Annotated in this window: 53 protein-coding genes, 6 tRNA genes and 1 pseudogene (2 of these 60 running past the window's edge); 13 read left to right on the forward strand and 47 right to left on the reverse strand. The window is 63.1% G+C overall.

The window, feature by feature from the left end:
* The 3 genes from BM136_RS09040 to BM136_RS09050 form a co-directional block, all read right to left on the reverse strand.
* On the reverse strand, nucleotides 1-234 hold the beginning of the coding sequence (locus tag BM136_RS09040) for a TatD family hydrolase (protein WP_092971540.1). The gene continues 579 nt to the left of window position 1, outside the view; the window shows 234 of its 813 coding nt (coding positions 1-234); it begins with the start codon at nucleotides 232-234; its stop codon lies off the left edge, out of view.
* An 84-nt stretch (nucleotides 235-318) separates the two neighbouring features.
* Nucleotides 319-1047 carry a lipoprotein-releasing ABC transporter ATP-binding protein LolD gene (gene lolD / locus BM136_RS09045; protein ID WP_092971541.1) on the reverse strand — a complete coding sequence of 243 codons (729 nt, stop codon included), beginning with the start codon at nucleotides 1045-1047 and terminating at the stop codon, nucleotides 319-321.
* A complete protein-coding gene (locus BM136_RS09050; RefSeq protein ID WP_092971542.1) occupies nucleotides 1040-2290 on the reverse strand; it encodes a lipoprotein-releasing ABC transporter permease subunit in 1251 nt (416 codons plus the stop codon). Before BM136_RS09050 ends, lolD begins: the two co-directional genes overlap by 8 nt.
* Before the next feature lie 71 nt (nucleotides 2291-2361).
* Between BM136_RS09050 and BM136_RS09055 the strand changes: the two genes are divergently transcribed.
* The 5 genes from BM136_RS09055 (at nucleotide 2362) to BM136_RS09075 (ending at nucleotide 6012) form a co-directional block, all read left to right on the forward strand.
* Nucleotides 2362-3441 carry a hypothetical protein gene (locus tag BM136_RS09055; protein WP_092971543.1) on the forward strand — a complete coding sequence of 360 codons (1080 nt, stop codon included), beginning with the start codon at nucleotides 2362-2364 and terminating at the stop codon, nucleotides 3439-3441.
* Between the two features lie 12 nt (nucleotides 3442-3453).
* Nucleotides 3454-5148, forward strand: coding sequence for a single-stranded-DNA-specific exonuclease RecJ (gene recJ, locus BM136_RS09060; protein WP_092971544.1), 1695 nt, complete (start codon nucleotides 3454-3456; stop codon nucleotides 5146-5148).
* A 178-nt stretch (nucleotides 5149-5326) separates the two neighbouring features.
* Nucleotides 5327-5656 carry a ferredoxin FdxA gene (gene fdxA / locus BM136_RS09065; protein WP_004626101.1) on the forward strand — a complete coding sequence of 110 codons (330 nt, stop codon included), beginning with the start codon at nucleotides 5327-5329 and terminating at the stop codon, nucleotides 5654-5656.
* Between the two features lie 109 nt (nucleotides 5657-5765).
* Nucleotides 5766-5841: transfer RNA gene (locus tag BM136_RS09070), tRNA-Asn, on the forward strand.
* Nucleotides 5842-5921: 80 nt separating this feature from the next.
* A tRNA-Leu gene (locus BM136_RS09075) sits at nucleotides 5922-6012 on the forward strand.
* Between the two features lie 42 nt (nucleotides 6013-6054).
* On the opposite strand, the gene BM136_RS09080 is transcribed toward BM136_RS09075, so the two are convergent.
* Entirely contained in the window at nucleotides 6055-6789 is a 735-nt protein-coding gene (locus tag BM136_RS09080; RefSeq protein WP_092971545.1) for a DUF899 domain-containing protein, read from the reverse strand.
* A 148-nt stretch (nucleotides 6790-6937) separates the two neighbouring features.
* A complete protein-coding gene (locus tag BM136_RS09085; RefSeq protein WP_092971546.1) occupies nucleotides 6938-8041 on the reverse strand; it encodes a YeiH family protein in 1104 nt (367 codons plus the stop codon).
* Nucleotides 8042-8133: 92 nt separating this feature from the next.
* Here BM136_RS09085 and BM136_RS09090 point away from each other — a divergent pair, with 92 nt between their 5' ends.
* Complete coding sequence (locus tag BM136_RS09090; RefSeq protein WP_092971547.1) at nucleotides 8134-9060, forward strand: LysR family transcriptional regulator; 927 nt, start codon at nucleotides 8134-8136, stop codon at nucleotides 9058-9060.
* Between the two features lie 39 nt (nucleotides 9061-9099).
* Nucleotides 9100-9175 (forward strand) — tRNA-Lys (locus BM136_RS09095).
* A 141-nt stretch (nucleotides 9176-9316) separates the two neighbouring features.
* Here BM136_RS09095 and BM136_RS09100 read toward each other — a convergent pair.
* From BM136_RS09100 to leuC, 3 genes are all read right to left on the reverse strand, one after another.
* Nucleotides 9317-10639, reverse strand: coding sequence for a 2-hydroxycarboxylate transporter family protein (locus tag BM136_RS09100; protein ID WP_092971548.1), 1323 nt, complete (start codon nucleotides 10637-10639; stop codon nucleotides 9317-9319).
* 98 nt (nucleotides 10640-10737) lie between these two features.
* A complete protein-coding gene (gene leuD / locus BM136_RS09105; RefSeq protein ID WP_092971549.1) occupies nucleotides 10738-11400 on the reverse strand; it encodes a 3-isopropylmalate dehydratase small subunit in 663 nt (220 codons plus the stop codon).
* Nucleotides 11393-12829, reverse strand: coding sequence for a 3-isopropylmalate dehydratase large subunit (gene leuC / locus BM136_RS09110; protein ID WP_092971550.1), 1437 nt, complete (start codon nucleotides 12827-12829; stop codon nucleotides 11393-11395). The genes leuD and leuC overlap by 8 nt, the downstream gene beginning before the upstream one ends.
* A gap of 130 nt (nucleotides 12830-12959) precedes the next feature.
* Between leuC and BM136_RS09115 the strand changes: the two genes are divergently transcribed.
* Entirely contained in the window at nucleotides 12960-13874 is a 915-nt protein-coding gene (locus tag BM136_RS09115; RefSeq protein WP_092971551.1) for a LysR family transcriptional regulator, read from the forward strand.
* 14 nt (nucleotides 13875-13888) lie between these two features.
* On the opposite strand, the gene BM136_RS09120 is transcribed toward BM136_RS09115, so the two are convergent.
* From BM136_RS09120 to gudD, 5 genes are all read right to left on the reverse strand, one after another.
* Complete coding sequence (locus BM136_RS09120) at nucleotides 13889-14824, reverse strand: aldose 1-epimerase (protein ID WP_092971552.1); 936 nt, start codon at nucleotides 14822-14824, stop codon at nucleotides 13889-13891.
* Entirely contained in the window at nucleotides 14824-16032 is a 1209-nt protein-coding gene (locus tag BM136_RS09125; RefSeq protein ID WP_092971553.1) for a porin, read from the reverse strand. Before BM136_RS09125 ends, BM136_RS09120 begins: the two co-directional genes overlap by 1 nt.
* Before the next feature lie 94 nt (nucleotides 16033-16126).
* Nucleotides 16127-18538: a glycoside hydrolase family 31 protein gene (locus BM136_RS09130; protein WP_092971554.1), complete on the reverse strand. Its 2412-nt coding sequence runs from the start codon at nucleotides 18536-18538 to the stop codon at nucleotides 16127-16129.
* A 10-nt stretch (nucleotides 18539-18548) separates the two neighbouring features.
* On the reverse strand, nucleotides 18549-19841 hold the full coding sequence (locus tag BM136_RS09135; RefSeq protein WP_092971555.1) for an MFS transporter: 1293 nt from the start codon (nucleotides 19839-19841) through the stop codon (nucleotides 18549-18551).
* Between the two features lie 87 nt (nucleotides 19842-19928).
* Nucleotides 19929-21299, reverse strand: coding sequence for a glucarate dehydratase (gene gudD, locus BM136_RS09140; protein ID WP_092971556.1), 1371 nt, complete (start codon nucleotides 21297-21299; stop codon nucleotides 19929-19931).
* An 87-nt stretch (nucleotides 21300-21386) separates the two neighbouring features.
* On the opposite strand from gudD, the gene BM136_RS09145 reads away from it, so the two are divergent.
* Nucleotides 21387-22142, forward strand: a complete 756-nt coding sequence (locus tag BM136_RS09145; RefSeq protein ID WP_092971557.1) for a FadR/GntR family transcriptional regulator — start codon at nucleotides 21387-21389, stop codon at nucleotides 22140-22142.
* 306 nt (nucleotides 22143-22448) lie between these two features.
* Here BM136_RS09145 and BM136_RS09150 read toward each other — a convergent pair whose 3' ends face one another.
* The 12 genes from BM136_RS09150 to uvrC form a co-directional block, all read right to left on the reverse strand.
* Nucleotides 22449-22700, reverse strand: coding sequence for a GlsB/YeaQ/YmgE family stress response membrane protein (locus BM136_RS09150; protein ID WP_092971558.1), 252 nt, complete (start codon nucleotides 22698-22700; stop codon nucleotides 22449-22451).
* Nucleotides 22701-22725: 25 nt separating this feature from the next.
* A complete protein-coding gene (locus BM136_RS09155) occupies nucleotides 22726-23433 on the reverse strand; it encodes a response regulator transcription factor (RefSeq protein WP_092971559.1) in 708 nt (235 codons plus the stop codon).
* Nucleotides 23434-23467: 34 nt separating this feature from the next.
* Nucleotides 23468-23671: a hypothetical protein gene (locus BM136_RS09160; protein ID WP_092971560.1), complete on the reverse strand. Its 204-nt coding sequence runs from the start codon at nucleotides 23669-23671 to the stop codon at nucleotides 23468-23470.
* A 176-nt stretch (nucleotides 23672-23847) separates the two neighbouring features.
* Complete coding sequence (locus BM136_RS09165; protein ID WP_092971561.1) at nucleotides 23848-26181, reverse strand: CHASE2 domain-containing protein; 2334 nt, start codon at nucleotides 26179-26181, stop codon at nucleotides 23848-23850.
* The gene (locus tag BM136_RS09170) at nucleotides 26174-27853 is read right to left on the reverse strand and encodes a FecR domain-containing protein (protein ID WP_092971562.1); all 1680 of its coding nucleotides are present in this window, start codon (nucleotides 27851-27853) and stop codon (nucleotides 26174-26176) included. The genes BM136_RS09165 and BM136_RS09170 overlap by 8 nt, the downstream gene beginning before the upstream one ends.
* Nucleotides 27837-28550: a response regulator transcription factor gene (locus tag BM136_RS09175; protein ID WP_092971563.1), complete on the reverse strand. Its 714-nt coding sequence runs from the start codon at nucleotides 28548-28550 to the stop codon at nucleotides 27837-27839. The genes BM136_RS09170 and BM136_RS09175 overlap by 17 nt, the downstream gene beginning before the upstream one ends.
* Before the next feature lie 393 nt (nucleotides 28551-28943).
* A complete protein-coding gene (locus BM136_RS09180) occupies nucleotides 28944-30095 on the reverse strand; it encodes an MFS transporter (protein WP_092971564.1) in 1152 nt (383 codons plus the stop codon).
* A 317-nt stretch (nucleotides 30096-30412) separates the two neighbouring features.
* Nucleotides 30413-30486: transfer RNA gene (locus BM136_RS09185), tRNA-Cys, on the reverse strand.
* A gap of 92 nt (nucleotides 30487-30578) precedes the next feature.
* Nucleotides 30579-30654: transfer RNA gene (locus BM136_RS09190), tRNA-Gly, on the reverse strand.
* A 53-nt stretch (nucleotides 30655-30707) separates the two neighbouring features.
* Nucleotides 30708-30783: transfer RNA gene (locus BM136_RS09195), tRNA-Gly, on the reverse strand.
* A 135-nt stretch (nucleotides 30784-30918) separates the two neighbouring features.
* A complete protein-coding gene (gene pgsA, locus BM136_RS09200) occupies nucleotides 30919-31494 on the reverse strand; it encodes a CDP-diacylglycerol--glycerol-3-phosphate 3-phosphatidyltransferase (protein ID WP_004635606.1) in 576 nt (191 codons plus the stop codon).
* 67 nt (nucleotides 31495-31561) lie between these two features.
* Nucleotides 31562-33535 carry an excinuclease ABC subunit UvrC gene (gene uvrC, locus BM136_RS09205; RefSeq protein ID WP_092971565.1) on the reverse strand — a complete coding sequence of 658 codons (1974 nt, stop codon included), beginning with the start codon at nucleotides 33533-33535 and terminating at the stop codon, nucleotides 31562-31564.
* A gap of 92 nt (nucleotides 33536-33627) precedes the next feature.
* Between uvrC and earP the strand changes: the two genes are divergently transcribed.
* On the forward strand, nucleotides 33628-34821 hold the full coding sequence (gene earP / locus BM136_RS09210) for an elongation factor P maturation arginine rhamnosyltransferase EarP (protein WP_092971566.1): 1194 nt from the start codon (nucleotides 33628-33630) through the stop codon (nucleotides 34819-34821).
* A gap of 122 nt (nucleotides 34822-34943) precedes the next feature.
* A complete protein-coding gene (gene efp, locus BM136_RS09215; protein WP_024542043.1) occupies nucleotides 34944-35513 on the forward strand; it encodes an elongation factor P in 570 nt (189 codons plus the stop codon).
* A 75-nt stretch (nucleotides 35514-35588) separates the two neighbouring features.
* Here the strand turns inward: efp and nagZ are convergent, their stop codons facing one another.
* The 22 genes and pseudogenes from nagZ to BM136_RS09325 all read right to left on the reverse strand — a co-directional run bounded on the left by nagZ (nucleotide 35589) and on the right by BM136_RS09325 (nucleotide 55322).
* Entirely contained in the window at nucleotides 35589-36638 is a 1050-nt protein-coding gene (nagZ, locus tag BM136_RS09220; RefSeq protein ID WP_092971567.1) for a beta-N-acetylhexosaminidase, read from the reverse strand.
* Nucleotides 36635-37078: a holo-ACP synthase gene (acpS, locus tag BM136_RS09225; protein ID WP_092971568.1), complete on the reverse strand. Its 444-nt coding sequence runs from the start codon at nucleotides 37076-37078 to the stop codon at nucleotides 36635-36637. Before acpS ends, nagZ begins: the two co-directional genes overlap by 4 nt.
* Complete coding sequence (pdxJ, locus tag BM136_RS09230; RefSeq protein WP_092971569.1) at nucleotides 37075-37866, reverse strand: pyridoxine 5'-phosphate synthase; 792 nt, start codon at nucleotides 37864-37866, stop codon at nucleotides 37075-37077. The genes acpS and pdxJ overlap by 4 nt, the downstream gene beginning before the upstream one ends.
* Complete coding sequence (gene recO, locus BM136_RS09235; RefSeq protein ID WP_045204385.1) at nucleotides 37863-38684, reverse strand: DNA repair protein RecO; 822 nt, start codon at nucleotides 38682-38684, stop codon at nucleotides 37863-37865. The genes pdxJ and recO overlap by 4 nt, the downstream gene beginning before the upstream one ends.
* 31 nt (nucleotides 38685-38715) lie before the next feature.
* Nucleotides 38716-39654, reverse strand: coding sequence for a GTPase Era (gene era, locus BM136_RS09240; protein WP_004635627.1), 939 nt, complete (start codon nucleotides 39652-39654; stop codon nucleotides 38716-38718).
* 8 nt (nucleotides 39655-39662) lie between these two features.
* Nucleotides 39663-40433, reverse strand: a complete 771-nt coding sequence (gene rnc, locus BM136_RS09245) for a ribonuclease III (RefSeq protein ID WP_024976097.1) — start codon at nucleotides 40431-40433, stop codon at nucleotides 39663-39665.
* A 1-nt stretch (nucleotide 40434) separates the two neighbouring features.
* The gene (locus BM136_RS09250; RefSeq protein WP_092971570.1) at nucleotides 40435-40803 is read right to left on the reverse strand and encodes a DUF4845 domain-containing protein; all 369 of its coding nucleotides are present in this window, start codon (nucleotides 40801-40803) and stop codon (nucleotides 40435-40437) included.
* A 62-nt stretch (nucleotides 40804-40865) separates the two neighbouring features.
* The gene (lepB, locus tag BM136_RS09255; protein WP_092971571.1) at nucleotides 40866-41759 is read right to left on the reverse strand and encodes a signal peptidase I; all 894 of its coding nucleotides are present in this window, start codon (nucleotides 41757-41759) and stop codon (nucleotides 40866-40868) included.
* 30 nt (nucleotides 41760-41789) lie between these two features.
* Nucleotides 41790-43589, reverse strand: coding sequence for a translation elongation factor 4 (lepA, locus tag BM136_RS09260; protein ID WP_092971572.1), 1800 nt, complete (start codon nucleotides 43587-43589; stop codon nucleotides 41790-41792).
* 174 nt (nucleotides 43590-43763) lie between these two features.
* On the reverse strand, nucleotides 43764-44084 hold the full coding sequence (locus BM136_RS09265) for a glutaredoxin family protein (RefSeq protein WP_024976101.1): 321 nt from the start codon (nucleotides 44082-44084) through the stop codon (nucleotides 43764-43766).
* The gene (locus tag BM136_RS09270; RefSeq protein ID WP_092971573.1) at nucleotides 44081-45592 is read right to left on the reverse strand and encodes a DegQ family serine endoprotease; all 1512 of its coding nucleotides are present in this window, start codon (nucleotides 45590-45592) and stop codon (nucleotides 44081-44083) included. Before BM136_RS09270 ends, BM136_RS09265 begins: the two co-directional genes overlap by 4 nt.
* Before the next feature lie 82 nt (nucleotides 45593-45674).
* Nucleotides 45675-46772: a MucB/RseB C-terminal domain-containing protein gene (locus BM136_RS09275; protein ID WP_092971879.1), complete on the reverse strand. Its 1098-nt coding sequence runs from the start codon at nucleotides 46770-46772 to the stop codon at nucleotides 45675-45677.
* Nucleotides 46773-46783: 11 nt separating this feature from the next.
* Entirely contained in the window at nucleotides 46784-47416 is a 633-nt protein-coding gene (locus tag BM136_RS09280; RefSeq protein WP_092971574.1) for a sigma-E factor negative regulatory protein, read from the reverse strand.
* 107 nt (nucleotides 47417-47523) lie between these two features.
* Nucleotides 47524-48123: an RNA polymerase sigma factor RpoE gene (gene rpoE, locus BM136_RS09285; RefSeq protein ID WP_004635646.1), complete on the reverse strand. Its 600-nt coding sequence runs from the start codon at nucleotides 48121-48123 to the stop codon at nucleotides 47524-47526.
* Between the two features lie 600 nt (nucleotides 48124-48723).
* Entirely contained in the window at nucleotides 48724-49956 is a 1233-nt protein-coding gene (fabF, locus tag BM136_RS09290) for a beta-ketoacyl-ACP synthase II (RefSeq protein ID WP_092971575.1), read from the reverse strand.
* Nucleotides 49957-50069: 113 nt separating this feature from the next.
* Nucleotides 50070-50309, reverse strand: a complete 240-nt coding sequence (gene acpP / locus BM136_RS09295) for an acyl carrier protein (protein WP_004635650.1) — start codon at nucleotides 50307-50309, stop codon at nucleotides 50070-50072.
* A 186-nt stretch (nucleotides 50310-50495) separates the two neighbouring features.
* Nucleotides 50496-51245 carry a 3-oxoacyl-ACP reductase FabG gene (gene fabG / locus BM136_RS09300; protein ID WP_092971576.1) on the reverse strand — a complete coding sequence of 250 codons (750 nt, stop codon included), beginning with the start codon at nucleotides 51243-51245 and terminating at the stop codon, nucleotides 50496-50498.
* A gap of 14 nt (nucleotides 51246-51259) precedes the next feature.
* Nucleotides 51260-52189: an ACP S-malonyltransferase gene (gene fabD, locus BM136_RS09305; protein ID WP_092971577.1), complete on the reverse strand. Its 930-nt coding sequence runs from the start codon at nucleotides 52187-52189 to the stop codon at nucleotides 51260-51262.
* 32 nt (nucleotides 52190-52221) lie between these two features.
* Entirely contained in the window at nucleotides 52222-53202 is a 981-nt protein-coding gene (locus BM136_RS09310; RefSeq protein ID WP_092971578.1) for a beta-ketoacyl-ACP synthase III, read from the reverse strand.
* Nucleotides 53203-53303: 101 nt separating this feature from the next.
* Nucleotides 53304-54299 (reverse strand): annotated as a pseudogene (gene plsX / locus BM136_RS09315) (phosphate acyltransferase PlsX); the annotation flags it as partial.
* A gap of 190 nt (nucleotides 54300-54489) precedes the next feature.
* Nucleotides 54490-54669, reverse strand: a complete 180-nt coding sequence (gene rpmF, locus BM136_RS09320; protein ID WP_003268823.1) for a 50S ribosomal protein L32 — start codon at nucleotides 54667-54669, stop codon at nucleotides 54490-54492.
* Between the two features lie 116 nt (nucleotides 54670-54785).
* Nucleotides 54786-55322 (reverse strand): YceD family protein, encoded by a 537-nt coding sequence (locus tag BM136_RS09325; protein ID WP_092971580.1) that lies wholly within the window; start codon nucleotides 55320-55322, stop codon nucleotides 54786-54788.
* A 192-nt stretch (nucleotides 55323-55514) separates the two neighbouring features.
* On the opposite strand from BM136_RS09325, the gene BM136_RS09330 reads away from it, so the two are divergent.
* On the forward strand, nucleotides 55515-56111 hold the full coding sequence (locus BM136_RS09330) for a Maf-like protein (protein ID WP_092971581.1): 597 nt from the start codon (nucleotides 55515-55517) through the stop codon (nucleotides 56109-56111).
* A gap of 3 nt (nucleotides 56112-56114) precedes the next feature.
* Nucleotides 56115-56330, forward strand: the start of a protein-coding gene (locus BM136_RS09335) for an SAM-dependent methyltransferase (RefSeq protein ID WP_092971582.1). The gene runs 516 nt beyond the window's last position; 216 of the gene's 732 nt are visible here — the first part of the coding sequence; the start codon lies at nucleotides 56115-56117; the stop codon falls past the right edge of the window.

The following is a 56330-nucleotide window of genomic DNA, read 5'->3' on the forward strand; positions in this document are numbered from 1 at the left end:
CAGTTCGAGCAAGTCATCGTCACTGGCCTGCGCCGCGTAGATCGGATGAATACCCAGCGCATAGCTGCAGCCGGCATGCCGATGTGCCAACGCCCGCACCGTATCGAGATTCCAGCGGGCAACCGCCGGCACGACGATGTGGTTGACGCCCGCCGCATGCGCCTGCGCGACGACCGCATCGCGGTCGGCATCAAAGTCGCTGGCATCGAGGTGGCAATGGGTGTCGATCCACATAGTCCGTTCTGCGTTGGAAAAGGCGGCAACGTACCGGAAAGCGCGGCATTCAGGAATCCGTCTTTTCCGATTGTGCCGCCCGGCTCAACGCTCTTGGTGCAAATGGCCTTCCCGCAGGCGGAAAATGCGGTCGCAGCGGCCTGCCAGTTCGATATCGTGTGTGACGATGACGAAGCTGGTGCCCAGCGTGCGTGTAAGTTCCAGCATCAGGTCAAACACTTCACCGGCGGTGTGGTCGTCGAGATTGCCTGTAGGCTCATCAGCCAGCACGCAAGCCGGAGACCCGACCAGCGCGCGCGCAATCGCCACGCGTTGGCGCTCGCCGCCGGATAGCTCGCCCGGACGGTGCGCCGTGCGCGGGCCCAGCCCCACGCGTTCGAGCATCGCTTGCGCGGTGTGGCGCGCTTGCGCCTCTTCCACGCCACGAATGCGCAGCGGCATCGCGACGTTGTCCAGTGCGGTGAATTCCGGCAGCAGATGGTGGAACTGATAGACGAAGCCCAGCGCCTGGTTGCGCAGCGTATTGCGCTCGCGCTCTTTCATTGCGGTGAAAGGCTTGCCGAGCAGCGAGACGCGCCCCGACGTCGGCTCATCCAGCCCGCCCAGCACATGCAGCAACGTGCTCTTGCCCGAGCCCGAAGCGCCGACAATGGCGACCTTCTCGCCCACGCCGATGCGGATGTCCACGCCCTTGAGCACGTCGACATTCAAACCGCCCTGATGAAACGACTTGGAGAGTCCTTCGGCCTGCACCACCACGCCCTGCGGCGCGGCGGCCGGCGCTTCCATGGAAGTCATGACGGCCTCACTCATAGCGCAGCGCCTCCGCCGGATTCACGCGCGAGGCGTGCCAGCTTGGATACAGCGTCGCCACTGACGCAAGGATGAAGGAAATGATGCCAATGGTCGCAATGTCGTTCACGCGGGGGTCCGAGGGCAGTTCGCTGATGAAGTAAATGTCACGCGGCAGGAATTGCACGTGGAAGAGACGCTCGATGAAAGGCACGATCACGTCGATGTTGTATGCGATGAGCGTGCCGAAGCCGACGCCGAGCAACGTGCCGATAAACCCGATCGCCACGCCCTGCACAATAAAAATCTTCATGATTGAACTCGGCTGCGCGCCCATCGTGCGCAGGATGGCAATGTCGGCCTGCTTGTCCGTCACCGTCATCACCAGCGTGGACACTAGGTTGAACGCCGCCACGGCGATGATCAGCGTGAGGATGATGAACATCATCTTTTTCTCGGTCTTCACAGCGGCAAACCAGTTGCGGTTCTGGCGCGACCAGTCGCGGATGTACAGCTCGCCGGTCAGCGTGCGTGACAGGGCTTCGGCCACCTGCGGGGCGCGGTCCATGTCCACCAGCTTCAGGCGCACGCCGGTCGGGCCGTCCAGGCGGAACAGGCGCTCGGCGTCTTCCATATTGACCAGCGCCAGCGAGCTGTCGAACTCGTAGTGACCCGATTCGAAGATGCCCGTCACAGTGAACTGCTTCAGACGCGGCAACACGCCCGCCGGGGTGATGGTGCCCTGTGGTGCCACCAGCGTGACCTTGTCCCCCTGGTGCACGCCCAGGCCGTTGGCCAGTTGGCTACCCAGGGCGATGCCGAATTCGCCGGGTTTCAGATCGTCGATCGTGCCAGATTTGAAATCCTTGGCAATGTCCGACACCTTCGGCTCGTCCGCCGGCGACACCCCGCGCAGCAGCACGCCGCGCACCGCCTCGTCCCGCGTGATCATGGCCTGCGCGCCCACGTATGGCGCCGCGCCGATGACTTCCTTGTTCTGCATCGCCTCATTGGCGGTACGCTGCCAGTCCGGCAGACTGTTCGGCGCCATCACTTCGATATGCGCCAGCACCGACAGCATGCGGTCCCGCACTTCCTTCTGGAAGCCGTTCATGACCGAAAGCACGATGATCAGCGCTGCCACCCCCAGCGCAATGCCGAGCATGGAGATGAGCGAAATGAAAGAGATGAAGCTGTTGCGGCTGGCGCGCTTGCTTGCGCGTGTATACCGCCAGCCGATCTGCCATTCGTATGGAAGTTTCAAAGGGGGTTCCCCGTGGGTGTGATTTGTCCGGCTCACTGGCCGACGAGCCGGAAGTTTACAATCTCGGAGCCATGATTCCTGAACTCACCCTGATTGTCCCGTTTTGCGCGCCCGCTGCCGAGGTGGCCGACGACGCTTACCGTCAATTGACCTTGCCAGGCCTGGAAAGGTTGCTCGCCCGTGCGCGCGAGGCAGAACGCGAGCGCCACGACGACGCCTACCTGCCCACGCTGCCGCACGAGCGCTGGCTGGCTGCGCATGCCGGGGTGCCCATTTCTCCGCTGCCGTCGGCGCCGTACATGCGCCTGGCGGACGGCGGCAGCGCCGACACGCGCACCTGGGCCTGCCTGCAGCCGGTCCACATCCACGCCGCCCGGGACCATCTGGTGATGCTCGACCCGGCCCAGCTCCGCCTGGAAGCCGCCGACGCCGAAGCGCTGCGCGCCGCCATCGCTCCCCTGGTTGACGAGATGGGCATCACGCTCGATGCCACGCACGCCGCGCGCTGGTACGTCGCCGACTCGCCCTTTGGCGACCTGATTGCCGCCGCGCCGCAGCGCGCCACCGGCCACAACATCGACATCTGGATGCACAAAGGCGAGCAGGAGCGCGCCTGGCGCAAGTTCCAGAACGAAATTCAGATGACGTGGTACGACCACCCCGTCAACCAAGCGCGCGAGGCGCGTGGGCTGCTTCCGGTCAATTCGGTCTGGCTGTTTGGCCAGGGCGCGCTGGTCGATGCCCGCCCGATTGCTGAACGCATGATCGGCGCAGATCCGTTCTTCGCCGGCCTGTGTCACGCCGGCAACGCTACCGAGCTGTGCGCGGAAATGCTGGCCGCCGTGCCGTTCGACGACACAAGCGCCGCCGCGCTGCTGGGCGACGCCGGCAAGCCGTATCTCTCCGCCAACTGGTACGACTGGATCGAAGCCCTGCGCGCGTACGACCGCGACTGGTTCACCCCCGCCGCCGATGCGCTGGCCGACGGCCGAATCGACGCCGTCTCGCTCGTGCTGACCGGCGACTCGCACTACGCCCACTACCGTGTCACCCGCCGCGAACTCGCCATTGGCCCGTTTGGTTGGCTGCGCCGCTTCAGTCGTCCACGCACCTTGCGTGATGCGCTCTCCCCGCTTTCCATGGCCGCTTGAGCCTGATCCTGCATGACCCGCATCGCTGTCCGTTCGCATTCCGCTGACGCCGCCACCACGCTGGCCGGCCACGGCATCCACCCTGTGCTCGCACGCATCCTCGCCGCCCGGGGCGTCGCCCGGCCCGACGAACTGTCGACCGAGCTGATCGACCTCCTGCCGCCCGCGCAACTCAAGGGCATTGACGACGCAGCGCGTTACCTCGCCGACGCCATCGCCGCCGGCAAGCGCCTGCTGATCATTGCCGACTACGACTGCGACGGCGCCACCGCCTGCGCCGTCGGCATGCGCGGCTTGCGCATGCTCGGCGCACAGGTCAGCTACATCGTCCCGAACCGCTTTGAATACGGCTACGGCCTGTCGCCCGAAATCGTGGCACTGGCCGCGCGCGAGAAGCCGGACGTGCTGGTCACCGTCGATAACGGCATCGCCGACGTGGCGGGCGTGGCTGCGGCCAATGCGCTGGGCATCGACGTTGTCGTGACAGACCACCACATGCCCGGGGCGCACTTGCCCGAGGCGCGCGTGATCGTCAACCCGAACCAGCCGGGCTGCGGCTTCCCGAGCAAGAATCTGGCAGGCGTTGGCGTGATGTTCTACGTGCTGCTGGCGCTGCGGGCGGAGTTGCGCAAGCGCGGCGTATTCACTCCGCAGGATCAGCCGCGCTTGGATGCGCTGCTCGATCTGGTGGCACTCGGCACCGTGGCCGACGTGGTCAAGCTCGACGCCAACAACCGCCTGCTGGTCGCGCAAGGCCTCAAGCGCATGCGCGCGGGGCGGATGTGCCCGGGCATTGCCGCGCTGTTCCGCGTGGCTGGCCGCGAGGCGCGTCGCGCGTCGACGTTCGACCTGGGCTTCGGCCTGGGCCCGCGCCTGAACGCCGCCGGGCGCCTGGCCGACATGTCACTGGGCATCGAATGCCTGCTCACCGATGACTACGACCGCGCCATGGCCATCGCCGCCGAACTCGACGGCATGAACCGCGAGCGCCGCGAGATCGAAGCCGGCATGCAGCAGGAAGCGCTCGCCATCCTTGACAGCATGAACGCCCTGGATGGCGCGGGCCGCCACACCATCGCGGTCTACAACGAGACGTGGCACCAGGGTGTGATCGGCATCGTCGCCTCTCGCATCAAGGACAAATTCCACCGCCCCGTCTTCACCTTCGCGCCCGGCGACGACGGCGTCATCAAGGGCTCGGGCCGTTCGATTCCCGGCTTCCACCTGCGCGATGCGCTGGACGCCGTACACAAGCGCAGCCCGGGCCTGATCGTGAAGTTCGGCGGCCACGCCATGGCGGCAGGACTCACGCTGCGCGAAGACGGTTTCGATGCATTCGTCTCCACCTTCGAGGCCGTCGGCCGCGAATGGCTGACCGAGGCGCTGCTCTCACGCGTGCTCGAAACCGACGGCGAGGCGGACCCGGAATGCTTCACACCGCAGTTCGTCGAGCTGCTTGAAACCCAGGTCTGGGGTCAGGGCTTTCCGGCACCAAGCTTCTGCGGCGAATTCGATGTGCTCTCGCAGGCCGTGCTGAAAGACAAGCACCTGAAGCTCAAGCTCGGCCGCGGCAAGCAGCATTTCGACGCGATCTGGTTCAACCACGCAGAGCCGCTGGGTGCCTCGGCGTATGTGGCCTACCGGCTCGACAACAACACCTTCAACGGCATCACGCGCGTGCAGATGGTGATCGAGCATGCGCAATAGTGGATTGGTCAAACCTTGCGCCAACGCATAAACACATGCCAAAACTGTCTGACGGCGCACGGATGACGCTGCGGTCGGGCACGGCCGGTGCGTTACAATGCGGGATTGCCGGCATGGGGACGCACAAGCATCCATGGCCGCGCGCCCCACGAATTCCTAGCTTCAACTTCCAAGCGAAATGACTCACGTCGTTACCGAAAGCTGTGTCCGCTGCAAGTACACCGACTGCGTGGACGTCTGCCCCGTCGACTGCTTCCGTGAAGGCCCGAACTTCCTGACGATTGATCCGGACGAGTGCATCGACTGCGCCGTCTGCGTGGCCGAGTGCCCGGTCAACGCCATCTATGCCGAAGAAGACGTGCCCGCTGATCAGCAGAAATGGATCGCCATCAATGTCGAGCTTGCACAAGCCGGCTGGCCGTCCATCACCAAGACCAAGCAACCCTTGCCCGACGCCGACGACTGGAAGGACGTGAAGGACAAGGAGCAGTACCTCGACCGCGGCTGAACTAGTTGAGTGAACTTGCCCGGCACATTTTTTGTAGTGCATCGCAAAAAAGGTGTTGACGGGCAGATCGGAAACTAGCTAGAATTCATTTCTTCGCTGTTGCAGCGATTCCCCGATAGCTCAGTCGGTAGAGCGCCGGACTGTTAATCCGTAGGTCCCTGGTTCGAGCCCAGGTCGGGGAGCCAAAATAACAAAACGCCTCGCTTCGTGCGGGGCGTTTTCATTTGTGGCGTCGGTGTCGTGTATTGTTTTGCACCCGCCCCAAGCCCGAGTGGTGAAATTGGTAGACACCGCGGACTTAAAATCCGCTGCGCCCTAATCGGCGCGTGCCGGTTCGATCCCGGCCTCGGGCACCAATCCTTTCTTCGCCTCCCCTCGCGCCCTTCCCCTCCAGCGCCTTACGATGCGCAGCACGCATGCGCCTTCGGTGCTTCTTCGTATTCGTCGTGACGGCGCACCCATGACAAGGGGCCGGCTTCGTTGCGGCCGAGCGGCGCGCGATCGAGCAGTAGCAGCGTACCCACCATGTCTTCCAAGCCGCGCGCATAGGTCGAGTACGTGTGGAAGATATCGCCCGCCTCGTCCTTGTAAAACGCGCTTAATCCGGGCAGCTCGTCATGAGCTTCTTCGCGGGGCGTAGCGGTGTAGTTGTAGTCGACCGAGCCGCTAGCGAGTTCGTCTTGCGAGAAGCTCACGCGATAGTCGTGATTGAACGTTGTGCCGAACGACGACACCCACGGGAATTGCCAGCCCATGCGCTTCTTGTAAGCCGCGATTTTGTCCATCGGCGCGCGCGACACGGCGACGAACGTCACGTCATGGTGGTTCAGATGCGTGAGCATGCCGCCAACATGGTCGGAGAAGAAGGAGCACCCTGGGCAGCCCGCATCCCAGTCGGGCCCGAACATGAAGTGGTAGACCACCAACTGGCTACGGCCGTCGAACAACTCGGCCAGCGTCTTCTTGCCTTCCGATGATTCAAATACGTATTCCGTGTCGACCTTGACCCACGGCAGCGCCTGGCGCTCGGCGTTGACGGCGTCGCGCAGGTGGATGGCCTCTTTCTCGCGCGCCAGCAACGCTCGGCGCCTGATGAGCCATTCGTCTCTTGAAACTACGGGATGCGTTTGCATGGTTGCCCCTCTGTCTAAGACTCAGGACTTCATACTAGGCGGCCTCACTCGAATGAAAAGCCGCGGCGCGCAAGTCGCCACCCGGATGCGACTTACGCGCCATCGAAGAGAATCAGCCGTCTCTGCACATGCAACTGCAGGTGCCGGATCAGCCCACCAGCCAGCGCACGCCCACGTTGATAAGCGCGCCGCCGCCTACCAGCCCGACCCACAACACAGCGGCGCACAGCAGCGGTCGCACGCCGGACTTCAGCAGCATCGGCACATGCGTTTGCGTGCCGATAGCAAACATCGCACAGGCCAGCATGGCAGTGTCGATGGCGTCGATGGGGGCATGCCATGCAGCGGGGATCGCACCGGCGGAATTGAGCAGCGTCACAATCAGCAGCCCAACCGCAAACCAGGGCATGGCTTTCCATGCGTGGCCGGCGGCTTTGCGAAGCGCTTTCCCCGGAGACATCGAAGCAGGACCCTGAGCTTCACTGGGGGTTGTGCACGCCAGCACAACCAGCAAGGGGGCCAGCGCCAGCACACGCACCATCTTGCTGACGACCGCCGCGTTGGTGGCGTCGTCGCCCAGCGGACGCGCTGCGGCAATCACCTGCGCAACTTCGTGCATCGTCGAACCGATGTAGACGCCAAAGTGCTCCGGTGTGATGGCCACCCCGGCATGCGCCACAAGCGCGTACAGCCACGGGTACAGAAAGATGCCGATCGTGCCGAACAGCACCACGCTAGCGATCGCCACGGCCGTTTCGCGTGGTGAGGCCTTCACCGCTGGCGCAACAGCCAGCACAGCCGCCGCCCCACATACTGCACTGCCTGCTGCCACCAGCACAGCTTGTGAGCGCGTGAGGCGAAACCAACGCGTGCCGATCCACGTGCCGGCCAGCATCGTCGCAGCCAACACCACCAGCGGAATCACCACGCCCGAAGTACGCAGATCCTGGATCTGCGCCAGCGTCAGCCGGGCGCCGTAGAGAATCACGCCAGCGCGCAGCAGCGTATGGCGTGCAAACTGGATTGCCCCCGGCGTCAGCCAACGCTGGTGCCCCGGCACATGACCCACAGCCATGCCGAGCAGGATAGCGAGCGTCAGTGCGCTCAAGCCAAGATGCCCTGCCCACGGCATTGCCCCGAGCACCACCGCAGTCCCCGCACACCCGAACAACACCGCCACGCTGGCGAGCGTCCACCCATCAAATCCCGCCGTCACGCCTTGGGGCGCCAACTGCTTCTGTGCAATCGTCATCACATCCGCCTTGCTTATTCGTTATACGCATAACGATATGCGGACCGTGATAACATGTAAAACAGGTAATTTTTGTAATTCCAACCAGTTTTATGGATAACAAAGCGCCTCGCGTCACCCTCCGGCAATGGGCCGTTTTCGCCACCATCGCACGCAGTGAGACGACCACCGCGGCCGGCGACGCTCTTGGCTTGTCGCAATCGGCCGTTAGCGCAGCGCTGGCAGAGCTGGAATCCACACTCGGACATCCGCTGTTTGACCGGCATGCCCGCCGCCTGCATCTGAATGCGCTGGGCCGGCAGCTTCTGCCACAAGCGCAGGCGCTGCTGGATCATGCCGATGCGTTGGAACACGCAACCGCTCAGCCAAACGTGCGCCTGAAGCTCGCGGCCAGCAGCACGATCGGCAATTACGTGCTGCCCGCCCTGCTGGCGGGCTTCCGGCACGAGATCGCACCCGACAGCCAGCTCGACGTGCTGATCGGCAATACGCAGGACGTGGTCGATGCCGTGCAGCGTTTCGAGGTCGACATCGGCCTGATTGAAGGCACGTGTCGCGGCGAGGCGTTGGAAATCGAAACATGGATCGACGATGAGATGGTGATCGTGGCCGCGCCCGGGCACCCGCTCACCCAAGGAACAGGGCCTGTCTCACACGCAGCGCTGCGCGAAGCGGGCTGGCTGATGCGCGAACCGGGCTCCGGCACGCGCGAACTGATCGATAGCCGCATTGCTTCGGTGGTCGGGCCGCTGCATGTGGCGCTCGAACTTGGCCACTCCGAAGCCATTCAGCGCACGGTGGCAGCCGGCTACGGCATCAGTTGCCTGTCGCGTCACGTGGTGGCCGACGCCTTGCGCGATGGCCGCTTGGTCGAGGTCGCCAGCGGCCTGCCGCGCATCGCCCGACCGCTGCTGATCGTGCGCCATCGCGACAAGCACCCGACGTACGGACTCACGCAATTCATCGACGTGCTACGCAGTCGCAGCGCCGATTCGAAAAAAATTCGCGCAAAGGACTAGCGCGATCCAAAAAAGGTTGATATAGTCTCGTTTCTTCGCGGGGCGTTAGCTCAGTTGGTAGAGCAGCGGACTCTTAATCCGTAGGTCGAGTGTTCGAGTCACTCACGCCCCACCAGAATATGGAAGGCCCGACAGGCAACTGTCGGGCCTTTTTCATTTGTGCGATTTGCGACGCGCTTTCGCTTCAGTGCGCAGAAAACAAATCGGCCGACGCTCGTGCGCCGGCCGATGCTCCCCCAGAATCCCTGCCCCCTGCTTAATGCAGCAGCTTGAGTAGGATCGTCGCGATCACCACCGTCGCCGCCCCGCCGATACGCGTCGAAATCTGCGCGAACGGCATCAGACCCATACGATTCGACGCCGAGAGAATCGCCACATCACCCGTGCCACCCAATCCGCTATGGCACGCGGTCACGATGCCGGACTCCACCGGATACATCCCCAGCCATTTGCCGACAAAGAAGCCTGACGCCACCAGCGCCAGGACCGTCGCCGCGCAGATCGCGAAATAGCCAGGCGTGAACGCCGCCACCAGCCCCTTCCACGACACGAACAGCGCGCCGAGGCCGACGAGAATCGCGAACGTCAGGTTGGTCGAAACGAACTTGTACATCTGATAAGCGCCGAGCTCCATGTTCTGCGGCAGCACCTTCGACACCTTCAGCAGCGCCGCGCTGATGATCATCAGGATCGGACCGGGAATCCCCGTGAAGCGCGACAGCAGCGCGCCGAAGATGAAGAACGCGCAGCTGATCAGCAGGCCGGCGCCCATCAGGCCCAGATTGACCGGCGCCTCGTTGTGATCATTGCACAGCAGATCGGTGTCGCTGCCCGATCTGACGAGATCACCATTGCCGGTCAGGTGCGGCCGCTTGTCGCCCAGCGACTTGAGCACGCCGCTCGACAAGATGGCAACAACGTTGCCCAGCAGCGCCGCCGGCACCAGCATGGCAATCAACTCTGCCTGCGGCCGACCGAGAATCTCGGAATATCCGATCGACAGCGGCAGGATGCCTTCACCGATACCGCCCCCGACGATCGGGATGACGATGAAGAAGAACGTGTGCTTGGGGTCATAGCCAAAGAACAGCCCGACCGTCACCCCCGCCACGATGGCCGCCAGCGTACCGATCAGCAGCGGAATGAACATCCGCATGAAGCCCTGCACCAGCACGCGATGGCTCATCCCCAGGATGCTGCCCGCCACCAGGCAGGCGATGTACAGATATTGCAGGTTGGCCGTCTTCATCGTCGTCGTGAGCGCCTTCAACATCTCGGGGTCGATCACCTTGTAGCCGACCAGCGCCGACGGCACGAACAGGCACAGGATGGCCGCGCCACCAATGTGTTTGAACACCGGCAGCCGCGCACCGATTTCGCCCAGCAGGAAACCGAGCAGCATCAGCACGGCCAAGCCGCCGATCATGTCGTCGGGCAGCTTCTTGTTGAACGCGGCTAGCAGCGTGATGACGGCAATCGTGGCGTACACGGGAAGAGGCAACGGCCCGATCCTGTACCCGCTGAGCGTGCGCCAAAGGCCCGCGCGCGCGTCTTCCTGCGCCCGAATGGATGCTTCCATGATGTCTCCTGATCAGCCGCGCGGCGCGCCTCGTCTTCACGCGAGATGAACAAGCGCCGGCGTCGCTGTGTGGGGTTGCGAAAACGTATTGGGAAAATTCAGAGGCTGCCGCTCGGCGCCATGGCAGACAGACGTGCACGGGTAGTGGCCGCGATGTCGCGCAGCCACGGGCGCGTCTTCCAATGCGCCTGCTGGAACGTGTCGATGTCGCTCCAGCGTGCGAGCGTCGCGCCGATCATGTCGAGCCCGTGCAGGAACATGTGGCGGTGGCGCTCGGACAGCGTGAACGACGCCTCCACGCTATGGCTGCGCACGGTCATCGATTCCACGTCGATGGCGATGCGGCTCGTGGCCGCGTCCGACACGTCGGCCAGGATGCGTGCCACCGTCGCCTCGTCGAGCATCACGAGCAGCAGGCGGTTGTTCATGGCGTTGCTGTAGAAGATCTCGCCAAAGCTGGGCGCGATCACGGCGCGGATACCGAATTGCTGCAGCCCCCACACCGCGTGCTCGCGGCTGGAGCCGCACCCGAAGTTGCTGCCGCCCACGAGGATGGACGCGCCCTGATACGCCGGCTGATTGAGCACGAAATCGCCGCGCAACTGGTGATCGGCGTCGTAACGCAGGTCGTAGAGCAGCCCCTTGTCGAGCCCCGATTTGTCGATACCGCGCAGGAACTGCTTGGGCATGATCTGATCGGTGTCGAGGTTGGGCGTGGGCAGCGGTGCCGCCGTGCCATGGATGTGTTTGGTGTCAGACATGGGCAGCCTCCGCTTGTGCCGGGTGCGTCTGCAGTTTGCGGACGTCGGTGATGCGGCCGATGATGGCCGCCGCCGCCGCCATGGCCGGGCTCATCAGATGCGTAATGCCGCCCCGCCCCTGACGCCCTTCAAAGTTGCGATTTGTGGTGGAGGCGCAGCGTTCACCGGGGGCAAGAACGTCGTCGTTCATGGCAAGGCACATCGAGCAGCCGGGCTGGCGCCATTCAAAGCCGCTGGCGATCAGGATGTCGGCAATCCCCTCTTGCTCCGCCTGCACACGCACGGCGCCAGAACCCGGCACGACCATGGCGCGCACCCCCTGCGCCACCTTGTGGCCCTTGACGATGCCGGCCACGGCGCGCAGGTCTTCAATCCGGGCGTTCGTGCACGAGCCGATGAACACGCGCTGCACGGGCACGCCCTCGATGGCGGCGCCGGCCTGCAGGCCCGTATAGCGCAATGCCCGGGCCGAGGCGGCGCGCGCCGCCGCGTCGTCTCCCCCGTCGGGTTGCGGAATCTTGCCGGTGATGGGAATCGCCTGATCGGGGCTGGTGCCCCATGTCACGTACGGGGCAACGTCGCGCGCGTCAAACGCGTGCTCGACGTCGAAATGCGCCTGTGCATCGCTGAACAACTGCCGCCAATCCGCCAGCGCGGCGCTTACATGGGTATGCGCCACGTCGCGCGCATGTTCGAGCACGTAGCGCGTGGCCTTGGCGTCGGGCGCGATCAGTGCGCCGCGCGCGCCGGCCTCGACAGCCATGTTGCACAGGGTCATGCGCGCCTCCATCGAAAGCGCGGCAATGGCACTGCCCGTGAACTCGACCACATAGCCGCGGGCGCCCTGCGCGCCGATGCGGCTGATGATGTGCAGGATGAGGTCTTTTGCCGTGGTGCCAACGGGCAGTTCGCCCTCTACACGGATGCGCATGTCCTGCGCCAGCCGGTAGACCAGCGTCTGCGTCGCCAGCACGTGCTCGACCTCAGACGTGCCGATACCGAAACCGAGCGCGCCGAACGCGCCATAAGTGGTCGTGTGGCTGTCTCCGCAGAGCACCACCATGCCCGGGCGGATCATGCCCAGCTCGGGCGCAATCACATGCTCGATACCCTGCAACGCATCGTTGGTGTCGAACAGGACGATGCCGTGCTCGCGGCAGTTCTTTGCCAGGTTGGACGCCTGCAGCGCAGACGCTGGGTCCTGGATGACCCGCACGCGCACGGGGTGCGTGGGGATGATGTGGTCCACCACCGCCATCTGCTGGCCGGGCGCAGCCACCGTGCGGCCCGCTTCCGCCAAGCCGGCAAAGGCCTGCGGGCTGGTGTACTCGTTCATGATGTGCAGGTCTGCGTAGAGCAGTACGTTCTGCGCGTCGAGGTGGGCAACGGTGTGCGATTCGACCAGCTTCTGATACAGCGTCTTCGCCATGCTTCCTCCGATTCGCGTGGCCGGCCGTATCAATCGAAACCGGACGACCACTGGCGAGAGGAAGTGTAGATATGCACGATGAATTTATAATTGGCGCACACCTTTATCTATTCTTCATTTCATCTGAATAATGGATCGCGTATCGGATCTGGAATTTTTCACCCAACTCGTCAAGCAGGGCTCGCTCGCGGCGCTGGCGCGCGAGCTTGGTGTGACGCCACCCGCCATTACCGCGCGCCTGGCGCAGTTGGAAAAGCGACTGGGCGTGCGGCTACTGAACCGCACCACGCGGCGGCTGAGCGTCACCCACGAAGGTGAAATCTATCTGGCCACCGGCGCACGCTTGCTCGAAGAGCTGCAAGAGCTGGAGCAGACCGTCTCCAGCAGCCGTGGCACGCCCAAGGGTCTGCTGCGCATCAACGCCACGTTCGGCTTCGGGCGCCAGCATGTGGCGCCCGCCATTGTAGAATTCGCGCGACGGTATCCGGAGGTGGAGGTGCAGCTTGAACTGACCGACCGCTCTGTCAACCTGACCGACAAGGCGTTCGACATCGGCATCTGGTTTGGCACGGTGCCCGATTCGCGCATGGTGGCGCGCAAGATCGTGAGCAATAAGCGCATGCTGTGCGCCTCGCCCGATTATCTGAGGCGTGCAGGCATACCGCAGGTGCCGCGCGATCTGCAATCTCATCAGTGCATCGTGCTGCGCGAGAGTGACGCCGCTTACGGCACGTGGTATCTCACGCGCGGCAGCCGACAGGAAACCATCAAGGTGCGCGGCGTGCTCAGCACGAACGACGGCGAAACCGGCGTGCTCTGGGCTCTGGCCGGTTATGGCATCCTCATGCGATCGGAATGGGATATCCACGAGCATGTGCGCGCGGGCCGGCTGGTGCCGGTCCTGGCGGACTGGGCGCTCCCCGTGGCGGACATCTTCGCGGTGTATCCGGAACGCGCCCACCTGTCGGCCAAGGTGAGCGCATTCATCGACTTCCTCACGGAGTGGTTCGGCAAAGAAGCTTCGTGGGCCGGCGAGCGCCGCTAACGCCGCGTCGCACTTCAGGCCGTCGTTTCGATGCGCAATTGCATGCGCATATGCAGCGTCTCGCCCGGCGCCAAAGCGCGCAGGCCCGTACCTCCCCATCCCTTGGCCGCCAAGTTGATCGCGTCGGCCACGTGCGAAATGGGCTCCAGGCAGAAATACGGCTGCGCGTGTGGCGCGTGGAGGATGAAGTGATCGAGCGGGCCATCGGCGCTGAGCGTCAGCACACCACCCGCGCACGACACCACGGCACGCTGCTGCCATTCGCTGTAGTAGACACTGAGTGCTGCATCCGGCAATGCGCGGGCGTGACGGAAATCTTCCCGCGGCGTGATCCGCTCGCGACGGACGGCAACTTCACCGGCGTCGGTCGGCCACATCGTTGCAGCATCGAACTGCACGCGTGTATCGGGCGTGCGCGCGAAGTACGGATGAAAGCCGCCACCCGCCGGCATGCTGCTGTCGCCGTCGTTGCGCAGGGTCATGACAGCCTCCAGACCGGATTCGCCCAGCACCAGCGTTTGCGTGGCGGTGAACGGCCAGGGCCAGTTGTCTGCCTCCGGCACATAGCGCAAGCCGAGTTCGATCGACGACGCTGTCACGTGCTCCACCGTCCAGGCGCGTGCATGCGCCAGTCCATGCATGGCATGCGCCTGGCCGGGATGCGGCGCGAGACGGACCTCGCGGCCATCCCAATGGAAGCGCCCATCGCGGATGCGGTTGGAGAACGGCAGCAGCGGATAGCACCCGGCCTTGGGCCATGCCAGCCCCTCGAAGCCGTCGCGGAGGGACTCCGCCGACATCGGCGCGAGCCAGTCGACACGCCGTCCGCCCTCGCCGGCCGAAGCCAGCGAGGCAATGCGGCCACCTGCCGCCGGCGCGACGACCATCGTCAACGCGCCGGCCCGCAGCGTGTGCACCGGCCCGGGCGCAAGCCAGGTCTGGCTATGCATCAGAACGAATGCCGAATGCCGACCATGCCCACAAACTGGCTGCGTCCATTCGACGGCGTACCGTTCTGCGAGTCGCCCACCGACGCCACCGCATCCACGATGGAGGTGCTCGTCCCGGAAGCGCGCAGCGTCTGGCCATTGGCGCGCTGATACGCCTGGATCGCATAGAACGCGGTGCGCTTGGACAGCGAATACAACTGTTCCATCGAGAACTGGTTGTACTTGGCCGGCGAGCCGATGCCGTTACGTGCCTTCTCAGCCGTGTAGCTGTAGCCAAAAGCGAGCCGCAATGCGGGCGTCAGATCGTAGGTGGCAATCGCGCCCACCGTATTGAACGTGGCCGATTGCGTGAACAGCGACAGCGCGCCCGGCTTGTACTGAACATTCGAGTAGTTCAGGCCAACCATCAGCTTGCCGAACGTATAGCGCGCTGCCGTGGCGATGAGCTGCGCGGAGTCTGCCGTGGCATAGCCGGAGTTGACCGGCGAGTTGTTGGCGAACGTCCCGACGTTGCTGAAGTTGCCGGCCGTCGTGCCGGTCGACACGTTCTTCAGACGCGTATAGCCGACGCCCCACGAAAAGGCCTGGTAGTCGTAGCGCAACGCGGTGCTCACACTGCTGCCGTTCGAAACGCTGCCGGCTTGCTCGCCAAAGCCGTATTGCACGCCGGCTTGCAGACCACCCCACACCGGCGTGGTGTAGGTGATGGAGTTATTGAAGCGCAGCGTGGTATCCAACGCATCCACATCGCCGGGGTGCGCGCCGGTGGCACCCGTCAGCACGTTGGTCGGGCCCAGTGATGCGACGTACTGGAAGTACGGTGTGTACGCACGGCCCAGCGTGACCTGCCCATAGTTCGTGTTGCTCAGGCCGACGTAGGCCTGACGGTTGAAGATGACCCCGGCTTGGGCTTGTTGACCCGTATCCGCATTGAAGCCGCTCTCCAGCCGGAACAGCGCCGTGTTGCCGCCACCCAGGTCTTCCGTGCCGTACAAGCCGAACTTGCTGGCCAGCAAGGCGCCCGAATTGATGTAGGTGTTGGAGCGGCCGCCCTGGTTGCTCGAATAGGCAAAGGCATTGTCAACCACGCCATACAGCGTGACCGACGTTTGCGCTGCGGCGTGCATCGAAGCGCCCGCGCAAAGCAGCGCAACCGACGCATAGACCGGCGTGAGGGAACGGGAACGTTTGGCTCGTGTGGTTTTCATCGTTGTTATCTCGGAAATCTCCTGCACCAAGGGAAACACCGCGCATCACGGAGTCTCTGCGGACCCGATCGTGATGCGCAGCGAGAATGCGGCACTAGGCCAGCAATTGCAACGTCAGGCGGCGCCAGCCACCCACAACAACGGTTTCCAGCACGCGGGCATGCGGCGTCTGCACCTGCCGCGCATCACTGGCGGGCAGATGAATCTCCACCGTGTCGGTCGGCGTCGGCATCTTGCCTTCGCGCGATACGTGCAGCGTGATGGATTGCGCGTCTGACATCGCACGCACGCTCCAGCGGCCCTGCTCGCCGTCGCGCCACGCTTCGGTTTCGCCGTCGTCTTCAACACTGCCGCCAGCGGTCTCACCAACACCTTGCATGGGCACGACAAGGAAGCCGCGTTGATCGGCGCGCTGGTCGAAATGCTGTTCCGCCACGTTCAGCGCGATCACGCCGCCTTCGCGAATCAGCATGACGGGTTGGTCCCACGGCGAAGGCAGCGTGATGGTCTGTCCGCCCTCGAATGCTTCCCCGCTCCAGTACGAGACCCAGCGCGCGCCGGCTGGCAAATAGACGGTGCGTTCGGTCTGCCCTTCGTCCACGGCCGGCGCCACCAGCAGTGACGAGCCGAGCATCATGTCATCGCACTCGGCGTAGCAGCGGCGGTCGTGCGGGAACTCGGCAAATGTAGGACGCAGCACCGGCTCGTAGGCCTGCGTGGATTGCCACAGCAGTTCGTACAGATACGGAATCAGCCGATAGCGCAGCTTGATCAGTGAGGCGATTTGCGAGGTGACCTGCGGATACATCCACGGTTCGTTGACGGTCTTGTCATCGTTCCACGAGTGGATGGAGAAGCGCGGCATGAACACGCCAAACGCCACCCAGCGCACCAGCAGCTCCGGCGACGGCGCCGGGCCCGCAAACCCGCCGATGTCGTGACCGATGTTCGAGACGCCCGACAGCGCGAGCCCCAAGCCCATCTTCAGGTTGTAGCGCAGCGTTTCCCACGACGTGTAGTTGTCGCCAGACCACGTCTGCACGTAGCGCTGCATGCCCACACCGCCCGAGCGCGACACCAGGAACGGCCGACGCTGTGGCGCGAACTCAAGCTGCGCTTCGCGCGAGGCGCGCATCATCAGCATCGTGTGCAGCACCTTGGCTTCGCGGATGGGCGCCTTCTTGCCGAACCCGTGCGCGAACGCGTCGGGCGTCCAGACTTCGAACTCGTTGTTGTCGTTCCAGGTCGACGCCATGCCGTATTCAAGCAGCGCGCTCTTGACGTTGGCCTTCCACCAGTCGAGCGTTCTCGGGTTGGTGAAGTCGAGATACGCGCCAACTTCATCCCAGAATTGCACCCAGGCCGGCTCGCCGTTTGCGTCACAAATCAGCAAGCCGGCGTCCCTGGCTTCTTCAAACTTCGGGTGATCGCGCAGCAGGCACGGCTTGATGTTCGGACAGAGGCGAATGCCTGCGTCCAGATAGCTCTGGACGAAGCCGCGTGCATCCGGAAACTTGTCAGTGTTCCAGTTGAAGACGTAGCGTTTGGGGCCGATCGACGTATAGCCCGACGACAGATGGAACGAATCGCACAGGATGTCGTGCTCACGGCACCCCTTGATGAACTCGGCCATCTGTTCCTGCGCGTTGGGCGCGTCGGTGTACGTCATGGTCGAGCCGGAATAACCGAGGCCCCATTTCGGCATCCACGCGGGGCGGCCGGTCATCCACGTAAAGCGGCGCGTGGCGTCGAGCGGCGTGTCGGGCGAGGCGATGAAGTAGTAGTCGAGATCGCCGTGCGGCGCGACAAAGTAGCGATAGAGGCCGTGATAGTTATCCAGCTCGCGGCCCATGTCGAAGCTGCAATCGGACAGCGTGTCGTAGAACAGCCCGAAGCCGGTGCGGTTTTCCGGCTGCCACGTCACGTAGAACGGGATGTGCTTGTACAGCGGATCGGTCGTGCGCGCGCTGTAGCCCATCGCATCGATGTTGCGCATCTCGTAGCGCTGGTGCGCACGGTTCATATCACCAGCGCGCTCGCCCAGGCCGAAGTACATCTCGCCGGATTCGCGGCGCACGTAGTGGTAGACCTGCTCGTCCCAGTAGCCAAAGTTGTAGGCCTGCGTGGGGCGATCATTCAGCACGGTCTGCCATTCGCCAGCCCCGCGGATCTGCCATGTGCAAAAACCGCCGGCGAGCGCAACGCTCAGGCGGACCTTGCTGGTTTCCACGCGCAGCGTGTCGGCATCGCTGTGCAACTGGAATGCTGGGAGCGAGAAGCCAGCGAGGTCACGGCGGTCGCGCCCTTCGAGCGGCGTGTCGTCACTGCCGGGGGCGATCGACCACGTGGCCGGGCCGCGCAGGTCGCCCTGCGGCAGCACGAGCACGCGGATGATGTCTTCTTCCAGCACGAAGAGTTCAATCGCAGCGCCGGCGCTGCTGGCCAGACGCAGCCGGTTGCCTTCGTGCGCCTGGAGTTCGAATCGGGGGGGATGCAACATGGACATCGGTTTCAACTCAGTTTGAAGCAGACAGACGCATCTGACGCGCGGCACGTTCTTCATGCGACTGGCCGCGAATCAGCACAATCAGCAACGCAGCGCCAATCAGGTCAAACGCGCCGAGCAGGCCGAACAGCGGACCATAACCGACCTTGTCAGCCAGCGCGCCCACCAACAGCGAGAAGCCCAGGCCGCCGATCCACGCCGCCATGCCGGCAAAGCCGCTGGCGGTACCGACCTCTTCCGGATCGAAGACGTCCGCTGACAACGTGTTGACCAGGCCGGAGATCATCTGGTGCGCAAAGCCACCCACGCAGAACAACGCAATCGCCGTATAGGGAGACGCCACGAGCCCGACGCACGCCGGACCAATCATCATGAAGGCACCCAGCACGACCCCGCACACTCGCGACCACACCAGCGGAATGCGGAAACGCTTGATCAGGAACGGCGACAGGTAGCCGCCCACCAGCCCGCCCAGGTCGGCCGCCAGGAACGGCAGCCACGCGAACATGGCAATCGCCTTCAGATCGAGGTGACGCTCGTTGACGAAATAAAGCGGAATCCAGAAACTGAACGTCTGCCAGGCCGGCTCGGCAAAGAAGCGCGCCAGCGCAATCGCCCAGAAGCGGCGCGACGTCACAACATCCTTGACCGGCCGCTTGCCGCGCTCGGCACTGACGGGACGAAGCTGCCCGCCAATGATCTTTTCGCGCTCGGCGTCGGACAGCGCGGCGTGGTCCTTCGGCGAACGGTAGAACGCGAACCACAACGCGGCCCACAAGAAGCCGAGGGCGCCGGTCACCACAAATGCCGACTGCCAGCCGTAACGCAGATGCAGGAAGATCACCAGCGGCGGCGCCAACATCGCGCCGAGCGACGTACCCGAATTGAACCAGCCGACGGCAACGGACTTTTCCTTGTCGGGAAACCATTCGGCCACGGCTTTCATGCCGGACGGAATGGCAGCGGCTTCGGTCAACCCCATCAAGGCGCGAAAACCTGCCAGAGACAGCCAGCCGGTAGCGCCCGCATGCAGCACGCCGGCAAACGACCACAACACCCCAAACAACGCAAAGCCGATACGCAAGCCGACAAGGTCAACGATAAAGCCGCAGACCGGCTGCATGATCGTGTAGCCGACCTGGAAGGCCGCCACCACATAGGAATACTGCTGGGTGCTCATCCCCAGCTCGTCTTTGAGCGTGGGCGCAAGCACACCCAGCGAGTTACGCGCCAGATAATTAACGATCGTGCCCAGGCACACCAGCACGATGATCCACCAGCGCAAGCCCTTGATGGTCTTCACGGTGTTGTCTCCGATATTTTTTTATTGGTTACCGATCTACGAGGCGGCGTGCCACGACGTGCGCCGCCTCGATTTCCGCCGTAGCGGTCAGCGCACCATGCAGGGGCGCTTGTTGTCGAACTGCCAGTTGGGAATCAGTTGGCGCATGGCGATCGCGTCGTCGCGCGCGCCCAGGCCGTGCTGCTTGTAGAGCGCGTGGGCTTTCTCCAGTTGCGCCATGTCGATCGTGACGCCCAGGCCCGGTGCGGCCGGTACGTCAATCTCGCCGCCCACGATCTGGAACGGCTCGCGGGTCAGGCGCTGTCCGTCTTGCCAGATCCAGTGCGTATCGATCGCGGTGATGTTGCCCGGCGCGGCTGCGGCCACGTGCGTGAACATCGCCAGCGAAATGTCGAAGTGGTTGTTGGAGTGCGAACCCCAGGTCAGACCCCAGTCGTCACACATCTGTGCCACGCGCACCGAGCCCTGCATCGTCCAGAAATGCGGATCGGCCAGCGGAATGTCGACCGAGTGCAACTGAATGGCGTGCCCCATCTGGCGCCAGTCGGTGGCGATCATGTTGGTGGCCGTCGGCAGGCCGGTGGCACGGCGGAACTCGGCCATCACCTCGCGGCCCGAGTAACCGCCCTCGGCGCCGCACGGGTCTTCGGCGTAGGCGAGCACGTCGTGCTTGTCGCGGCACAGGCGAATAGCCTCTGCCAGCGACCACGCGCCGTTCGGGTCCAGCGTGACACGCGCCTCAGGAAACGCTTCGGCCAGTGCCGTCGTGACGACCATTTCATCATCGCCGCTCAGCACGCCACCCTTGAGCTTGAAATCCTTGAAGCCGTAGCGCGCATGGGCCGCCTTGGCCAAGCGCACGACCGCCTCCGGCGTGAGCGCTTCTTCGTGGCGCACACGGGTCCAGTCGTCCGTGGCGTCGCTGCCGTCGGCGTAATCCAGGTCGGTGCGTTTGCGGTCGCCCACGAAGAACAGGTAGCCGAGCACCGGCACCTTGTCGCGCTGTTGCCCCTGCCCCAGCAGCGCCGCCACGGGCACGCCCAGGTGCTGGCCGAGCAAGTCGAGCAACGCGCTTTCCAGCGCCGTCACCGCATGCACGGTGGTGCGCAGATCGAAGGTCTGCAACCCGCGGCCGCTGGCGTCGCGATCGGCAAATTGACGGCGCACGCTGTTGAGCACGTTGTTGTATGCGCCGATCGGTTGTCCGACAACCAGGGGCGTCGCGTCCTCGATGGTCTTGCGGATGGACTCGCCACCCGGCACCTCGCCCACGCCGGTATGCCCCTCGGAGTCTTCCAGAATGACGATGTTGCGGGTAAAGAACGGGCCGTGTGCGCCGCTCAGGTTCAGCAGCATGCTGTCGCGGCCAGCCACGGGAATGACCTGGAGGCGCGTAACGCGCGGCGTGTGTACTGGGGTGCCAGAGGCAGGGTGATTCATAGTCATCACGTATGTCATCAGTCGTCGTACAACATGGAATGGGACTATAATTGACCCATTCCTGTCGAACCACCCCTGGTAAACCCGCCCCCATCCGGAGACCGCATGCCCGCCCCCAATTCGCCCGCAACGCTTGTGCGCCGCACCCAAAGCCTGGCGGACGTGGTGGTGGACCACATCAAGGGGCGTATCGCGAACGAATCCCTGCGCGTTGGCGACAAGCTGCCGACGGAATCCGCATTGATGGAAGCACTCGGCGTGAGCCGTACCGTGATACGCGAAGCCATTTCGCGCCTGCAGGCCAAGGGGCTGATCGAAACGCGTCACGGCATTGGCAGCTTTGTCCTGCCGCCGCGCGCCGACAACAGCATCCAGCTGGGCGATGCGTCCACACTGCACGACATCCTGAGCATGCTGGAATTGCGCGTCGCCATCGAGACAGAGTGCGCAGGGCTGGCCGCGCAGCGCATCTCTCCCGCCGAGATCGACGCCCTGCGCATGGCACTTGAAGCCATCGAGCAGGACCAGGCGGAGGGCAATGACAGCGCCACCTCCGATCTGCAATTTCATCTGAGCATTGCGCGCGCAACCGGCAATGAACACTTTGTTGGCGCCCTCGCCCAGCTCGGCAAAACGCTCATCCCTCGCACGCGGATAGGACTGGCGCAAGTGGGTTATCTGAACGCTCCGGAACTGCGTGCCACAGTCAACCGCGAGCACCACAGCGTCTTTGAAGCCATCGCCCGCAAAGACCCGGAAGCGGCGCGCGCTGCCATGCGTATGCACCTGTCAAATAGCCGCGAACGCCTGCGGCGCGCGCACGAAGCCGCCAGCACGCAACCACCCGCAGCGGCGGGCTGAGTTGGCGCCACTAGCAAGCAGTTGTACGACGTCTTATTACTCAACATCGCCGGCTCCGCGCTCCAACGTGTTGGGCGCTCTTGATAAAGATTTGCATTTCCTCGCTCTCAGCCACGTAACCTGAGCTTGCACCGACCCCTCGTGGGTGCGCTCCGGTCGCGGAAGAGAGAGCCGCGGCCTTCTTGGCCCTGATGCTGCTGTCCCGAGTATCAGGGCGTTTCTTTTTGGCAGCCGCCGCTCGAGCCGCCTGCCCGACCAATGAAAAAGCCCCGACTCGCGGGGCTTTTATGCTTTCGAACGCCGCACTCAGCGCTCGCGTGCCATCAGGTGATAACCGGCCAGCAGGATGACGGCGCCCGCCACCGACCCGACAAACCCCGCCGACTGCCCAGGCTCATACCAGCGCATCAACTGGCCGAGAAATGCGGCTGTCAGCGCGCCGGCAATTCCCACCATGATCGTGAGAAGGAAACCGCTGACGCCTCGTCCTGGCGTGATCCACCGGGACACAAGCCCGGCAAGAAAGCCGATGAGGATGGTGATACAGAGCAATTGCATGGCAGTGGCTCCGTGGTCAAGGCGGTCAGTGCGTTGCCACCGCTTCCATCACGCGCTCCAGGCAGAAGCCCTGCCCGTAGATGGCGCGCAGGCGCAGACCGTTCTCCGTGCCAAGCCGCAACTTCTTGCGCAGGCGCGAGACATGCGTATCGAGCGTGCGTGAATACGGGCTCAGCTCGCGGCCCCAGAGCGCGAGTTCGATGTCTGCGCGCGAGAGCACACGCCCCGCATTCGCGAACAACAACAGCGCGAGCTCAAATTCACGCGCATGCACTGACACCGAAGCATCATGCAGGCGGATGGAACGGTTCTGTCGATCGAGCGTGTACGGCCCTAGCCGAATCTCCGACGCTCTCACGGCCCGGCTCACGGCAAAGCGGCGGATCAACGCATCGAGCCGCGCGAGCAACTCCGGTGGACGGATATCGCCTTGGAAGCACAGGTCTGCGCCGTGGTTGAGTGCGTCTGCCGTCTCGGTATCGGCCTGGCCATCGGCGAGATAGACGATTGCCATACCTGGGCCGACGCGCTCGCGCACGGTACGCACGAGCGATAGGCCCGGCATGTCATGCGCATGCGCGCCGACCATCAGCAAGTTGATGCCGTGCACATCAATGGCTTCAAAAACTTGGCGGGAGAGAAACAGCGGCACACATTCGAAGCGCGTGGGCTGCAGCGCGTTGTGAATCGCCTGCTGGCGGGCGAGGTGCGTGTCGATCAGACCGATTTTCATGGCTCGGTTTCGTAGTTGACTGCGTGCGGCGCGGTCAAGCGGTGGTGCGACGATAGTGCAGTTGTGCATTGCTGTCGTCGCGACCATCGCCGCGCCACATGGATACGTGCCGACCAGCCAGCCAGAAGCGTTCGACCTGCGGCGGGTTCCCGTCGCCGCGCAGGGCTTGATGCAGTTGGGCGCGAACGCGTTCGTATTCGCATTCGCTCAAAACATCGGTTGCAGTCTGGCTCAACATTCGTGGCGCCTCGGGCGTGTCTGTGCTCAGTTTTCCAAGGTGCCGTCGTCTCTCGACCGGTGTGTCACCGGCGCATGCTGTGCGGGTCGGCCAATGAACTGTAGGGCCGCCGCAATACCAAAATGCAAATGATTGAAAAGGAAATGTGGCAAAGGCCACACGAGACCGCGATGGCCTCAGGCGTCGTGGCGACGCGCGACGCGCGGTAGCGACAGCGTGAAGGTGGAACCAAGCCCCGGAGCGCTTTGCACGGCAATGCGGCCGCCGTGCCGGTCGACCACCGTTTTCACGAATACGAGGCCCAGCCCGCTGCCGGACGGCGCGTTGGCCATGTCCTCATGCAAGCGGTGGAACGGCTGGAACAAGCGCGGCTGATCAGGCAGGGCAATACCGGCACCTTGGTCGGCCACGGCCACTGAGAACGTCGCCTCGTCCTGTTCTACCGACACGGTGACCACAGAACCCGCCGCGCTGAACTTGATGGCGTTGTTGAGCAGATTCACCAGTGCGCGCACGAGCAAACGCGGCTCGGCCCGCACGGCCGCTTCGATGTCGGCCACCACGCGCACTTCCACCTGGTGACGATTCGCGAGCGGCCAGACCTCGTCAGCGGCGTCGAGGACCAGGCCCACCAGGTCCACATCCACCAGCTTGAGTGTTTGCGATTCGGCGCGCGCCAGGTCGATGAAGGCGTCGGCCAGTTCCAGCGTGCGCGACGACAGTTGCTCAATGCGTGAGAGCAGCACGTCGCGATCCAACGCGCGCGACGCATCGCGCTGCAGCTCGATCAGAGCCAGGATGGCGCTCTGCGGCGAACGCATGTCGTGTGAGATGAAGCGCAGCGCTTCTTCGCGATGGCGCTCGGCCTGGCGCACGGGGGTGATGTCGGCAAAGCTGACGATGATATCGACGGGGCGACCCGCTTCGTCCCGCAACGCGGCTGCGTGCATCAACATCGAGCGGCCATCGTGTGTCTGCAACTCGACAGGCTCGAGCCCGGTGGGATTGGCCAGCCAGCGCGCCCAGTAGTACTCGCCAGCGGCGGGGTCGGAAAACGCACGCGCCAGCAGCGTCGGCAGGTCGCGCAACGCGGCGGCGCGGTTCTGGCCGGGCGTCTGCAATTGGCCGGCCAGATCTGCGCTGCGGCCGTTCGCCAGGCGGATCGCGCCGTCGTGCGTGCAGACGACCGTGGCATCAGGCAGGCTCTCCAGGGCATCGGCCAGGAAGCGGCGCAGCCCGCGCAGCTTGTCAATGAGCGAGGCGACGGCATCCATGTGCGCGCCCAAGGTGCGGCCGGTGCGGGCGAGCGGCGCGGTATCGCCCAACAAGCCGGGCTCGCGCGCCAGGCGCTGCATCTCGTCGCGCAGAAAGCGCAACGCGGCTTCCTGCTGGCGCCAACTCCACAGCGGATACAGCACCAGCGGGCCAACCAACGCGGCAAACGGCGGCAACCAGCGATTGCCGAACACCAGCGCACCAACCGTGCTCAACAACAACACGGCGGCACCCGCCAGCGCCACGGCAAGCGCCATGCGCGGCGTGAGCCAACGCACGGCAAACGCGGTCATCAGCAAGGGAAGCAGCGTCATCGCCCAGAACACGCCCGCGGGCACAGGCAGGATGGCGCTGCCGTCGAGTACGGTTTGCGTGGCGTTGGCCAGCACTTCGACGCCGCTCATCGTGCGCGAAGGCGGCGTCGCAAAGATATCGGATACGCCCGATGCCGTCGCCCCGATCAGCACCAGCTTGCCGGCAAGCACCTCGGGCGGCACGTGACCATTGAGCACATCCAGCGCCGGCACATGCCGGTATGTACCGGCCGGGCCCGCAAAATTCAGGCGGATATGCGCCCGCCGCGTCCAGCCGCCGGCATCGGTCTCCACATCAGACAACACCGGTATGGAGGCCGGCGGTTGCGCTACCTGCCGCGCGAGCTGCACGGCAAGATGGTCCAGCACATGAGCACGCGGGCCCTCGGCCAGATACATGCCACGCACGACGCTGTCCGCGTCGGGGGCGGCATTGATATGTGCGACGGACGCGTTGATACCAAGGAACGGATAGTGATACACGCGCCCCTGCTCCGTGCGCTCAGGCAGCGCGGGCAGGATGACGTTTCCAGCCCGCTCGATGGCAGCGGTCAACGCCCGATCGCCTTCGGGCTGCGCAAGATCGGGCTCGATCAGCAGAATATCGACGCCGATGGCGCGCGGCTGTGCCTGGCCCACGCGCGCAATCAGATCGGCCAGCCGGCTGCGCGGCCACGGCCAGCGCCCCACCGCGTCAAGGCTTTGGTCATCAATGGCCACGATGACGATATCGTCGCGCGGCGCATGCCCGTGCAGCGTGATGACGGTGTCGTACAGCGCCGCGTCAAGCCGCGCGACCACGCTCCAGCGCACCGCACCCAACGTCAGTAGCGCAGCCAACACCACCAGCACGCCCCACTCCACCAACGCGCGCCGCCCCAGGCTGCGCACATCCGACTTGGCGGGTACGGGTTCAGTCATTGAGAAGGAGATTGCTGCCGCCGCTCTGCACCGGGCTGCGCGCGGAGTCACCGACGAAGGTGCCGACGTCAATGCGCTGCGGCTTAGCGTAGACCACCGATGCCGCATCGCCCAGGTCTACGCCGGTGCGGATGTAATACACGCCGGACGGCGGCCGCGGAATGGTGGCCTCATTGCCTTCGCTCACAATGTCGGCGATGGGCTTGGCGAAGCTTGTGTCGCCCGCCAGTTGCACACGCGTGCGCGCGCCAGATGCCGCCAACTCCGGCGGCAGCGCAGACCAGTGAGCGTGCAGCTTGCCATCGTCGCCGGCTTCCACTGCGGCTGTCGGCACGGCATCCGGTGGAATGTCGAGCACGCGAAAACGCAGCGCATCGCTCCACGGGCCCGTCTTGCCGTCTGCGGCCACGGAGCGCACACGCCACCACCATGTGCCGGCCGTCAATGGCTTGGTCAGACGCACATCTTTGGCATGCTGCTGGACAGCCGGCGAGGCAAAGGTCTCTGCGTCTGCGACTTCCATGTCGTAGCTGCCAGCATCGGACACGGCAGCCCATGCGAATGCCACGTCGCCGCTGCGGTAAGTCCGGACGGTGGCGGGCTGGATCGTATAGGGCGCTTCCGGGTGCAGGCGCACGGTGAACGGCCGCGTGGCCGACTCGCTTGTCAGCCCGAGCGCATCGATGCTTTGCACGACGAGCGTGTAGTCGCCGTCCTCATCGCCGCAGAGCGTTACTGCGGGCGTCTTGCTCAATTGGTAAGCGCTGAGTTCGGTCAGGGCGGCATCGCGCGCCACGGCAGCTCGATAGCCGACCGCGCCCTTGACGGGCTGCCACGTTGCGCGCAGGCACGGCGTCTGCACAAGCTGGGGGATGGCGTCGAGCTTGGGCGCAGCAGGCAGCGCTGCGCGCTTGAGGTGCCCATCCGATGCCTGCACGCCAAAGCCGGCCTTGACCGCCTGCTGCTGGCGACCGGCGCGCGTGGCCACCTCGCCTTCGAGCACGGAACTCGTCGATACGGCTTCGCTCGCCTGCACGCGGAAACGCGTACCGCGCACGCCCGTCACCAGCGCGGGCGTGGAAATCTCGTACCGGCCCACACCGCTCTTCCTGGGCGAGACATTGGAGTCGGCCTCGCCCTGCTTTACGTGCACGCGCACGTCGATCAGCCCGGCACGCGCAAACGCTCGCACACGCGACAGCGCCACGTGGCTGCCCGGCGGCACAGTGACGCGCGTGCCGTCATCAAATGCCAGCGTCACAGCGCCTTTGTCGCCGGTATCAATCTGCGAGGCTTCTGCGAGCCTCATGCCCGCTTGCAGTGGCTTGCCGCCGGTCGTTGCATCGCGGGCAAACACCACCTGGGCCGTCGCCGGCACCACCGGAATGCGATCGAACGGAATCCGAACGAGCGAGCCGGGCTTCAACCGATACGGATCCACCACATGGTTGCGCTGCTGCAGCAGGCGCCAGCCATCGACGCTGTCCATGTAACGCGCTGCAAGGTTGATCAGTGTGTCGCCCTGCTGTACGCGATAAAGGAAATCGGTGCCATCGGCGCCGGAAGGCTGAGCCGTTGCCGGCTGCCACACGCCGCCAAAAAGAACGAACGCGCCGACAAACGCGGCGCGCCCAATCAAACCACCCCAGATTGCGTCAGCTTGCTTCACCATCTTCCTGCGTGGTTTCGAGGCGATAGCCATGCGAATACACCGAGACCAGCCGCACGCCATTCTTCTGATTGAGATCGAGTTTGAGCCGCAGCTTGGAGATATGCGTGGCCAGTGTGCGCGAATCCGGCCCAATGCTCCGCCCCCAGACCGCCTGCTCGATCAGCTCGCGCGGCACCAGCTTGCCGATGTTGCGGAACAGGTACAACCCAAGATCAAACTCGCGCGGCGACAGCTCGACCTGCGAGCCATTCAACGTCAGCACGCGCCCGACCGGATCCACCGCATACGGGCCGACGCGAATGCGTTCGAGCGATTCACCCGTGCGCGGCGCTGCACGACGCAGCAGCGCTCCGACGCGTGCCACCAATTCGGCGCGACGCACCGGCTTGATGACGTAATCGTCGGCGCCGGCAGCCAGGCCCCGCACCACGTCGTCTTCGAGCGATCGGTTGGTCAGAAACAGCACCGGCAGCGCCGGGCCGACCGTCTGCCGCACCCAGCTCACAAGCTGGATGCCGCTGATATCGGGCAACTGCCAGTCGAGCAGCAGCAGATCGAACGTGCGATCCCGCAGCGCCTTGACGAAGGCATCCCCGTTACTGAAACACTCGCATTCGTATCCGGACGAAACCAGGATCTCTCGGATCAAATCCGATTGCGCCTGGTTGTCTTCTACCGAGGCAATTCGTATCGCCATCTGGACTGCCCTTTCCCCGTAACGGGTCCGGCTATCGCTATGCGGAATGCCGGGTCACTCCCTTTGTCGTTTTGATCGGGTCCCGGACCGGTGCATCGTTGTTCGATCCACCAGCCACCATTGGCGCGGCACATGCCCCCGCGCAAGACCTTACCCACGCCCTGCCAGCAGGTATCGCACACCGGCTTGAGCCCAACTCATGCTAAAAGGCCGCCCCTGTCATATTGCAAACAATTGTGAAAAGCCAAGCGCGGAGCCGAGTTTCCATGGCGTTCTATCATTTTTTATCACGCCATTACAAGGTGCGAGTGTGGAGCAAGTATAGAGGCTGGCCCGCCGGCTGGCGGCGGCTACCGGGTATACGTACCCCGCGCCTCACAAGCAGGCCCTCCACTAGCGCCCCTGCCCGCGCGCCCAAGTCGCGGTCGCTGCCCAGAACCCCAGCGCCACCAAGCTAAGAGCTGCCCCCAGTACGCATACCCAGGGCCACCCCGCCCACGCATACACCGCGGTCGAAGCCGTCGCCCCCAGCCCGCTTCCTGCGGCATAAAACAGCATGTACGCGCCGACCAACCGACTATGTGCTTCCGGCTGCAAGCGGAAAATCAGACTCTGGTTCAGCACATGCACGGCTTGGCCACCCAAATCCAACAAAATCACGCCGACGATCAGCCACGCGAGATGCTGCAGCCCGAGACCGAGCGGCAACCACGCGAGCAACAGCAATCCCAGGGCGATGCCCGTTGTCGTCTGCGCCCAGCCACGGTCAGCCAGATGCCCCGCTCGCGCAGCAGCCAGCGCACCAATCGCCCCAACCAAACCGAATGCACCGATGCCCGCCGTTGAGAGCGCATAGGGAGGAGCGCTCAAAGCTAGCGCCATCGCGCTCCAGAACACATTAAACACCGCGAACATCAGCAAACCGATCAGGCCGCGTACCTGCAACACAGGTTCGGTCATCAAGAGTTGCCCCATCGAGCGCAGGAGCGCGGTGTATCCCATGGGAGAAAGCGCGGTCGGCGGGGCAGGCAACGAGCGCCACAGCAAAAAAAGCATCGCTGCCGAGAAACCGGCTGATGCCGTATAGACGGCGCGCCAGCCTGCGGCATCCGAGATCCAGCCAGCAACGGCACGCGCCAGCAAAAGACCGATCACGACCCCGCCCTGCACCGCACCGACCACACGCCCGCGCTCTGCCGATGGCGCCAACGCGGCGGCACAGGCGATCAGTCCTTGCGTCATCGCGGTGCCAAGCAAGCCTACGGAGAACATGCCGAGCAGCAGCCACCAGCGCATCTGCGTAAGGGCTACCGCGAGCAACGCCAGCGTGAGCAGGACGAGCTGCATCAACAGCAACGGCTTGCGTGGCCAGCGGTCCCCCAGCGGCACGACGAGCGCCAGGGCAAGCGCACAGCCAGCTTGTGTCGCGCCGATGATGCCGCCCGCCCATGCATCGCTGAGTGCAAATTCACGGGCCAATGGTTCGAGCAACGGCTGGGCAAAGTAGACGTTCGATACGCTAGCCGCTGCGCAAAGCGCCAGCATGACAACCCACGCGCGGGGCAGTGCTGCAGAGGGAGCGGCACGCTCGGTAGACGAATGTTCGGCAACGCAATCAGAGGGCATCGGCTGCCTCAAATGGTTTTAAATTAAAACCACTTGAGTCTAGGCAAACCAGTTTTTTCATGCAACCACTTAACCGAGGAGGGATTGCTTGGCAATGCCGTCTGGATCTGCGCCAACGCTGCGGCGGCGCGCTGTCCAAACTAAGGAATGCAGGACGGAGACGTTAGGCCGAAGCAAGCGCATCGTGCACGATGCAAAAACAAAAAGCCCCGAACCAGTCGGGGCTTTTTTCATTCTGGAGGCGGAGGCCGGAATCGAACCGGCGTACACGGCTTTGCAGGCCGCTGCATAACCACTTTGCTACCCCGCCAGGGGCTCAGCACCGCATTGTAGCAATTCACGAAGAACCGCGTGTTTGCCGTGCCGATAAAGAAAAAGGGAAGCAAGGCTTCCCTTCGGGATTGGAGCGGGAAACGAGGCTCGAACTCGCGACCTCAACCTTGGCAAGGTTGCGCTCTACCAACTGAGCTATTCCCGCGTAACCGGTTATGCCGCCGCGCCATCACATCAACACGGCCACACATTTCAAACTGGAGCGGGAAACGAGGCTCGAACTCGCGACCTCAACCTTGGCAAGGTTGCGCTCTACCAACTGAGCTATTCCCGCATTTTGGCTATCAGCACTGCCGTACAACCTTTGTGCTGCCAGACCGTTTGCGTCACATCACTGCAACGCGAGAACGAAATTATGGCAAAGAAAGATCGTCCTCGTCAACAGTTTTGCGCAAGAGTTTTTACAGGCTCATTTTGCGCGCTCGCGAATCTGTGGCCAGGCGAGCTTCATGTAGTACGCCATCGACCACAGCGTGAGCACCGCCGCCACGTAAATCAGCCACGTGCCCCACACCTGCGCGTCGATCATGCCGAACAGGCGGCCCTCGAACAGCAGCAACGGAATCGCGATCATCTGGAAGGTTGTCTTGAGCTTGCCGAGGAAGTTGACGGCCACGCTCTTCGACGCGCCAATTTGCGCCATCCACTCACGCAGTGCGGAGATGGTGATCTCACGGCCAATGATGACGAGTGCGATGACGTCCGAGACACGGCCCAATGACAGCAGCACCAGCAGCGCGGCGGCCACCATCAGCTTGTCGGCGACCGGATCGAGGAAGGCCCCGAAAGCGGACGTCTGGTTCCAGCGGCGAGCAAGAAAGCCGTCGAACCAATCGGTGAGGCTTGCAACGATGAAGAACACCGCGGCCGTGAGGTTCTTGGCGGGCAGTGCCATCCAGGTGTCCGGCACGTAGAACACGCCCACCACCAGCGGGATCATGGCCACACGCAACCAGGTCAGGAGGATCGGGAAGTTGAAGGGCATGGCAAATCGAGAGGACAACCGCCGCGCAAGCGCAAACCGACGCGACAAGATGGGGCATTGTCGCCGATCAATGCAGCTGACGGTAGATTTCTTCGGCCAGGGTCTGCGAGATACCTTCCACCGTGGCGAGTTCGGCGACGCTCGCTGCCAGCACACCACGCAGGCCGCCGAAGCGCGCCAGCAACCGCTGCCGGCGCTTGGCGCCGATGCCTTCGATCTCTTCCAGCCTCGACGTATTGCGCGCCTTGGCCCGCTTGGCACGCATGCCGGTGATGGCAAAGCGGTGCGCTTCATCTCGAATCTGCGCGACAAGCATCAGTGCAGCGCTGCCCTGACCTAACTCCAGTGACGGGCGACCATCGGCAAAGATGAGCGTTTCCAGGCCGACCTTGCGCCCCTCGCCCTTGGCCACGCCGACGAGCAACCCAATATCCAGCCCAAGCTCCTCAAAGACCTGGCGCGCGACTTCCACCTGTCCCTTGCCGCCGTCGATCAGCACAATGCTTGGCATGTTGGGGGTGTCTTCGCCAGCCTGCTCGACGATCTTCTGGTAGCGGCGCGTGAGGACTTGCCGCATGGCCGCGTAGTCGTCGCCCGGAGTGATGTCCTGGATGTTATAGCGGCGGTATTCGCTGTTTTGCATGGCGTGGCTGTGAAAGACCACGCACGAGGCCTGCGTGGCTTCGCCGGCGGTGTGGCTGATGTCAAAGCACTCGACCCGCAGCGCGGCGAGGTCTTCGAGATCAATGCCGATGGTCTCGGCCAGCGCAAGTGTGCGGGCCTGCTGGCTGCCTTGCTCGGAAAGGCGACGCATCAGCGACAGCTCGGCACCCTTCTCCGCCATCTCCAGCCACGCGCGGCGCCCGCCCTGCGGCTGACGCACAACCGAAACGCGGCGCCCGGCCTGCTCGGCCAGCGCGTCGATCAACTCGGTTGCGTGAATCTGATGGCTGACCACCAGCACCGGCGGCACAAACTGATCGAGATAGTGCTGCGCGACGAAGGCTTCGAGGATGTCGCTGGCCATGCGTTCGGCATCGCGTGATGTTTCTGCCGCAGTCTCACCATCGGCTTCCACATCCACGCCGACAATGGCGGCGCCCTCTTCAACATGCGTAGGGAAGTAAGCTTTGTCACCCAGATGGCGCCCGCCGCGCACCATCGCGAGGTTCACGCACGCGTGGCCGCCCTTGATGGCAACCGCCAGGATGTCGATGTCGCTGGCGTGGCCCACCTCCTCCACCGACTGCTGCTTGAGCACCGTCGACAATGCGCCGATCTGGTCGCGCACGATGGCGGCCTGCTCGAACTCCAGCGATTCAGCGTAGCGCTGCATCTTGTCCTGCAACGTCTGCATGACCTCGTCCTGCCGGCCCTGCAGGAAACCGGCGGCGTTGGCGACGTCACGCGCGTAATCCTCTGCGCTGATCGCCTGCACGCACGGGCCGCTGCAGCGATGGATCTGATGCAGCAGGCAGGGCCGCGTCCGGTTGTTGAAGACGGTGTCTTCGCACGTGCGGAGCTGGAACACCTTCTGCAGAATCTGCATGCTCTCACGCACCGCATGCGCACTCGGGAATGGGCCGAAATACTGATGCCTGCGATCGGTCGCGCCGCGGTAATACGCCATGCGCGGATACGCGTGCTGCGTGAGCTTCAGATACGGATACGACTTGTCGTCGCGAAACAGGATGTTGTAGCGGGGCGCCAGCGCTTTGATGAGGTTGTTCTCGAGCAGTAGCGCTTCGGCCTCGCTGCGCACGACCGTGGTGTCGATGCGCGCGATCTTCGCCACCATCATCGCGATGCGCGGCGAAAGCAGCGTTTTGTTGAAGTAGCTCGACACGCGCTTCTTGAGGTCGCGTGCCTTGCCCACATAGAGCACGTTGCCCTGCGCATCAAAGTAGCGATACACGCCCGGCAGGTTCGGCAAGCGCGCGATATGCGCTTTCGCGTCGAATTCGGGCACGTTCGCGGGCGCGCAGGGCTCGACGCTCTCGGGCGTCTCGGGGGGCTGGGGTTGCGTGGGGTCGGACGACATGGCGTTCGCTGGGTCAGAGGCCGTCAGTGTAGAACAAGCTGCCGACTACAATGTCGGCCCGCTCCTCTTCGTTGCCCGACTCGCCTTCCTGCATGCGCACCATCACATCCTGGGATCTCTTTTGCCGCGTCGTCGACAATTACGGGGACATCGGCGTCTGCTGGCGCCTGGCCCGTCAGCTTGTACAAGAGCACGGCCACACCGTCCGCCTGTGGGTCGACGATCTCCGCTCGTTCGAAAAGATCTGCCCCGCTGTTGACGCAAAGGCCGAGGCGCAGCGCGTCTCGGGCGTAGATATTCGCCACTGGGCTGACGATGCGCAGGTCGCCAGCCTGCTCGCTGCGGATGCACACCCCGCGCTGCATGACGTGGTGGTCGGCGCCTTCGCATGCGCCGTCCCTGAGCCCATGCTGACGCTCATGGCCGAGCGGGCATCCCAAGGATCGGCGCCGGTCTGGATCAACCTCGAATACCTGAGCGCCGAAAACTGGGTGGCCGAGCACCACGCGATGCAGTCGCCACATATGCGGTTGCCGCTGGTCAAACATTTCTTCTTCCCCGGCTTTGCACGCAACACCGGCGGCGTACTGCGGGAATCGCATCTTGGCGCCCAACGCAAGACGTTCGAGGCAAGCCCCGCCGCCCACCAGGCGTTGTGGCACCGCCTCGGCGTCGACGACCTGATGCGCGACAGCCCTGACGCCCTGCGAGTGAGCCTGTTCGCCTATGCCAACCCGGCGCTGCCAACGCTGGTCGCTCAGTGGGCAGCAGCGCCACAGCCGGTCATCTGCCTAGTTCCAGAGGGCTTGGCTGCCAGGCAAATCGCCGAGCTTTTGAGTGACGGCAGTGGCGCCCAGACAGGCGCGCGGTGGACGCGCGGCAACCTGAGCGTAGCCGTCGTGCCATTCGTGCCACAGGAGCATTACGACCCGCTCCTCTGGGCTTGCGATATCAACTTCGTGCGCGGAGAAGACTCATTCGTGCGCGCCCAATGGGCGCTGAAGCCTTTTGTTTGGCACATCTACCCTCAAAGCGACGACGTGCACCTCACGAAGCTGGACGCCTTTCTGGCGCGCTATACCGCCGCTCTGGCAGAGGCTGACGCCAAGGCGCTCATTGCTTTCTGGCACGCCTGGAATGGTGCGCCGGCGTCACTCAACTGGGCGGACTTTGCGGGCACCGCGGAGCGCCTGCGCGTACGAGCCGTCACGTGGGAGCAAAGCTTGATGCAACTAGGCGATCTCGCCGCGAATTTGGTGGCTTTTTGCGAAAAACAGGTAAAATAGCGGGCTGATCTGTATGCGACCCCCGGCTCTGACCTGGTTCGCGCGGCCCGGAGGGTATCGCGCGGTGCTTCGTTGCTTGGCGCGCATCGAACCCTCTTACTCTCAGGAAATGTGAAATGGCTTTGAAAATCGCGCAGGAACTCCGCGCTGGCAACGTGTTCATGATCGGCAACGACGCAATGGTCGTTCTCAAGACCGAGTACAGCCGTTCGGGCCGTTCGGGCGCCGTCGTCAAGATGAAGTACAAGAACCTGCTGACGGGTGCAGGCGGCGAATCGGTGTTCAACGCCGACGACAAGATGGACCAAGTCATCCTCGAGAAGAAGGAAGCCGAGTACTCCTACTTCGACGGCACGATGTACGTGTTCATGGACCCGGTCACCTATGAACAGTACAACGTTGAGCCTGCGGCCATGGGCAGCGCGCTGAACTACCTGCAAGACGGCATGAAGGTCGAGGTGACGTTCTACAACGAGAACGCTATCTCGGTGGAACTGCCGACGACGGTCGTTCGCGAAATCGTCTACACCGAACCGGCCGTCAAGGGCGACACGTCGTCGGGCAAGGTTCTGAAGGCGGCTCGCATCAACGACAACGAAGAATTCACGATCATGGTCCCGCTGTTCTGCAACATCGGCGAGAAGATCGAAATCGACACGCGCACCGACGAGTACCGCAGCCGCGCCAAGTAAGCTGGCGTCGCAGCAAGAAGAAAGGCTCCCTCGGGAGCCTTTTCTTTTTCGAGCAGACTTCTTGGCGTTTCGAGGCTACTTGATGAGTTTTGCCTCGCGTAACGTACGCAGCGCCTGCTTATAAGCCGATTGTTGCTGCAGCTTCGCCCAGTCCTTCACGGCGCGACCGCCAAACAACCGCCGCACGCGCCGCTGCGACGCCTTGCCCATCGGCACATCCAATTCGCCAAGCAGTTGATCGGCCTTTTCCGGTGCATTGCAGATCAGCACCATGTCGCAGCCGGCCGTGAGCGCCGCTCGCGCACCGTCGACGACCGTGCCAGCAACGCTCGCGCCCTCCATGCTCAGGTCATCGCTGAAGATCACGCCGTCAAAGTTGAAATGCGCCCGCAGCATGTCCTGCAGCCAGAAGCGAGAGAAGCCCGCCGGATTCGGATCGACCGCCGAATAAATCACGTGTGCCGGCATCACCGACTGCAGGCCGATTCCCATCCAGCCGTAGGGCTGCGCGTCGTCTGCGAGGATGGCCTCCAGCGGGCGCTCGTCCACCGGCACGGCGATGTGCGAATCGGCCTGGACGTAGCCGTGGCCGGGGAAATGCTTGCCGCAATTGGACATGCCGGCCAGGCGCAAGCCCAGCGTCAGATGGTTGGCGAGCATCGTGACCACGCGCGGGTCGCGATGGAACGCGCGATCGCCGATCACGCTGCTGCTGCCGTAGTCCAGATCGAGCACGGGCGTGAAGCTGAGGTCGATATCGCACGCGCGCAGTTCAGCGGCCAGCACATAGCCGCAAGCGGTGGCAGCGCGCGTGGCGGCCAGCACGTCGGTGTCCCAAAGCTTGCCCAGCGCCCCCATGGCCGGCAGGTGCGTAAAACCGTCGGTCTTGGCGCGTTGCACGCGACCGCCTTCGTGGTCGATGCAAATGAGCACGTCGTTGCGAATCGCGCGAATGGCCTGCGTAAGCGCCGTCAATTGCGCGCGCGATTCAAAGTTGCGCGCAAACAGGATCACACCGCCCGTCAACGGATGGGCAATGCGCCGAACATCGTCGGGGCCCAGTTCCAGGCCGGCAACATCCAGAACGATCGGGCCGGGGCGCTTCTGTTTCTTGGTTTGAGTCATGCGGAGGATTTCGTTTGCAACTCGGCGACGGCGAAGGCAACTGCGTAGTCGCGCTCGTCCGTCACACTGATCTGGATATGAAGGCTGTGCTGCGCAATCCAGTCGGCCAATTCGCCGCTGTAGCGCACCACAGGTTGGCCGGACGGCAAATTTAGCGTCTGTACCGCACGCCATGTCATCGGCCAGCGCATGCCGAGTCCGATGGCCTTGGACACGGCTTCCTTGGCGGCAAAGCGCGTGGCAAGAAACGCGAGGCCACGCCGCTCGGAGCGAGCCTTGCGGGCATGATAGACACGCAGCTCATCAGGCCCAAGCACCTTCTCGGCAAAGCGGCCGTTGGTCCGCTGCATCACGCCTTCGACGCGCTCGATCTGGATGATGTCGGTGCCGATGCCGTAAATCGCACCGGACGCTGAGGTGGCTGCGGCCCGTTCGTTCATACAGGCAGGCCCGGGTGTGCGGCGGCCGGCGTCGTGGACGACAACCGTGCCGCAACCATGATCGCCTTCATCTCGCGCACCGCGTTCTGCCAGCCGGCAAACACCGCATGCGCAACGACGGCGTGGCCGATGTTGAGTTCGTGAATGCCTGCGATGGCGGCAATCGGCTGCACGTTCGTGTAGTGGAGACCGTGGCCCGCATTCACGCGCACGCCCCAGCGGATGCCCTCTTCCACCGCGGTTTCGATGCGGACAAGTTCTGCCCGCAACTCGGCATCGTCTGTCGCTTCGGCATAGCGGCCCGTGTGCAGTTCGATGACGGGGGCGCCGGCAGCTGCAGCGGCCTCGATCTGCGCCGCATCCGGATCGATGAACAGCGACACGCGAATGCCCGCATCGGCCAGTTGCTTACAAGCGGCCTGCACCTTGGCAAAACCACCCACCACGTCCAGCCCGCCTTCGGTGGTCACTTCCTGACGGCGCTCGGGCACGAGGCAGACATCCTGCGGGCCGACGTCGCACGCGATGTCGAGCATCTCCTGCGTGACCGCGCACTCCAGATTCATGCGCGTGCGCAGCTGCGGTCGCAGCGCGCGCACATCGGCGTCCTTGATGTGGCGGCGATCTTCGCGCAGGTGCAAGGTGATGAGATCGGCGCCGGCTTCTTCAGCCAGCAGCGCCGCAGCGATCGGGTCCGGATACGTGGTGCCGCGCGCGTTGCGCAGCGTGGCGACGTGGTCGATGTTGATGCCCAGGTCGATGATTCCCGGCGAGGCATGAAAGATCATAGTTTCTGCAAGTCGATCAGGATCTGGCGCGTCGAAAGCGGCGTGCCGTGCAAATGATAATGCAGCAGGAAACGCATCAGGCTGCGGCTTTGCTGCGCGGTCGTTGGGCGAGAAGCGTAATCGTCGTGTTCCATGTCGATCAGCGTCTGGCCCCGCAAAACAGGCCAGGACGACGGATCACTCGGCAGCGTCCGCCGGATGCCGCGCTCTGGGTGATAGACGTATTCGGCGTCGGCTTGCACCGGCTCCCCGTCGATGCAGCGGTCGAGCCGCGCAGCGAAGCCAGTCTCACGTAGCAACACACGTTCGAACGCGCGTAGCGTGAAGGCCGCGGGTTCACCATGAGCAAGCTTGTTGAGTGTTTCGACGTAATGCGCGAACAGCACCGGGTGGCCATCTTCGCGGGCGACGAACTTGACAAGCAGTTCGTTCAGATAGAAACCGGATAGCAGCCCCTCCCCGCCCAGTGGCAGCATGCCGCCGACCCACTCGGCGCGGGTCAGCGTACGCACATCACCGCGCCCGCTCCAGGAAAGCGACAGCGGCTGGAACGTCTGCAGCACCGCGCGCAGGGCCGAATGCGGTCGCTTGGCCCCCTTGGCGACCAGCGCCATGCGCCCGTAGTCCGGCGTGAATACGTCGATGATGAGGCTGGTTTCCCGATACGGATAACTGTGCAGCACGAAGGCCGGCTGCGCAGCAACGCGTGTTTCGGAACGCCCGGCAGGAAAGCTCTTGCGCGGCGCGGCGCCGGCTACGCTTTCCTCGGCGAGCCATTCCGCGGCCTCGTCCGGAATCGGATCGGATCGTCCCGCCATCGAGCGTGTGTAGAGTGGCCCGGCTGAGTGGTTACTCGTAGCCGTAGGCGCGCAGGCCGGCTTCGTTGTCGGCCCAACCGCTCTTGACCTTGATCCAGACCTCCAGATACACCTTGCCGTCGAACAGTTTTTCCATGTCCATGCGGGCTTCGGTAGAGATCTGCTTGAGCTTGGCGCCCTTCGCACCAATGATCATTGCCTTGTGCGCGTCGCGGTCGACCAGAATGGTCACGAATACGCGGCGCAGGCGGCCTTCGGTCTCGAATTTGTCGACGATGACGGTGCTGGAATACGGCAATTCGTCGCCGGTCCAGCGGAAGACCTTCTCGCGAACAATTTCTGCGGCCAGGAAGCGCTCGCTGCGATCGGTCAGCGCTTCCGGGTCGTACATCGGTTCGCCTTCTGGCAGATACGGGCGCACGATGCCGAGCAAGCGGTCGATGTCGTCGCGGTTCTTCGCCGACATCGGCACGATTTCGGCAAACGGAAACACCTGTGCCATGTCCTGCAGGAACACGGCGACCATCTCGGCGCGCGTGTACGCGTCGAGCCTGTCGACCTTGTTGACGATCAGGATCACGGGCGTCTCGCGCGGCAGCAGCGAGAGCACCTTCTCGTCGTCCGGGCCATAGCGGCCGGCTTCAACCACGAACAGCACGGCATCCACTGACGTAAGCGTGGAGGTGACTGCGCGGTTCAGCGAGCGGTTCAGCGCCGTGGCGTGACGTGTCTGAAAGCCCGGCGTATCGACGAAGACGAACTGGGCGTCATCGGTCGTCTGAATGCCGGTGATGCGGTGGCGCGTGGTCTGCGCCTTGCGCGATGTGATGCTGACTTTCTGGCCCACGAGGGCGTTCATCAGCGTGGATTTGCCGACGTTCGGCCGCCCAACAATGGCGACCATGCCGCAGCGGAACCCCTCCGGCACACCAGATTCTGGCTGCGGAGGCTGCAATGGGGTGTCGCTCATTTACCTGATTATTCCTTCAACCTGAGAGACAACTGCGGATCGGGCGGCGTAGCCTGCTTGCGCGTCTTGCCGGTACGCTCGGCGCGGCTGCGCTTGACGAGCTGCGGCACCAGGCGATGCGCTTCATCCAGAGCCAGCTTGGCCGCCGATTGTTCGGCCGCGCGCCGCGATGCCCCGCTGCCGGAGACGCGAATCTCTAGCTTCGGAATCGAGCACTCGACCTCGAATTGCTGATTATGCGCCGCGCCGTGGGTGGCAACCACCGTATACAGCGGCAACGCAATCTTGTGACCTTGGAGGTACTCCTGCAACAGCGTCTTAGCATCCTTGCCGAGCGTGCGCGGGTCGACCTGTTCAAGGATCGGGATATAAAGCTTGCGAATCAGCGTGCGGGCAGCATCGAAGCCGCCGTCGAGGAACACCGCCCCGAAAATCGCTTCGAGCGCATCAGCTAGGATGGAAGGCCGGCGGAAGCCACCGCTTTTCAATTCGCCTTCGCCCAAACGCAGGGCATCGGGCAGCAGCAACATCTGCGCGATCTCATACAGCGCCTGCTGCTTGACCAGATTCGCCCGTACACGCGAAAGATCACCCTCATCCAGCTTGCCAAACATGCCGTAAAGCATGTCGGCGACGGCGCAATTCAGGATTGAATCGCCAAGAAATTCCAGGCGCTCGTTGTGCATCGCGCTGTGGCTGCGATGGGTGAGCGCCTGCTGCAGCAACTCCGGTTTGCTGAAGCGGTAGCCAAGACGTTGCTGTAGTGCATCCAAACTCATGTCAACGCTGGGTCCCCGAATAGGTGATCACCAGACCGATGGGGCCGTACAACGGGATCTCGCGCTTGTACGAGAAACGCACCGCCTGAATGGACCCACCGCCGTCCAGCACCTCCAGATCTTCACCCTTGATCGACGTGATGTCGTCGATCGCGGCTTGCTTGTCAAAGGCGTTAGCCACTTCTTCGCGCGTGCTTGCACGCTCGCGTGCCTGCTTGACGGCGCGCGTGATGGCTTGGTATTCCATCAGGCTTGGGACGGACCGAATGGCCGGTAGCACAAACGTGATCAGCACAATGATGCCGATCAGGATGCCGAACATCGTAATCCCGCGCGATGGGCGTTTCAGACCGGCCTGACGAATCCGCATTGCATTTCCCCCGTGGTGCAATTGTCGAGTTTCAATAAGAGATTTTTGCGTCACTTATCGGATCAATGGAAAGCACCGATCCGCTTCAGGTCACCCAGGTTCATCCAGATGAAGAAGGCTTTCCCGACGATGTTCTTGTCCGGCACGAAACCCCAGTAACGGGAGTCCGCACTGTTGTCGCGATTATCGCCCATCATGAAATAGTGACCTGCAGGTACCTTGCAGGTGAAGCCGGTCTGATTGTAAGTGCAGTTCTCGCGGAACGGAAAATCGTCCGGGCCAGAGACATAGGCCGGGCGATCGGCGTCGTTCAGGATGTTGTGCGTGACGTTGCCGAGCGTCTCCTGATAGTGCTTCGAGTACGTCAGGCGCTCGCCATCGAGGTAATCGGACTGCGGTGCGTAGGTGGCCGGTTGGCCATTCACGGTCAGGCGCTTGTTGTCGTACTTCACCACGTCACCGGGCACGCCGATCACGCGCTTGATGTAATCCATCGACTCGTCTTTCGGATAGCGGAAGACCATCACGTCGCCGCGTTGCGGTTGGTTCAGCTCGACGATCTTCTTGTTGACGATCGGCAAACGAATGCCATACGTGTACTTGTTGACGAGAATGAAATCGCCGATCTGCAGCGTCGGAATCATCGAGCCCGACGGAATCTTGAACGGCTCGATCACGAACGAACGCAGCAGGAACACTGCGGCGATAACCGGGAAGAAACTGGCGGTGTACTCCAGCCACCAGGGCTGGCGCAGCTTGTCCTCGGCCAGTTGCAAACGCGCGGCACCGATGTCGCCACCGCCGCCGTACTGCGCCTGCACCTGCGCACGCGCATCAAATTCAGCCAGTGCCGCGGCCGCAGCCGTCTGACGCTGGCGCTGGAACACGAGCTTGTCAGCCACCCACGCAATGCCGGTGAGGACGACGAGAACAAACAGAATCAGGGCGAAGTTCATGGATGAGAGATCGTCCGAGCGATGTCTGGATTATTTTTCTTCGACGCGCAGGATGGCTAGGAAAGCCTCTTGCGGAATTTCAACGGTACCAACCTGCTTCATGCGCTTCTTGCCCTCTTTCTGCTTTTCGAGGAGCTTCTTCTTGCGCGAGATATCACCGCCGTAGCACTTGGCCAGCACATTTTTTCGCAGCGCCTTGACGTTTTCGCGGGCGATCACGTTGGCGCCAATGGCTGCCTGGATTGCCACGTCGTACATCTGGCGCGGAATGATCTCGCGCATCTTGGCGGCCACTTCACGGCCACGGTACGTGCTGTTTGAACGGTGGACGATGATGGACAGCGCATCGACCTTGTCGCCGTTGATCAGGATGTCGACCTTGACCACGTCCGACACGCGGTATTCCTTGAACTCGTAATCCATCGACGCATAACCGCGCGAAACGGATTTCAGCCGATCGAAGAAGTCCAGCACGATCTCGCCCATCGGGATTTCGTACGTCAACTGGACTTGGCGGCCGTGGTAGCTCATGTTGATCTGCGAGCCGCGCTTCTGCTCGCACAGCGTGATCACGGCGCCCACATAATCCTGCGGCATGTACAGATTGACCGTGACGATCGGCTCGAGAATCGCCTCGATCTTGCTCGGGTCCGCCGGCATCTTGGCGGGGTTTTCCACCTGCACCATCGTGCCGTCGCGCAGTTGCACCTGATAGACCACCGTCGGCGCGGTGGTAATCAGATCCATGTCGAACTCGCGCTCCAGGCGCTCCTGCACAATCTCCATGTGCAACAGACCCAGGAAGCCGCAGCGGAAGCCAAAGCCCAGCGCCTGCGACACTTCCGGCTCGTACTGCAGAGACGCGTCATTGAGCTTGAGCTTTTCCAGCGATTCACGCAGCGCTTCGTACTGGTTGGCTTCCACCGGATACAGGCCAGCAAACACCTGCGGCTTGACCTCCTTGAAGCCCGGCAGCGGCGCCTCGGCCTTGCGCGGTGCCACGTGGGTGATGGTGTCACCCACCTTGGCTGCCTTCAATTCCTTGATGCCGGCGATAACGAAGCCCACTTGCCCGGCAGACAGCGATTCCCGCGGCACGGACTTCGGCGAGAACACGCCCACCTGCTCCACCAAGTGCTGCGCACCGGTTGCCATCAGCAGAATTTTGTCTTTGGCGCGCAGCGTGCCGTTCACCACGCGCACCAGCATCACCACGCCGACATAGTTGTCGAACCACGAGTCGATGATCAGCGCTTGCAGCGGCGCGGCCGGGTCACCCTTGGGCGCCGGCACCTTGGCAATCAGCGCTTCCAGCACATCGGCCACGCCTACGCCGGTCTTGGCTGAGCAGCGCGTCGCATCGGTCGCGTCGATGCCGATGACGTCTTCGATTTCCTGGATCGCGTTGTCCGGATCAGCCGCAGGCAAGTCGATTTTATTGAGCACCGGCACCACTTCCACGCCCAGCTCGATGGCGGTGTAACAGTTGGCAACGGTTTGCGCCTCCACACCTTGGGAAGCATCGACCACCAGCAGAGCACCTTCGCACGCGGACAGCGAGCGGCTGACTTCGTAGCTGAAGTCGACGTGTCCCGGGGTATCGATCAGATTGAGGTTATAGACCTTGCCGTCCCGTGCCTTGTAGGACAACGCGGCGGTCTGCGCCTTGATGGTGATGCCGCGTTCCTTCTCGATGTCCATCGAGTCCAGTACTTGGGCTTCCATCTCGCGGTCGGAGAGCCCGCCACACAACTGGATGATGCGATCGGCCAGCGTCGATTTGCCGTGGTCGATGTGGGCGATGATCGAGAAATTGCGGATATTGTCCATCGAATGCGTCGAAAAGCGCCCATCCCGGGCGCGTCTGCCGGGAGCGCGAGGCGGTTCCGGCATGGCCGGCGCACATTGGCTGCGCTGGCGGGAGGTATTGGGTTCCAAGCCGAACTTGCGACACAGAAATCGTGCAATGCAAAAATCGGCGCTAACAGGCGATTTTACCGGATTTCAGGGGGCTTCCCGCGCCTCTTTTTGCGGCAGGGGCGCTGTGTCAGGCGCGCGCGCCGTCTGCGCTGCAAGCCATGCCTGCACGGCAGGCACATCGAGAAAGTAGTGACACAACTCCCGCACGTCTTGGGGCGAGGCTGCCGGCCCTCCGGTCATCAGTACTGGCACCAATTCGTCAAACCGCGCTTCCAGCGCCGGATCGCTGTCGACGTCCACTTCATGCAGCACAAAAGAAAAACCGCGCCGGAGCGGCTCCAGCGCGTTCTTCATGTCGTCGCACAAGTGGCAGTACGTGCGTCCGTAGAGCGTCAGCTCGATCACTGGCCGCTACCCGAACGGGCCGCGCTCGGGCGCAGCGTCACCACCTGGGTCGCATCGCCACGGCGTACAAACACGGCCACCATGCGGTTTTTGTCGAGCTTGGCGACCACCTCGTTGAACTGCTTGGCGTTGGCAACATCGGTATCACCCACGCGCAGGATCAGGTCGCCCGGTCGAATGCCGACGCGCGCCGCCGGCCCTTCAGAGACCTGCACTTCAACGCCACTCTTGGTCTTGAACTCGCGACGCGCGCCGTCAGACAGGTCAGCCACCACCAGCCCCAGCGCATTCGGCTTGCCCGGACCCTGCTGGCTGTTATCAGGCTGCGCGCCCTTGGCGCGCTGCGCCACCTTCGTGTCGGCCTGCAACTCGGCGACCGTCACGGTCAGATCGCGCGTTGCGCCCTTGCGCCAGACCTGCACGGTAGCGCGCGCGCCCGGCTTGGTTTCGCCGACTTGGCGCTGCAGGTCACCCGCCTTCTCGACATCGCGCCCGTTGTACTTCAAGACGATGTCACCCGCCTCGATGCCTGCCTTGTCGGCAGGACCGCCCGATTCGACATTGCCGACATAGGCGCCGCGCGCCCGGCCCAGACCCAGCGACTCCGCCGCGTCCTTCGGCACGTTATCGATTGCCACACCGATGCGACCACGTGTCACGCGTCCTGTCGCCTTCAACTGCTCAGCCACACGCATCGCCTCGTCGATCGGAATCGAGAACGAGATGCCCATGTAGCCGCCGCTTTGGCTGTAGATCTGATTGTTGATGCCGATTACCTCGCCGCGCAGGTTGATCAACGGGCCGCCCGAGTTGCCTGGATTGACGGCCACGTCGGATTGGATGAACGGCAGGTAGTCGCCCGTATCACGCCCCTTGGCCGACACAATGCCGGCAGTCACCGTATTGTCCAGCCCAAACGGAGAGCCGATTGCGAGCACCCACTCGCCTACGCGCACCTTGTCGGAATCACCGAGCTTCAGGCTCGGCAGCGCACTCGCTTCGACCTTGACGAGCGCCACGTCAGTACGCTTGTCCAGGCCGATCAGCTTGGCCTTGTATTCGCGCTTGTCGATCAGCGTGACATAGATGGTTTCCGCGCCTTCCACCACGTGTGCGTTGGTCAGGATGTAGCCGTCGCCCGAGATGATGAAGCCGGAACCGACACCGCGGCTCTGCTCCTCTTCCTGTTGCGGCGGCGCGTTGCGGCGCTTCTGGCCCTGCCCGGGCATGCCCGGCATCGGTACACCGAAGAAGCGGCGGAAAAATTCGGCCATGTCGTCATCGTTCGGACCACCCTGCTGCATACGAACCTTTTCGGTCGTGCGGATGTTGACGACAGCGGGGCTCACCTTCTCGACCAGATCGGCAAAATCAGGCAAGCCATACGTGCCCGTGGCCACGCTACCCGTGGCGTTCTGTGCGTGGGCCGGCGCCAGCGCGCTCCCGACCGCCACAGCGGCGGCAACGCACAGCAGACGCAAGGCGTGAACGGATCGAGCGGTACGCATGAAAGCTCCCCGGAACAAGAACAGATAGAGAATTGGCACTGCGCGACTACGTCGCGCACCCAAGATAGATGCCGGCTTTTGGTTATTGCGGCGCGCTGGCCGGCTTGTTGGCCGCGTTGGCGGACACCGGCTTGTAGTCGACTGCTGCGCCAAACTGCTTGATGGTAGCAAACGGGACTTCGCCTACGACCGTAAGCCAGAAATCGGCAACACGTCGCACCATCACATGCGTGGCACCTTGGGAGATAAAGCCTTCGCGACGCGTGCGCTTTTCCGATACCGGCTCGATAAAGAGCGACAGTCCCGCCAATCCGTCGCTAAACACGACTTGCTGGACCTCGAAACCAGAACTGTTCTTTCCGGCTGGCGCAATATCGCCCAGCGGACGGCGCACCTCACGGATCTTCTGGAAGCCCTTGACGGGGCTGCCGATCGTCCAGCCTTGCTCGGCCAGATTAGTCGGCTGCGTCACGATCTCGTACTGATTCCAGCCGTTCAGGTTCCTGAGCGCAGTGACGATCTTCTGCTTTTCCGACGGCACACCCAACTCAACTTGCGAGAAGGCCACCTGTTCAAGCACCTTGCCGTCTTCACCAATGGTCTGGGCGCGCATCAACAAACCACTGTTGCGCTCCGCCCAGATTCGGTAGGCATAACGGTAGCCGTCCTTCGGATCGAGCTGGAAGACTTCGCAATCCATGCCTGCCACGCGCTCGGTCGGCAGATGGCGCATGTCGTATTGATCAAGCACATCGCCGTTGGTGGTGGCGAGCAGCGCGGGGAAGCTGTCCTTGTGCTCCTGCTTCTCTGTCACAACGAGTTTGACGTCGTAAATCAGGTTCCGGACAACATCATTCTGGCGCAGCATCTCCCGCTGTTTGCCGTCCAGCGCTTCGACGCGCTCGTACTCGTTGTTGAAAAGATCAGCGTAGTGCTGGATGCGGGTGGAGTGCATGCCGGTGCCACGCTGGTACGTGAGCGTCCCGACATAGTTTTGCTTGAGCGCTGCGCGATGGATTTTGGCCAGCCAGGAGGCAGCCTCCTTGCGCGGCATGGGGTCGGGCTGCGGCTGAGCAGCTGTCGCCAGCGCCGAAACACACAGAAGAAGAAAAACCGACCGACGAACGGCCTGCAGCTTGCTGGCGCCTGCCCCGGCAACGGGGTGCCACACCTTCGACATGGATGCCCGCATTATTCCTGATTGGAGTCCTGGGTGTTCGCCACCCCATTGGCCACTGCACGCAGATACGGAACCACCATACCGTTGGTTGCTGATTGCCGGTGGGCGCTCAGGTATTCATCCAGACGGGCGTCGCGGATCATCGGCGTATTGTCAGTGGCCGCCACGGTCAGTGCCTGTGCACCGGTAGCTTGCGTCGCTTTGGCGACCAATGCGGGGGCACCATCAACGCCATCGGCAGTACCGCGCAGTTGCGGCACGACGACCCAGCTAACGGCCGCCACCGCCGCAGCCACGGCGGTCGTAGGCATAATCCGGCGGACCCAAGCCGGGCTGACCAGGAAGCGGTGCCTCTCTTGGGCCTTGGCACGCTGCGCTACAGCCGGCACCAGGAGATGCGGCTCGGCGTCGAGCTTGGCCGAGAACCGGCTGAAGAAATCTTCAGAGGAACGCGTGTTCAGCAGATCTTCCGACCGGAGCACGTCGCCGATCAATTGATATTCGCGCCAATGCGCCGCGCCTTCGCCATCCTTGGCGAGTTCCACGGCAGACGACACCTCGTGCGTTGCAACTTCACCGTCCATCAAGGCAGAGATGCGTTGTGCGAACTCCACTTCTGCCGTTTGCAATTGAGCCTGACCCATTTCCCGACCCCAAAAACTCCAACGTCCAATCAACGATCCGAGAGAAGACTTCCCGAGGTTTCACCGTTTGCAGCCGCATGCGGCCGCCGGCTTGTCATATCGGCTGGCTACCACCGTTTGCCCTCGACTGTTCCCAGCAGGGGGCGCAATTTCTCGGCAATCGCTTCGCGCGCGCGGAAGATGCGGGACCGGACCGTGCCGATCGGGCATTCCATCGCTTCAGCGATTTCCTCATAGCTCAGACCCTCGATCTCCCGGAGTGTGATTGCGGTACGCAATTCTTCGGGCAGCGCTTCCATTGCACGGTTGACCGTTTCGGCCACCTGCTTGGTGTGCAGCATGGAGTCCGGCGTATTGATATCCCTTAGTAGCTCGCCGTCGGCAAAAGTTTCAGCCTCTTCGGTGTCGATATCGCTGGACGATTCCGGGCGCCGCCCCTGAGTCGCCAGGTAATTCTTCGCCGTGTTGACGGCGATGCGATACAACCACGTATAGAACGCGGATTCCCCCCGAAATTGGGGCAACGCACGGTAGGCCTTGATAAAGGCATCCTGTGCCACATCCTCGACTTCGGCCGGGTCACGGATCAGGCGCGAAACGAGCCGAATGATCTTCCGATGGTACTTGACCACCAGTAGCTCAAACGCTCGCTTGTCGCCTTGCTGGACGCGCTCGACGAGGATCTGGTCGGCTTCGCGTTCGCTCACGGATTCTTCACCTGCAGTGTATCGCCTTGAATTTATGTGACTTGGAAACGTTGTATTTTACCTACGACACACCGGACACCTGAGAAACCACCCGCGGAGGCCCCAGGCGCAACAGACTTCGCATACGACGTAGCGTCCCAGCGGAAAACCACGGCGGCATCAGCACGAAAATCTGTGGACACCATCCGCGACGTGCGACCCCGAGGACCAAGATGCGCTCACCCAGCGGCCATGACCATAACAGAGGCGCATTTTGGACCGCTTCTGGCGCTTCCCATCGGACCTGCCACACGGCTCGGCCGGGCTCCCCGTCTTCTTTGAGACGAGCGCGCCACATCAGTTCCATTGTGAGCGGCGAACGGTTCACCATCAACGGCAGACACGCGGCCGCCGCCAACCCGCCGATGGCGCCCCAGGTAATCCAAGGTAATGCGGCGCCCCATGTTTTGATCGCCCAGAGCACAACCGAGCAAACAAGGGCGGCTATGCCAAACCGGCCGATCGCGCACAGGCGCCGATACGACGCTGGAAAGACAATGTGCTGGATAACCAAGGCAAAAGCGAAGCGGCACGCGCCGTGAGGCTACGTGCCGCTCTGTCTTACGGGCGCTTAAACACCAGCGTACCGTTCGTCCCGCCGAAGCCGAAGTTGTTCTTCACGGCCACGTCGATCTTCATGTCACGCGCGGTATTGGCGCAGTAATCCAGATCGCACTCGGGATCCTGGTTGAAGATGTTGATGGTCGGCGGCGACACCTGATTGTGCAGCGCCAGCACCGTGAACACCGACTCCAGCCCCCCCGCGCCGCCAAGCAAGTGGCCGGTCATGGATTTGGTAGAGTTCACGACGACTTTGCCGGCGTGATCTCCGAAAGCCGCCTTGATGGCTTCGGATTCGTTCTTGTCACCCAGCGGCGTGGAGGTGCCGTGCGCATTCAGGTAATGGACCTGATCCGCATTCATACCTGCATCGCGCAGTGCATTCAGCATGCAGCGGCGCGGGCCGTCCATGTTCGGCGCCGTCATATGGAACGCGTCGCCGCTCATGCCAAAGCCTGCGACTTCCGCGTAGATCGTGGCGCCGCGTGCCTTGGCCGACTCGTATTCTTCCAACACCATCACACCTGCACCTTCGCCCAGGACGAAACCGTCACGGTCCTTGTCCCAGGGGCGCGACGCGGTGGCCGGATCCTCATTGCGCGTGGACAGCGCGCGGGCAGCAGCAAACCCACCGATGCCTAGCGGCGAAACGGTCGATTCGGCACCGCCGGCCACCATTGCGTCAGCATCGCCCGCCTGGATAAGACGCGCGGCCAGACCAATGCTGTGCAGGCCAGTCGTGCAAGCCGTGACGGCTGCCAGATTCGGGCCCTTCAAGCCGAACATGATGCTCAAATGGCCGGAGATCATATTGATGATCGAACCCGGCACAAAGAACGGCGAAATCCGGCGCGGGCCACGATCGACGTAGGTCTGGTGCGTATCTTCGATCATCGGCAGACCGCCGATACCGGAACCGACCAACACGCCGATACGCTCCGCATTGGCTTCGGTGACTTCCAGACCGCTGTCCTTCAGCGCTTGCACGCCGGCAGCAATGCCGTAATGGATGAAGGTGTCCATGTTGCGGGCTTCCTTCGCCGGGATGTAATCCTCAGCGTTGAAACCCTTCACCTCGCCAGCGAAATGCACGGCCAGGTTCGACGGATCGAATTTGGTGATGGTGGCGATCCCGGACTTGCCGGCGACCAGATTGGCCCACCCCTCGGCGACCGAGTTCCCTACCGGAGAGACCAGCCCCAGGCCGGTTACCACTACGCGACGACGGCTCACTATGCTTTCCTGCAACTCTGTATCAGCGACAAAGGCCACAGAAAACGCGCCACCCGGTCAAACCGGACAACCGCCCTTTCTGTGGCCCGCGATGTCAAGAGATCGATTGACGCTTACGCCTTGACGTGGGCGGTCGCGTAATCGATAGCTTGCTGCACCGTGGTGATCTTCTCGGCTTCTTCGTCCGGGATTTCCATACCGAACTCGTCTTCCAGAGCCATCACCAGCTCAACCGTATCGAGCGAATCCGCGCCCAGATCGTTCACGAACGACGATTCGTTCTTGATGTCCGCTTCGGCCACGCCGAGTTGCTCAGCAACGATCTTCTTAACGCGTGCGTCGATGTTGTCCATTTAACCCTCCAGGGAAGTATTCGACAAAAAGTGCGCGCATTCTAGCAGGTTTGCGCGGTGAAAAACCGCGCCGGAATCCATGCAAAAAGTGCGCCCAACATGATGCTAAAAGCCAGTTAAATCAGCGATCGCACAGGATTTTGCTTATGCGCTAAGCCCCGCATGACCGCCGCCGGGACGGCTTCCTTATCCCATGTACATGCCGCCGTTGACGTGCAGCGTCGAGCCCGTAATGTAGCCCGCCGCCGGTGACGCCAGGAAGGCAACCGCGCTGGCGATATCTTCAGGCGCGCCAAGGCGGCCCAGCGGAATCTGCGCCTTCAGCGCGGTATGCTGTTCTTCCGACAGGACCTTGGTCATGTCGGTATCGATAAAGCCCGGCGCGATGCAGTTGACCGTGATGTTACGGCTGCCGATCTCACGCGCCAGCGCGCGAGCCATGCCTTCCACGCCCGCCTTGGCCGCAGCATAGTTCGCCTGACCCGGGTTGCCGGCGGAGCCAACGACCGAAGTGATGTTGATAATACGGCCTCCGCGCGCCTTCATCATCGGGCGCAGCACAGCACGCGACAGACGGAACACAGCGGAGAGGTTCGTGTCGATGACCGACACCCATTCGTCGTCCTTCATGCGCATCGCCAGATTGTCCTGCGTGATGCCCGCATTGTTGACAAGAATGTTCAGGCCGCCGTGCGTCTTGATGGTTTCGTCGATGACGGCCTCGCAGCGCGCGGCGTCATTCACGTTGAGCACCACCCCCGAGCCTTTCACACCGGCTTCGGCAAAGTACGCGGTGATGGCTTGCGCGCCCGCTTCCGACGTGGCCGTACCGACCACCGTCGCACCTTGGCGCGCCAGTTCCAGGGCAATGGCACGGCCGATGCCGCGCGAAGCACCGGTAACGAGAGCAACCTGATTGTTCAATGCTTGGGTCATACGAATCCCGTTGATTATTTGAGTTGACCCAGCACGGCTTCCAGCGACGCCGGATCGAAGATCGCGTCGCCGACGATCTCGCCGTCGATACGCTTGACCAGACCTGCCAGCACCTTGCCCGGGCCGCACTCGACCACGCGGGTAACGCCGTCGGCCTTCATCTTCTGGACCGTCTCAACCCAGCGCACCGGCGATGCCGCCTGACGCACTAGCGCATCCTTGATTGCAGCCGGGTCGTTCACCACAGCCACGTCCACGTTATTGATAACGGGGATTACCGGCGCGTTGACCGTCACGTTGGCGAGATACTCGCGCAGACGATCCGACGCTGGCTTGAGCAGCGACGAGTGGAACGGCGCCGACACCGGCAGAGGGAGCGCGCGCTTGGCCCCTTTGGCCTTGGCGATTTCGCAAGCCTTCTCGACAGCGGCCTTGGCACCGGCGATCACCACCTGGGCCGGCGCGTTGAAGTTCACGGCTTCAACCACACCTGCGATCGAAGCTTCGGCGCATGCTGCGCGCACGTCGTCGTCCGACAGACCGAGGATCGCAGCCATACCGCCCTCGCCCACCGGCACCGCTTCCTGCATCGCTTTGGCGCGGAAACGGACCAACGGTACGGCATCTTTGAACGCGATGGCCCCCGCGGCGACCAGCGCCGAATACTCGCCAAGGCTATGGCCGGCCACGACGGTCGGCGTCGGGCCACCGGCGGCCTGCCATGCTCGATAGACAGCAACAGCCGCCGTCAGCATGACGGGTTGCGTATTGGTCGTCAGGTTCAGCTCTTCAGCCGGGCCTTCGGCAATCAGCTTGCCAATGTCCTGGCCCAGCGCGTCGGACGCCTCGGCCAGCGTGGCCACCACGGCCGGATGATCGGCAAACGCATTGAGCATGCCGACCGATTGCGAACCCTGGCCGGGGAAGACGAAAGCGAATGTCATGGCTCGTATTGTTCGTTCTGGAAATTCGTCGATCAGAAGCGCAGCAGCGCGGCGCCCCAGGTAAAGCCGCCACCCACACCCTCGAGCATCACGTGCTGACCGCGCTGAATGCGGCCGTCGCGCACAGCAACGTCGAGCGCTAGCGGAATCGAGGCTGCAGACGTGTTGCCGTGCTCGTCGACGGTCACGATCAGGCGCTCGTTGGAGAGACCCAGCTTCTTGGTCGTGCCCTGCATGATGCGGATGTTCGCCTGGTGCGGAATCAACCAGTCGACTTGCGAGGCATCGAGCTCCGCGGCCGCCAGTGCTTCACGGGCAACCTTGTCGAGCACCGTGACGGCCAGCTTGAAGACAGCCTGACCATCCATGTACAGGAAGGCGCTACCCTGGATCGCACCTGCGGCCACGTTGCCTGGCACGCATAGGATGTTGGCGTGGCTTCCGTCGGCATGCAACGCAGTCGACAGGATGCCCGGCTCATCAGAAGCCTGCAGCACCACGGCGCCGGCGCCATCGCCAAACAGGACGCAAGTGGTGCGATCGCTGAAATCGATGATGCGCGAGAAGACTTCCGAACCAATCACGAGCACATTGCGGTACGCGCCCGAGCGGATAAATTTGTCGGCGGTCGCCAGCGCGTAGACAAAGCCGGAACACACAGCCTGCACGTCGAACGCAGGGCAGCCGTTGGTAATACCAAGCTTTTGCTGCACCAAGCACGCCGTGCTCGGGAACACGAAATCCGGCGTGGACGTCGCCACCAGGATCAGGTCGAGCTCGGAACGATCGATGCCGGCGGCTTCGATCGCGCGCTCGGCCGCCTTTACTGCGAGGTCACTGCACGTGACATCAGGTTCGGCGAAATGACGCGCCCGGATGCCGCTGCGCGAGACGATCCATTCGTCGCTCGTCTCAATACCCTTCTCGGCCAACTGGGCCGCCAGTTCGTCATTGGTAACCCGCTTGGGCGGCAGGTAACTGCCCGTACCGATGATCCTTGCGAAACGTGTCATGTGCGGTGGGGTGATCTGACTCGGGAGCGACGCGTTCAAGCAGCGTCGGCGGCCGGAGTGGAAGTGGAGACCGGCGCAGCGCCCGCTGCGTCATGGTGCGATTCGAACGCCTGCGCAATGCGGGCGATCACGCCGTTGGCCGCAGCGTCATAGGCACGCTTGATGGCCCATTCGAACGCGTAGGCGTCGGCCGAGCCGTGGCTCTTGATGACCAGACCACGCAGGCCGAGCAGCGCGGCGCCATTGTAGCGCCGATGGTCTACGCGCCGCTTGAAACGCGTCAACACTGGCAGCGCCACGACGGCGAGCAGCTTTGTGAACCACGAGCGGCTGAATTCCTGGCGCAGCATCTCACCGATCATCTTGGCCAGGCCTTCGGTGCTCTTGAGCGCCACGTTACCGACAAAGCCATCGCAGACAACAATGTCGGTCGTGCCCTTGAAGATGTCGTTGCCTTCAACGTTACCGAAGAAGTTCAGGTCGGAAGCGCGCAGCAGCTCACCCGCCTGCTTGACGACCTCGTTGCCCTTGATGACTTCTTCGCCGATGTTGAGCAGGCCAACAGTCGGGCGAGGCTTCTGCTCAACGACCGACACCATCGCCGAGGCCATCTGCGCGAACTGCAGCAGGTGCTCGGGCTCGCAGTCGGCGTTGGCACCAAGGTCCAGCACGGTGGTGCCGGCACCTTTCTCGTTCGGGATGGCGGTAGCGATGGCCGGGCGATCGATGCCGTCCAGCGTCTTGAGAACGTAACGCGACACCGCCATCAACGCGCCGGTATTGCCCGCGGAAACGCACGCCTGAGCGGCGCCGTCCTTAAGCTGGTTGATGGCCACGCGCATCGAAGAATCTTTCTTCTTGCGCAGCGCCACCTCAACCGGATCGTCCATCGACACCACCTCGGAGGCGGGAACGATGTGGACGCGCGGATTCGCGGTGGCGTGGAGTCGCTTGAGCTGCGCCGCAATGGCATCAGGCTGCCCGACGAGCAGCATTTCGACGTCTTCGTGTGCGGCGAGAAAATGGATCGCTGCAGGGATTGTCACGCCAACGCCGTGATCACCACCCATGCAGTCGATGGCAAGCTTGATGGTCATGCGAGTCTGAGTTGCGGTTTCACGTGCGGCTCCGGCCGTTGGCGCGCGTATGGTACACAAACCCGTACACGCATTGCCGAATTTCGCTCAACAAAAAAGCGGCAAATTGGCTTGCCGCTTTTTTGCTTGCATCATGAACCTGTGCGTTCAGACCAACCCAACACGCTTGCCAGAAAACTGGCAAATCGCATCAGTCGTTCTTGGTCTTCACAACCTTGCGGCCACGATAGTAGCCGTTCGGGCTCACGTGGTGACGCAGGTGCACTTCGCCGGTGGTCGGCTCGACGGCGATCGGGGCCGTCGTCAGGAAATCGTGCGAACGATGCATGCCGCGCTTGGACGGCGACTTCTTGTTTTGTTGAACAGCCATGACTGACTCCTAAGCAATTTGATCGATTTTATCACATCACACGGAGCCGGAGCGTAGCCATTCCGGTAGGCGTGTGAAACGTACTGCCATCAGCGCGCGCAAATACTCGCGCACGCCTAATGTTTGGTCTTCAGGTTAGCCAGCACCGCGAACGGCGACGGCTTCTTTTCAGCATCAGCCTCTTCCGGCAACACCTCATCCGGGCAGACTGCATGACGCGGTGACACCGGCAACGCCAGCAACAGCTCATCTTCGATCTGCGTGATCAGATCAAAGTTGCGCGAGCCGACGATGACATCAGCCTCATCGTCATCCAGCGGAGCGGCATCGGCATCGGCCTCTGAGCGCATGACTTCCAGTCGCGTGCACACCGGCAGAGGCTGCTCGTAAGCCTTGAGGCATCGCTGGCATTGCAGCCAGACCGCCCCATCCACTTCGAGATCCACGAAGAGACGCTGGCGGGGCAACTGACCGGCGGTAGCCTCCTCACGCACCAGACCCTGCAACTGCCAACGGAATTGCGTGTTGGCATCAGCGGGAGCATCCGCAGCCTGCTCGGCCAGCAGGCGAGGCATATCGGTCAGATTGACTGTACCGCTTGCCGGCTCACCCGCGCGAATGAACGCGAAAAGATCGAATGCACGAAAATCCACGAATCGAACCTGCTAAACGCGTTGCTGTTGGTGCGCGAACCGGATCGACCGCCCTGCAGCGCCCGACACCTTGCGCCTGGGCGCTCGGTTTGCGACACTGCGCGGCCAAACCGCGAAACGCGGGATTATAGCGGGCAGAAACCTCTGGCGTCAAAAGGTTTTGCTCAAAATCTACTGCATCTTCAAGCACTTATGACTTCTGCATCGCGTCCGCCGCTCATTCTGGCCTCCAGCTCGCCATATCGGCGGGAATTGCTCGAACGCCTGCGCTTGCCGTTTGAGATTGTGGTACCGAACATTGATGAGACCCCCGCCCCGGACGAGTCGCCCGACCAGACCGCGCTACGCCTGGCCCGGCAAAAGGCGGAGAAGGTCGCAGCAGGCTATCCCGGCGCGCTGGTCATCGGCTCCGATCAGGTCGCCACGCTGGACGGTGAGCAGGTTGGCAAGCCGGGCGACCACGCCCGCGCACTGGCGCAATTGCACTGGATGCGTGGACGCACCGTCACATTCCATTCAGCGTTGTGCCTGTACGACGGTCGGACCGGGCAACACCAGAGCGAGGACATTCGCACGCTGGCGACCTTCCGCGATCTTTCCGACGAGGAATTGGACGCCTACTTGCACCTGGAACACCCATACGACGTTGCGGGAAGCGCCAAATCAGAAGGTCTGGGCATCGCCCTGCTTGAACGCGTGGAGTCATCGGATCCGACCGCCCTGGTTGGCCTGCCGCTGATCGCCCTGACCAGCATGCTGCGCAACGTTCACTACCCGCTCTTCGCCTGAACCATGGCCGGTACGCTTTACCTCATTCCAAATACGCTGGGCTCACGCGATGCGGCTGATCCGCTCCCTGAGGTAATTCCGGCTGGCGTGCAGCAGATCACCGCGCGACTCGATTACTTCGTCGCTGAACACGCCAAGACGGCGCGTGCGTTGCTGAAAAAGCTGGCCGAGACTACGCCGCTGGCGCGCCCACTGCAGGAAATCACCATCCGCGAACTG

The organism is Ralstonia sp. NFACC01 (genome assembly GCF_900115545.1).
Classification (GTDB): domain Bacteria; phylum Pseudomonadota; class Gammaproteobacteria; order Burkholderiales; family Burkholderiaceae; genus Ralstonia; species Ralstonia mojiangensis.

Excerpts from the sequence above, each read along its gene's own strand:
- BM136_RS09150 (WP_092971558.1), bottom strand. The coding sequence starts at position 22,700 with ATGCAATTGCTCTGTATCACCATCCTCATCGGCTTTCTTGCCGGGCTT.
- BM136_RS09055 (WP_092971543.1), top strand. The coding sequence starts at position 2,362 with ATGATTCCTGAACTCACCCTGATTGTCCCGTTTTGCGCGCCCGCTGCC.
- acpP (WP_004635650.1), bottom strand. The coding sequence starts at position 50,309 with ATGGACAACATCGACGCACGCGTTAAGAAGATCGTTGCTGAGCAACTC.
- BM136_RS09270 (WP_092971573.1), bottom strand. The coding sequence starts at position 45,592 with ATGCGTACCGCTCGATCCGTTCACGCCTTGCGTCTGCTGTGCGTTGCC.
- BM136_RS09085 (WP_092971546.1), bottom strand. The coding sequence starts at position 8,041 with ATGACGATTGCACAGAAGCAGTTGGCGCCCCAAGGCGTGACGGCGGGA.
- BM136_RS09130 (WP_092971554.1), bottom strand. The coding sequence starts at position 18,538 with ATGTCCATGTTGCATCCCCCCCGATTCGAACTCCAGGCGCACGAAGGC.
- earP (WP_092971566.1), top strand. The coding sequence starts at position 33,628 with ATGCGCACCATCACATCCTGGGATCTCTTTTGCCGCGTCGTCGACAAT.
- BM136_RS09115 (WP_092971551.1), top strand. The coding sequence starts at position 12,960 with ATGGATCGCGTATCGGATCTGGAATTTTTCACCCAACTCGTCAAGCAG.
- lolD (WP_092971541.1), bottom strand. The coding sequence starts at position 1,047 with ATGAGTGAGGCCGTCATGACTTCCATGGAAGCGCCGGCCGCCGCGCCG.
- BM136_RS09155 (WP_092971559.1), bottom strand. The coding sequence starts at position 23,433 with ATGAAAATCGGTCTGATCGACACGCACCTCGCCCGCCAGCAGGCGATT.
- lepA (WP_092971572.1), bottom strand. The coding sequence starts at position 43,589 with ATGGACAATATCCGCAATTTCTCGATCATCGCCCACATCGACCACGGC.
- BM136_RS09170 (WP_092971562.1), bottom strand. The coding sequence starts at position 27,853 with ATGGTGAAGCAAGCTGACGCAATCTGGGGTGGTTTGATTGGGCGCGCC.
- BM136_RS09280 (WP_092971574.1), bottom strand. The coding sequence starts at position 47,416 with ATGGGTCAGGCTCAATTGCAAACGGCAGAAGTGGAGTTCGCACAACGC.
- BM136_RS09330 (WP_092971581.1), top strand. The coding sequence starts at position 55,515 with ATGACTTCTGCATCGCGTCCGCCGCTCATTCTGGCCTCCAGCTCGCCA.
- pdxJ (WP_092971569.1), bottom strand. The coding sequence starts at position 37,866 with ATGATCTTTCATGCCTCGCCGGGAATCATCGACCTGGGCATCAACATC.
- BM136_RS09160 (WP_092971560.1), bottom strand. The coding sequence starts at position 23,671 with ATGTTGAGCCAGACTGCAACCGATGTTTTGAGCGAATGCGAATACGAA.
- pgsA (WP_004635606.1), bottom strand. The coding sequence starts at position 31,494 with ATGCCCTTCAACTTCCCGATCCTCCTGACCTGGTTGCGTGTGGCCATG.
- BM136_RS09145 (WP_092971557.1), top strand. The coding sequence starts at position 21,387 with ATGCCCGCCCCCAATTCGCCCGCAACGCTTGTGCGCCGCACCCAAAGC.
- nagZ (WP_092971567.1), bottom strand. The coding sequence starts at position 36,638 with ATGACTCAAACCAAGAAACAGAAGCGCCCCGGCCCGATCGTTCTGGAT.
- recJ (WP_092971544.1), top strand. The coding sequence starts at position 3,454 with ATGACCCGCATCGCTGTCCGTTCGCATTCCGCTGACGCCGCCACCACG.
- BM136_RS09125 (WP_092971553.1), bottom strand. The coding sequence starts at position 16,032 with ATGAAAACCACACGAGCCAAACGTTCCCGTTCCCTCACGCCGGTCTAT.
- era (WP_004635627.1), bottom strand. The coding sequence starts at position 39,654 with ATGAGCGACACCCCATTGCAGCCTCCGCAGCCAGAATCTGGTGTGCCG.
- gudD (WP_092971556.1), bottom strand. The coding sequence starts at position 21,299 with ATGACATACGTGATGACTATGAATCACCCTGCCTCTGGCACCCCAGTA.
- uvrC (WP_092971565.1), bottom strand. The coding sequence starts at position 33,535 with ATGTCGTCCGACCCCACGCAACCCCAGCCCCCCGAGACGCCCGAGAGC.
- BM136_RS09100 (WP_092971548.1), bottom strand. The coding sequence starts at position 10,639 with ATGGAAGCATCCATTCGGGCGCAGGAAGACGCGCGCGCGGGCCTTTGG.
- BM136_RS09090 (WP_092971547.1), top strand. The coding sequence starts at position 8,134 with ATGGATAACAAAGCGCCTCGCGTCACCCTCCGGCAATGGGCCGTTTTC.
- fabG (WP_092971576.1), bottom strand. The coding sequence starts at position 51,245 with ATGACCCAAGCATTGAACAATCAGGTTGCTCTCGTTACCGGTGCTTCG.
- BM136_RS09080 (WP_092971545.1), bottom strand. The coding sequence starts at position 6,789 with ATGCAAACGCATCCCGTAGTTTCAAGAGACGAATGGCTCATCAGGCGC.
- BM136_RS09165 (WP_092971561.1), bottom strand. The coding sequence starts at position 26,181 with ATGACTGAACCCGTACCCGCCAAGTCGGATGTGCGCAGCCTGGGGCGG.
- fdxA (WP_004626101.1), top strand. The coding sequence starts at position 5,327 with ATGACTCACGTCGTTACCGAAAGCTGTGTCCGCTGCAAGTACACCGAC.
- leuD (WP_092971549.1), bottom strand. The coding sequence starts at position 11,400 with ATGTCTGACACCAAACACATCCATGGCACGGCGGCACCGCTGCCCACG.
- leuC (WP_092971550.1), bottom strand. The coding sequence starts at position 12,829 with ATGGCGAAGACGCTGTATCAGAAGCTGGTCGAATCGCACACCGTTGCC.
- rpmF (WP_003268823.1), bottom strand. The coding sequence starts at position 54,669 with ATGGCTGTTCAACAAAACAAGAAGTCGCCGTCCAAGCGCGGCATGCAT.
- lepB (WP_092971571.1), bottom strand. The coding sequence starts at position 41,759 with ATGAACTTCGCCCTGATTCTGTTTGTTCTCGTCGTCCTCACCGGCATT.
- acpS (WP_092971568.1), bottom strand. The coding sequence starts at position 37,078 with ATGAACGAACGGGCCGCAGCCACCTCAGCGTCCGGTGCGATTTACGGC.
- BM136_RS09310 (WP_092971578.1), bottom strand. The coding sequence starts at position 53,202 with ATGACACGTTTCGCAAGGATCATCGGTACGGGCAGTTACCTGCCGCCC.
- recO (WP_045204385.1), bottom strand. The coding sequence starts at position 38,684 with ATGGCGGGACGATCCGATCCGATTCCGGACGAGGCCGCGGAATGGCTC.
- BM136_RS09275 (WP_092971879.1), bottom strand. The coding sequence starts at position 46,772 with ATGTCGAAGGTGTGGCACCCCGTTGCCGGGGCAGGCGCCAGCAAGCTG.
- BM136_RS09250 (WP_092971570.1), bottom strand. The coding sequence starts at position 40,803 with ATGCGGATTCGTCAGGCCGGTCTGAAACGCCCATCGCGCGGGATTACG.
- fabD (WP_092971577.1), bottom strand. The coding sequence starts at position 52,189 with ATGACATTCGCTTTCGTCTTCCCCGGCCAGGGTTCGCAATCGGTCGGC.
- rnc (WP_024976097.1), bottom strand. The coding sequence starts at position 40,433 with ATGAGTTTGGATGCACTACAGCAACGTCTTGGCTACCGCTTCAGCAAA.
- BM136_RS09175 (WP_092971563.1), bottom strand. The coding sequence starts at position 28,550 with ATGGCGATACGAATTGCCTCGGTAGAAGACAACCAGGCGCAATCGGAT.
- BM136_RS09120 (WP_092971552.1), bottom strand. The coding sequence starts at position 14,824 with ATGCATAGCCAGACCTGGCTTGCGCCCGGGCCGGTGCACACGCTGCGG.
- BM136_RS09180 (WP_092971564.1), bottom strand. The coding sequence starts at position 30,095 with ATGCTGGCGCTTTGCGCAGCGGCTAGCGTATCGAACGTCTACTTTGCC.